Below are 57671 nucleotides of genomic sequence, written 5' to 3'. Positions count from 1 at the left end.
TTGACCGGGCTGCGATCCAGCCAGGGAATCAGGAACAGGACGAAGATAGCTCCGCCCATTGCCACCACGCCCAGAAACTTGTCCGGCACCGCGCGCAGGATCGAGTAGAACGGCGCGAAGTACCACAGCGGCGCGATATGCTCGGGCGTGACCATGGCATCGGCCGGCCGGAAGTTGTCCGGCTCCAGGAACTTGCCCCACATCTCGGGCACAAAAAACACGATGGCGGCAAAAATCAGCGCGAACACCGACAGACCCCAGATGTCCTTGACCGTGTAGTACGGGTGGAAGGGGATGCCGTCCAGCGGCTTGCCATCCGCACCCTTCTTCTTTTTGATTTCCACCCCGTCGGGGTTGTTCGAGCCGGTTTCGTGCAGCGCGATGATGTGGAAGAACACCAGGGCAATGATCAGCATCGGCACCGCCGCCACATGCAAGGCGAAGAACCGGTTCAGGGTCGGATCACCAACCGCGAAATCGCCCCGTATCCACAGCGACAGGCCGTCGCCGATCAGAGGAATCGCGCCAAACAGCGAGATGATGACCTGCGCCCCCCAGTAGGACATCTGGCCCCAGGGCAACAGATAGCCCATGAAGGCCTCGGCCATCAACAACACATAGATGACCATGCCGAACAGCCACACCAGCTCGCGTGGGCCCTTGCCCGAACCGTAGATGATGCCCCGGAACATGTGCAAATAGACCACGACGAAAAACATCGACGCGCCGGTCGAGTGCAGGTAGCGGATCAGCCAACCCCAGCTGACGTCGCGCATGATGTATTCGACCGAAGCGAACGCCAGCTCCTCGGAGGGCTTGTAATGCATGGTCAGGAAAATGCCGGTAATCACCTGCAATGCCAGCAGCGCCAGCGCCAGCGAGCCGAAGAAATACCAGAAGTTGAAATTCTTGGGCGCGTAGTACTGGCCGACGTGATCGTCCCACCACTGAAAGATCGGGAAACGGTCATCTATCCAGCGCGCGAGCCCGGAACTGCGATTGGACATTACACGGTCTCCTGGTCTTCGCCGATGACGAGCACGGTATCGCTCAGGTACCTGTACGGGGGTACCGGCAGATTCAGCGGAGGCGGCAGGCCCTTGAAAACCCGCCCCGCGAGGTCGTAGCGTCCACCGTGGCAGGGACACAGAAAACCACCCTTCCAGTCGGCGCCGATATCGGGCGCGGCGACCTCTGGTCGATACTTGGGCGAGCAACCCAGGTGCGTGCATACCCCCAACAAAACCAGATACTCCGGCTTGATCGAGCGCTGTTCGTTGGCGGCGTAACCGGGCTGATCGGACTGCGCCGACTCCGGATCGCGCAACTCATCCAGCGGCACTTTGGCCAGGTTCTCCAGCTCCTCTTGCGTGCGGCGCAAAACCCACACCGGGCGCCGCCGCCACTCCACCACCATCAATTCGCCGGGGGCCAGCTTGCCAATGTCCACTTCCACCGGGGCACCGGCAGCCTGGGTTTTGGCGCTCGGCTGCATGCTGGAGACGAACGGCACCGCCGCCGCGGCCAGACCGACCCCTCCCAGCGCCCCAGCCGTCCCGGCCAATAGCCGGCGGCGCGCGGGATCTACCGCATCGTTTGCCATGATCACGTTCCCTTGAAGGCGGGCCAGCGCTGCCCGCGTTGTGCTGCAATCGCCCCAGGCACAGCCGGCGAGCACCGCTATTGTTCGTAGCGAAGACCGGCGAAACCCGTAGGAGCATGTGAAAGCCGCGGTATTGTGCCAAACGCGGCCCAGGGACGCCAAGCACCGGCCCTGGTGGCACCTCGCCAGACAGACCTGACCAGGCGCCCCTGCTAGCATGTGGGCCGCTCGTTTTGGAGGCCACCCATGCTGATCAGCCGCAATCTTGCACGTTATCTGCTGCAAGCGGCAGTGTTCGGCGCGGCGATCGGCGTGGCCATCACGCTGTTGTTACCGCGCTCGCCAAGCCCGCCGCCCGCGACCGTAATTGCGCCGCCGGTCGCCACCGGGGTGCAGGCGCCGCCGGTCAACAGCTTCGCCCCGGCGGTCGAGCGCGCGGCCCCGGCAGTAGTCAACATCTACAGTACCAAGGTCATCACTCGCGGTTACAACCCGCTGCTTGACGACCCGCTGTTCCAGCGCTTTTTCGGCCGCGCGCCGGTGCCCCGGCAGCGGCTGGAATCCAGTCTCGGCTCCGGTGTGGTGCTGGACGGGCGCGGCTATATCGTCACCAACCATCACGTGATCGCCGACGCCGATGAGATCGAAGTGGCCTTGCGCGATGGCCGCAGCGGCCACGCCAAGCTGGTCGGCAGCGATCCGGAGACTGACATTGCACTGTTGCGGATCACGCTTCGGGACGTGCCCAGCATCGCGCTCGGAGACGTCAACCAGGTACATATCGGGGATTTGGTACTTGCCATCGGCAATCCGTTTGGCGTCGGCCAGACCGTGACCCTGGGTGTGGTCGGCGCGATCGGACGCGAAGCCCCGGACATCAGCACGGTCGGCGATTTCATCCAGACCGACGCGGCGATCAACCCCGGCAATTCGGGCGGCGCGCTGGTCAACGCCGCCGGCGAGCTGGTCGGTATCAACACCGCCATCTACAGCCGCAGCGGTGGCTCCGAGGGCATTGGCTTCGCAGTCCCGGTAAACCTGGTTCGCGACATTACCGCGCAGTTGTTGGCTCACGGCGAAGTGCCGCGCGGCTGGCTGGGGTTCGAACTACAGGAACTAACACCCGCGCTCGCCGCCTCGCTCAATCTTGAGGCGCAAACCGGCGCGCTGGTGGCCGGGGTGTATCGCGGCTCGCCGGCAGCCAAAGCCGGCATTCAACCAGGCGATCTGCTGCTGGAAATCCAGGGGCGACCGATGCGCCGCGCCCGCGAAGCTCTGGCGGCGCTCGCCGCCCTGCCCCGTCAACAGGAAGTAACGCTGGCCGTGCAACGCGCTGGCAGGCGGCTGGAAACGCGCGCGACGACCATCTCCCGCCCCAAATAGATCCCTGCCCGCCTATGCGCCGAGGCCATAAAACCGCGCCGCCGACTTGCCGACAATATTGTCCAGAACCGGCCTGGCGATATCCGTACGGCCCAGCAGCTTGGCCAGTTCGCGTGCGTATTCCTCATACTCCAGCTCGTGCGGAAAATCGCTGGCGTAGAGCACGTTGTTGTCGCCCACGGCGCGCAGGCCAGCGTCCAGGAAGCGTTCGTTCGGTTCGCAGGTAACGTAAATGCGCCCCTCGGCCAGCACCTCCTGCGGCGAGCGATTGGCGGCCAGCATCTGCGGAGCAAGCCCTTTGAACACGCCATACATGTATTGCAAGCGGTCGGACATGTAGGCAATCCAGCTGGAGCCGGCCTCGAAGAAGCCCGCCCGCAACGTCGGGAAGCGCTCGAACGTGCCGCCGTAAAGCATGGCGTTCAAGTGGATCAGCAGCGGCAGCGGATGATGCAGGGGCATGGTGCCGCCGAACGGCTTGAGCATCTGCAGCACGTCGAGGCCGTGATTGCTGCCGCCGTGCAGTACCACCGGCACGTCAAGGCGCTGCGCCTCGGCAAAGATCGGGTCAAAGCGCGGGTCACCGTAGGTCACTCCCAGATGCGAGACCGACGGCAGCAGCGCGGCAACGAACCCGAGTTCCGTCACCGTCGTGCGCAGTTCCTCGACCGCGGCGGGGATGTCCTGCACCGGCAACAGCGCTACAGCCTTCAGGCGGGCGTCCGGCTCAAGGTGCGTGGCGTGCAGCCAGCGGTTATAGGCCCGCGCGATGCGGACCGCCCAGTCCGGGTTCTCGATGATGCCGTGGCCCAGCCCCGCGGTCGGGAACAGCACCGAGGCCTGGATACCCGTGGCGTCCAGGAACTCGCCCCAGCGTCTTGCGTCGGTGGCCTGCCAGCGCAGCGGATCGGTGAGCGCATGCCACCCATCCAGCCAGGGCAGCGGGCTGACCATGCTGCCGGCGAGCCGCGCGCCCTTGAGGGGGCCCTCGAGGAAGTCGTACAAGCCATCGAAGTCCTCGATGACATGGCCGTCAGCGTCGATGATTGTCTGGGTCATGGTGCGTCTTCTCTGGCTGTGGTATCCGGGCCGGTTGGGATGCCATTGTGAACCCGATGCCCCGACCCTGCCGACGCCATGGAACTGTGTTTCGTGCCGGTGTCACCGGTGATGTGTGGCAGGGATGCCGCCCGCCAACGAACCCAGCCCAGCTGCGGTCAGTCACTCTTGCCCGCGGCCGCAACCACGGAAAGCGAGGCCAAAGCTCGATTCATGCCCTGGCGGCGTTGCTCGGCCGCCAGGGCAAAAAGGTCCGCCAACTGGCCAACGTTGTGCTGAATATTAAACAGCCGCTCGGCTTTGCGCTGGCCGGCTTCGGCGCAGCGGTCGCGCAATGCGACATCGACAATAAAACGCCGCATGGCGACCGCCAGGCTGGCACCGTCCTTCTGGGGCACAAGAAGCCCCGTAATCTCGTGATCGACGATTTCGGTCACGCCCTCAAGGTCTGTGGAGACGACTGCTACCCGCAGCGCCATCGCTTCGAGCAGCACCGTCGGTAATGCATCGCGGTTGCCGTCCTGGCCAACGATGCACGGCAGGATCATAAGGTCGCTGTCCGCCACGGCTTCCAGAACACGGTCATGCGGCTGGCTCCCGAGCAGTTCGACCACGTCCCCGACCTCAAGGCGATCGATGGCCGCACGTAAAACCGCCTCGCCTTCGCCCCGACCGATGATTTGGCACTGGAAAGGCAAGCCCTGGGCTTTGAGCAGGGCGCAGGCCTCTATCAGATACAAAAATCCCTTCTTCTCGACCAAACGCCCAACCGATATCAACCGGGGGACCTTGCGATGCGGGCGAGCGGCAGCAACCGAGCGGATCTCACTCAGACTGTCCAGGCGAACGCCGTTGTAGATACGCCGAAGCTGATCCGTGCCCGAGCCGAGCGTGCGCAGATGACGCAGGTTCTGATCAGTCACCGTCACGGCAAATGCGGCACGTTGCAGGGCTTCGGCCAGCAGCGCCCCGTCAGCGCTCTGGTGATAGATGTCCTTGGCGTGAGCGGTGAAACTGAAGCTGATGCCTGAGCACAGATGCGCAAGCAGTGCCGCACGCGTTGCCGACGTCGCAAAGTGCGCGTGGAGGTGGTCGACGCATCGTTCCTCGGCCATCCGGGCGATAAGCGCCCCATGCAGGAGGGTGCGCAGGCTGTCCCGATCCGCGGCAGCCAGGGCATGGGCGAAGGCAGCGCCAAATCTGCGCTCGTCGATCGGATCCGCCCGGTACAGCCCCCGCGTGGCCTCCCAAACCTCGGCCAGGTTGGCGCGCGGCAGATAGGTGATTTCGGCCCGAAGACGTGACAGTTCCGCATGAAAGCGCGGCTCGGTCGGCGGCATCAGGGAAAATATTTCGACTTCTACACCCTGCGCTTCCAGCTCCAGCAGCTCGTTCAGGACGAACGTCTCCGACAACCGCGGAAACATCTTCAGGACATAGCCAATTCGTATACTCATTACACTGTCTCCTTGCCCGGCGGTTCGTCAACACATTGATCCTGGAACCGCCATGGAACATCAATCATGGTCACCCGGGGGTCCATCAATCGAACTGGGCCCGACCTTCCCGGACCTGCCGCGCGGGCCGGGCCGGACTGCCACAGTCCGGGGGTTCGGCGAGGTCAAGCAGACGGGTCACAACCCCGGACCAGGTGTGGTCTCGCTCCACGGTGGCGCGCGCGGCCTGACCCAGGCGCAGGCGCAGCGCCGGCTCGCCGTTCAGGCGCGCGAGCGCCTGCGCCAATTCCCCGGCATTGCCAGGTGAGCACAGCAAGCCGTTCACGTTATCTTCGATCAGGCCGCTGAGTTGACCGATGCGGCTGGCCACGACCGGCAGGCCGGCGGCCATGTATTCGTACACCTTCAGCGGCGAGAAATAGAACGTCGATGTCTGCGGATAAGGTGCCACCGCCACGTTCATGGATGCCAGCAGTCCCGGGATCTGCGCGGGCGCCACGGCGCCGGTCAGAATGGTGGCCGGGTCCGCCCCGCCGGCCCGAAGCCGTGCCTCGAGCGCTGAGCGTTCCGGACCATCCCCGACGATCAGCAGGCGAACGTTCGGAACCTGTTTGCGCAATTCCAGAAAGGCGTCTGCCAGCACGGGCAGACCATGCCATGGCTTGAGCGTGCCGACAAAACCCACCGTGAAGGTGCCCTGCGGCGCCGGCAATGCCGGCTCAAGACCGGGCTCGAAACGCGCGACATCAACGCCATTGGGCACCACCCGCACACGGCCGCGTGCCTGGGGGTAACGTTCCAGGTAGTCAGCGACCTCCTCGGAAACAGCCGCCAATATGCGCGCTGCGCTGAAGGTCCGCAGCGCCGCCTGCTCGGCCGCAGGTCGATCGACCAGTCCCCTGTGAGCCGCCTGCTCGTCGACTAGCGGGGCGTTCACTTCGAGCACGCCCGGCACGCCGGCGGCTTGCGCGTACTCCATGCCGGCAAAGCTCCACAGGGCGCAACGCTCGTAAACCATCGAGTACGGACCCTCACGCTGGAGAGTGGCTCGAACCTGCGTGTTGGCCGCCAGTGCCGCCTGTTCCCGCAACGCGCGGTCCTCCTTGGGAACTGACGGCAGCTGAACGACGCGAACAGCTTCCAGTCCTGGCGGAGCCTGGCCACCCAGCACGGTGGTGAACAGGTCGACCGCGTGGCCTTTCGCGAGAAAGCCGCGGATCACTTCCTGCACATGAACGGAGCAACCTTTCTGTCCAAACGGCGGCACGCCCGCGTCAGTATTCACATAGGCAATTCGCATCGTCGGTCCACGTTTAACCTCCGCCTGGGCTGGCATTCGCATCAGGCAGTCCCGTTGCTGGACGCGATCGGTCCGCCGCCTGGCCGCAATGTCTGAACATGGCGCTCAGCCAGCTCCAGCAAGGCGAGCGTGGTCCAGCGTCGTTCCGGAATCTGTGTGCTGATCGAGACGTGACGAGCCAGGGTCAGCGCCACATAGACGTGGACTCGCGCGAGGTCACCGGACACGCTGGCGAAGCGTTCCAGCATGGCCGCGATCTGGCCCGACAAGGCACCGGCGTCACCGTGCAGCCTCAGACCCTGCTCGATCAGGTGGGCGATGAAGTTCCCGACATCGATGGCCGGATCACCCTGCGCGTACAGATCGAGGTCGACAAGGTAAAGGCGACTGCCGTCGACCAGCACCTGATCGGGGTAGAAATCCCGATGCACGTTGGCCCAGCGTGCTTCACCCATGTCCGCCGCGACCCGCTCACAGGCGTCCATAAGTCCGCTGAGGCGGGGCTCCAAAGTCGGGTACACACGCGCGACCTCCGCCAGTCGCGGGCGCAGAATGCCCAGTTCGTCGGCCATCGTGTGCGTACGCGGGGCTTGCACGCCGACCCGATGCAGTTTGTGGATGGCGTCGGTGATACGCCGCGCCAGCTCGACCCCGTCTTGGCCAGCAAGCAGGGACGTGGCTACCGCCCCGGGCACCTTGCGTTGCAGCCACAGGTGCAAGGCCGGCACCAGCGCCACCGGCTCGGGAATGGATACGCCATCCTCGGTTTGGTCATCGAATCCGTTGCGCCACAACGCCTGGAGACAGGCGAACATTTTCGTGTCCGAGCCGCGCGCCCTGACTTTGCCGACCAGGGTAAGCGCTTCAACTATCCGCCCAGACCGTATGAGATCAAGGTCATACTCGACCAGGCACCGGCGTGCCGGCTTATGGCGAATCACCCGAATAGCCCGGATCTGGACCAGAGCGCCACCGGAGAATTTCGCAAGCGCGTGACTAAGTTCACGAGAGGCTGTTTCAGGGTCGAGCGCATGTTTGAGAAACGGCATGGCCGGATCGCGATCTACGCCGTAGGGGTCATCAACCTGCGTGGGCTTGCCTGGCGGCGCCGGACCTGTCGCTCGCACCTTCACGGGCGCCGCCAGCTGGGCCGCCCGCTCAAGCAGCGCGGTCATCGTTGCGGCCCAATCCGGATCACGGTAGCGGAACTGCTCAGGCGCTACACGCAGCAATGCAGCAGCCGTATGCAAACGCACGCTGGCAGGGCTGGGGCCTCCGCCCATTGCAGCGTAGCCGGCGATGAACGCAGCGCTGAGGTGTTCCAGGGCGGCCCTGTCGATGCGGCCGGTCAGGTAGTCGCGCTCCAGATGGGCGATGAAGGCGCCCAGGTCGTAAGCCGGATCGCCGATACCCGCACGGTCAAAATCCAGAACGCCGACCCGTTCGCCGTGGATCAGCGCTTGTGCGGGGTGGAAGTCGCCGTGCAGCGGGCGTAAAACCGCCGGTGACAGCGACTCCAGTCCCTGGGCCAGTCGCTGGGCCAGATCAGCAGACCGCGCTGCCAGCATCGGGCAGATGGTGGAGATCGCCTGCGCTGCCGAAGCCAGCTGTGCAACGCCCGGCATAGGACCCAAAGACGCCGGATCCGTGAGGTCGTGCAGCTCAGCCAGGGCCTGTCCGACACGTCGAAAGCCAGCCTCCCGCTCGCTGGAGCGACCCGCCATATCGCGTAACACGGTGCCCGGCAACCATTCAAAGATCTGGATTCGGCGACGCGGTTCGAGCGCCACACACGGAGCCACGGCGAGTATCGATCCCTGCGCATATAAGCGCCTTTGGGCGGGGACAGGTACCGGGGCAGACGCGGCGTACGCACGCACGACCAGGGCTGGCCCCTGTGGTGTCAGCACGGCGCCCACATAGCGTCGCTTCGGCTTGTAGGACAGCCGCTCCAACCGCGTACCGTGCAGATCGTGACGACCCGGCAACACAGACCGAAGGAGCTTCAGCCGCTTCTCGGCCCGGACAAGGTACTTCAGCCCCGGTATCTGTTCATCGTTTTGACACGCAGCCACGACCAGTGCGTGCTCTGGAAATACCAACTGGCCCGGGCCCAGTGGACCGGTTGTACTCGACTTTTGCGAGGCGCTTGTTAACTTGTCACCCGCAGCCGGCCCATACGCATGCAGGTAAGCATCGACCTGCTCGTCGCCAAGCTGCAATTCGCATGTTGCAAGGCAGCTCATGCCCGACTTGTAACGTAGATAGGTAACCCGGGCGGCCTGCAGATCGACCCCAGGCAGGGCCCGGCGCAGGGTCGCCAGCAGTGTATCGGCGTCCAGCACCAGCGCCAGGCCGGGAATCGCCCGATCGCGCTCGACCAGCGCGCCGTCAGCCGGGGACAACATGAACGTCCGGCGCCGCGACGCCCTGCTTGATGTCAACCGTTTCGAGCGCGTACTGCTGTGCGTAGCGGCCGTTCAGTTCCAGCAGTTCGGCATGGCTGCCGCGCTCCACGATCCGCCCGCCTTCCACGTACAGAATAAGGTCCGCGGCCGCCGCCAACTGCAACTCGTGCGTTATTACGATCGTGGTGCGCCCACCGCGCAACTGTTGCAGCGCGTCGACCACTGCGCTTTCGCTGGTGTTGTCCAGGCCCGTGGTCGGCTCGTCCAGGAGCAGGATCGGCGCATCACGCAATGTCGCGCGGGCGATCGATATCCGCTGGCACTGACCGCGCGAGAACGTGACACCCCGCTCGCCCACCAGAGTGTCATAGCCGTCGGGGAGACCTTGGACGAATTCGTCGACGTGCGCCAGGCGCGCGGCCGCCTGGATCTGCTCAGGCGTGGCATCCGGCCTTCCAAGTGCGATGTTCTCGCCGACCGTGGCGGCAAACAGAAAGGGATCCTGAAGGACGACACTGATCTGTGCCCGTACAGAATCGACAGTGAAGCCACGAATATCCTGACCGTCGATCCGTACGCATCCGCGGCCCGGGTCATAGAGCCGCAACAGCAGGTTCGCGATGGTGGTCTTGCCGGCGCCCGACGGCCCGGCGAGCGCGACGAATTGGCCCGGGGCCACCTCGAAATCAATGCCCACCAGACCCGGCCGACCTGGCTCGTAATCGAAATGGACGTCCTCGAAACGCAGCTGCCCGCGAAACGGCGCCGCAGGACACGCACCAGGTTGGTCCCGCACCTCGGGCAGACGGTCGAAAAGCTCAAGCACCCGATCCCCGGCCGCCGCCGCACGAGTCAGTCGGGTGGTGTATTTGGCAAAATCGCGGGCCGGCCTGACAGCGCTCTTCAGGTAGGTGAGAAACAACACCAAATCCCCAGGCGAGAGCGTGCCAGCCATGACCAGGCGCGCCCCTTGCCACAGGGCAATGGCGGTTGCGAACGTCACAAAGACATCAACCGTGCGCTCCAGACCCGCGGCCAATTTGGCCGCCTGTGCGCCTTCCAGCAACCCCTTGTCATTCTGGCGGCCGAATCGCTGCGAGAACGATTCCTGCAGCGACAGCGCGTGCACCGCTTTCATTGATGTGATGGACTCGGCCGCCGTCGCCGCCATCGCGCCCTCGCGTCTGCGCTGCAAGCGCGCCGCGTCACGCAGACGCCCGTTAAGACGCGCGACGCGCAAGCCGAGAAACGGCAACGGCAGCATCACCAGCAGCGTGAGCTGCCAGTTCATCCACAGCATCAACCCAAGCATGCCCACCAACAGCATGAAACTGGCTACCAGCGGCAGGGCCGCCGTGACTGTCACCTCCTTGAGCAGATTGACGTCACTGGTAACGCGGACCAGCAGGTCGCCGGCCCTGGCCGTGTTGTAAAAGGACAGCGACAGGCGCTGCAGGTGGTTGTACAAATCACTGCGCACGCGGGTCAGCACCCGATTGCCAACCAGGGCAAAACCGACCGTCTGCGAATATTCCGCAAGCGCCCGCAGGCCGATGATCAGCACCAGGCCCCCGGCGCACCAGGTCAACAGCGATAAGGGATCCATGCGGTCAACCAGGGCGATGCCGGTCTGGCCACCGGTCGGCACCGCCACGATCACCCGATCCAGAACCAGCTTCAGCGGCCAGGGCTCGAGCATGCGCAGGAAAACCACGGCGCCCAAGGCGCACATCGACCAGCCGACCAGCCCACGCTCCTTGCGCACGTAGGGGCTGAATCGCATCACGATGTGACGCAGGCTCGGGATTGCCTGGCGCAGGCCTGTTTTGGAACCTGCCATCAGTGTTCCCGGGGTTGCCCTTGCGCCACGTCATTCAACCGGCTGTGTTCTTTATCCTGTGTCCCGGACATCGATAACGTATCCACTCAGAAGTTGTAATCAACATTGAGAAAGAAGGCATAGGCCATGTTGCCGGCCAGCGAACCGTAGGCGGCGCCCGCCCGAAATGCACTGACAACCGCTTCGATCTCGAACGGCTCCCAATCTTCCAGTCCAAGCACGATGTCGAACTCCTGACCGATGTCGGTGCTGCGCCCGTCTGGACTCGAACGGACACGCCCATTACGCAGGAAATCCGCCGCATGCACTTGCCGATAATGGTGATAAAGAAATTCAACTGAACTGGCGTCCCAGAAACTGAAACCCACGGCGGCGGTCGGAATATGCAGATTCGACAATTCCGGGTTTAACAACTCTCCGTAATAGCGAAATCGGTCGACACCGCCGAAACGCGCCTTATCGCCCTGCAAACCCGTCTGGCGGAAAGAACGGTCTGCGCCATGCCCCGGATTCCGGTCGCCGGAACCAAATGCATAGCTCAGGGTCAGCGTTGGCCTGGCGGGTAATTCCGCCTGCCAGCTGACGCCGCTTTCAAAGGCCCATCCGGATACATCGCGTTTCGCTCGGCTGTCCACAACGCGGCGGTCTGGCCGGCCACTGACCCGATGGAAATCCAGCAATCGCTCATGGCCCCTTACCGCGGCGCCTTCTATCCAGTAATCGACCTCACCGTGCTGCGCAAAGTCGAGTTCCCCCGACAGACGCCCACCGGCCCATACCAAGGTGGCATCGCTGGGATCTTCGCGCCCCTTGGTGACCAGCTCACCAACACGCTGCCGCTCGGAGCGGTCATCGTGATACAGAAAAAAAGCATCGAGCCGATGATTTCGCGCCCAGCGCCAGGCCGTGTGTGCGAGCACTCGCAAAACGTCTTCCCGCTGCGGATCGTTACGGTCCAGTTCGGTCGCAACGTCGCCCAGTTCCCGAGCCACTGAAAGCTCGGCGTGCCAATCCAGGGTGTTGTAATGAAAGCGCACCGCATCAAGGTCCTGATCCCACCACCAACTGCGCGGCTCGTAAAAATTCTGTCGACCTATCTGCAGGCTGAAATTACTGGCAAATAACTGGTCCAGATACAGCCACATCTCGCCGCGTTCGAGCGAGCGTTCGAATTTCCGACTCTTGTCCTGCGCATAGACCTCGGCCTCGTACAGCACCTTACCCTCCAGAAACACGAGGGCTCGATCGTTCAGGGGATAGGACAATTCGATCTGGAGCTCCTGGTCAATGCGGGCAACATCGTCCAGTTTTTGGGGATTCAGGGCCAAATCCTTCAGATACCTGGATTGGGTTTTCAGCTCGCCGCCGATCGTGAGCGGGCGACCCAACACGGATGTCGAGAACTGGTCGGACGGGCGTCTTTCGTCAGGTCGGCGGGTCAGGGAGGCACCGTAAAGGTTCTTCACCGCACCGCTTGGCACCTCAACCGGAACGCCCAACAGGGTCAGACCCGACGCCGCATCGCGCGCCGTGCCGGCCGCCATGACGGTGCCCCGCAACTGAAACTGACCCGGCCCGATGGAAGCCGGCCTGACGGACTTGGCCCGCAACTTCGCGGGACTCAGCACAGCCCCGGAGACTTCAACCGCTGGCATGGAGGCAATTTGCTCTGGCGCCAAACCTTCCCACCGGGTTTTCAGGTCCCACTCAACGCTGATGGGTCCGATCCGCAAGGTTCGATTCGGCACGTCGAGATGTTCGACTTTGCCGCGGACACGGCCACGCGTTGAGTCTTTGTGGGTATCCCAGACTTGCAATCGGGTTCCCTGAAATTGCACGCCGTCCCATTGCCCGGTCAGTTTCACCTTGCGGCCCAGCAGATCCTGTGCTCCCGCCACCGACACAGTGACAGCAAGCGCCAATGCAATGAGCCGACTCGTATACGTCGCGGCCACTCTCATCACCCTTTGCTCTGACTGGAACGCCCCATTCCGCTTAGCGAGACTACGGGGGCTTGGGTCCGTTTCTTGGATTTTTTCTGGGCCAGACTTGCCGGCCTTGCCGTCACCTCCGGTTCAGGGCGATCGGCTGATTGAATACAGTCCCGCCTGCGGACACAGGCCAGCCCTTGCGCAACCAACGAGGACAGTCGGGTCAAGCCGTCCATATCGACCCGCGCGCGGGTCGATGGCGCTGCGACTTCCTGGCTGATCCAGGTGACGAACGCGGCTGGACTGACTTGGTCCGGATGCAAGACGTCAACCAGTCCCAAGTCACGAAACCGGGTTGCGCGGATCCATTGCTCGGTGCGCGGCTTTACCCGCGGGACAATCAGCGCCCGCTTCTGGTAGGCAAGAACCTCGCATAGCGTGTTGTACCCGCCCATGGTGATGACGCAATCGGCGCGGTTAAGCAGTTTTTCCGGCGCTTCCAGAAATGAGACCACTTGCAAGCGCTGGTTTTCCGAGGCGATTTCAAATACCTGCTTTCTGAGCGCCGGAGGCATGAAAGGACCGCTGACCAGAACCCCATACCAATCGGCCGGAAATTCGACGCCGGCAAAGGCCAGTGCCACCTGTGCGCCATCCTCGCCGCCACCGACCATGCAAACCACGCAGTTCCCGTCCCGCGAGGTCAGCCTCGTCATCAATTCGTCATCGCTTGCCCGCTGATAGCCGATTCGGCGCCGACCATCCAGATACCCCGTGTACTCGACCTTGGCCTCCACGGCCGCAGCAAATTGGCACTCCCTGGCCAACTCGTAGACTGCGGGCGAGCCATAAACCCAGATTTTGTCGAAGTTCTTACGTATCGCCTCTGTATTCTCCGCGGACTGCCACTCCCGCAAGACCGCCGCAGGATCATCGAGAATATCGCGCAGACCCAGCACGCAATACGCGTGACCCTGAGCACGTAAGGACTCCAGGGCCAGATCAAGTTCATGCCCGATACCACGCGGCACCTTGTCGACGATGAAAATATCCGGCCGATATGCGTCGAGTGCCGCACGGATCGACGTCGCCCGGAGCCTGATCATGGTCTGCCAGGACAGATCAAGCTCGCGGGCGTGATACGACTCGTTGGCTTCCTTGCGGACCCCTGGCAAGCTCAGGCAGTCCACATGCGGCGGCATTGGAAAGCGGGAAATCGCCTCCGAGCCCGCGATCAGCAGGACCGTCGCATTGGTCGGTGGTGCCGCCAGGGTTTCAGCGATCAGCAGGTTTCTTCGAATATGGCCCAGGCCGAGCGCGTCGTGTGAGTACAACGCGATGCGAACGCGTGGAGAACCCGTTTCACTCCCGACGCGTCTGGACTCCTCCCCCATCTATCCTGACCCCTGCGCGGGCCCGTGCCACAAGGCATCAGGCTTCCTTCGGACAACGGCTGAACCGGCCCGACAAAGGTCGAGCAATCAGGCCTATCGACCGCGCGGGCGGAATACTTGAATTGCCGGGAAGGCAAGGACACCGTCTACGTGACCCGGGCGATGCAAGCCGTCTGTGACCGGAGCAGTACGCGCCCTGTGACGCGGCCCGCTACCGGCAGTCGGCTTCCACGCGACTTACAGGCCTGGATGCAAATCCCGCACTGCGCCACGATCCGCCGACGTGGCAAAACGCGCATAGGCGAGCAGTGCCTTGGATACCACGCGCTCGCGCTGGCGCGGCTGCCAGGGCCGCGGCGAGGCTTCCATGGCATCGCGCCGACGGGCAAGTTCAGCCTCCGGCACGTCGAGCACCATGCTGCGACGGGGAATGTCGATGAGGATCCGGTCACCATCCTCGACCAGGCCAATCGTGCCACCCGACGCTGCCTCGGGCGCCACATGACCGATCGACAGCCCCGAGGTTCCGCCCGAGAACCGACCATCCGTCACCAGCGCGCACGCTTTACCCAGACCCATCGATTTGAGGTAACTGGTCGGATACAGCATTTCCTGCATGCCAGGGCCGCCGCGCGGACCTTCATAGCGCACCACCAGCACCTCGCCACGTTGTACCTGCTTTTCCAGGATGGCGGTTACCGCGTCGTCCTGGCTCTCGAACACCCGCGCTGGACCGGCAAAGGTCAGCAGACTGTCATCCACGCCGGCGGTTTTGACGATGCAGCCGTCCTGCGCCAGGTTGCCGTACAGCACGGCGAGACCGCCTTCCTCGCTATAGGCATGTTCGCGATCACGGATACACCCGCCGGCACGGTCCAGGTCCAGGTCCCAGGTGCGGCACTGGCTGAATGCCACCTGTGTCGGCACGCCACCGGGCGCGGCCGAGAAGCGGCGTTTCGCCGACGCCTGTTCGCTGATGGCGACGTCCCAGCGCGTGATCGCTTCGCTCAGGGCCGGGCTATGCACGGTCGGCACACTGGTATCGAGCAAGCCTGCCCGCGACAGCTCGCCCAGAATCGCCATCACGCCGCCGGCCCGATGCACGTCTTCCATGTGATAGGCGGCCGTGGCCGGCGCCACTTTGCACAGGTTTGGCACCCGCCGGGACAGGCGATCGATATCGGCCAGGGTGAAGTCGACCTCCCCTTCCTGGGCTGCCGCCAGCAGGTGCAGCACGGTGTTGGTGGAACCACCCATCGCGATGTCCAGCGTCATGGCGTTCTCGAACGCGGCGCGGCTGGCGATGCCCCGTGGCAGGGCGCGGGCGTCATCCTGCTGGTACCAGCGGCGGCACAGCTCGACCACGGTACGGCCGGCTTCTTCGAATAGGTCGCGCCGGTAGGCGTGCGTTGCCAGCAGGCTGCCATTGCCCGGCAGGCTCAGACCCAGCGCCTCGGTCAGGCAGTTCATGGAATTGGCCGTGAACATGCCCGAACACGAGCCGCAAGTGGGGCAAGCGTTGCGCTCGACCGAGAGGCTTTCCTCGTCACTGACGCTCGGGTCGGCGGCCATGATGATCGAATCGATCAGATCCATGGCGGTCTCCTCGCCGCGCCAGACGACCTTGCCGGCCTCCATCGGTCCACCGGACACGAACACCGCGGGAATGTTCAAGCGCATGGCCGCCATCAGCATGCCGGGGGTGATCTTGTCGCAGTTGGAGATGCACACCAACGCGTCAGCGCAGTGGGCGTTTGCCATGTACTCGACGGCATCGGCGATCAGCTCGCGCGAGGGCAGCGAGTACAACATCCCACCGTGACCCATGGCGATGCCGTCATCGACGGCGATGGTGTGGAATTCCCGGGCAATACCGCCAGCGGCATAGATTTCGCGCGCCACGATGTCGCCCAGGTCCTTCAGATGCACATGCCCAGGCACAAACTGGGTGTAGGAGTTGGCAATGGCGATGATCGGCTTGCCGAAATCGCCCTCCTGCATGCCAGTGGCGCGCCACAGGGCGCGGGCGCCGGCCATGTTGCGGCCCTGAGTCGAGGTGTTGGAACGATAGACAGGCATCGGGATGCTCCGGAAACTGATCAACGGCCGGGCGAATAGCCGGGCATTCTAGCGGCGGCGGCATCGGAGCCGGCAGGCAAGTTTACAGACGCCTCCCACCACTGACCCCAATGACCGCGCGTCTGGCCGCCTGATTAAGGATACCTTCCGCAGCTCAGCGCGATGGCTAAAGACGGCGGACTCCGGCAGGGTTAAGCTCGCCAGGCCAACCGTCTTGCCTGGCCGGCGCTACAATGCGTCCCTGAACGCTTGAACTGAAGACCCTTCAACAGGGTCTCAGGCGTGGACACTTCACAGGTAATTCACGCATGCAACACAAAACCATCATTTCAGTAGTCCTGCCAGCGGTGCTGGCGCTCAGCAGCGGCCTGAGCGGCTGCGCGTCCAGCAATGCCGGCAACGTCTATTCGCGCAGCGAGGCGCGCCAGGCGCAAGTGGTGAAATACGCGACCGTCGAGGCCGTACAGCCGGTCAGGATCGAAGGCACGCGCTCCTATATCGGTACCGCCACCGGCGCCGTATTGGGTGGTCTGGCCGGCAGCACCGTGGGCGGCGGCACCGGCCAGAAAGCCGCCGCGGTCGCCGGTGCGGTCGCGGGTGGAGTCGCCGGAACCGCAGCCGAACGGGCACTGACCAAGGCCGACGGCCTGGAACTGACGGTTCGTCTGGAGAACGGGACCACCATGTCCATCGTGCAGGAAGCGAGCGAGCAGCAGTTCCGGGTCGGTCAACGTGTCCGTGTGCTCCAGCACAACGGCACGTACCGGGTGTCGCCGTAAGGGCGGGCCGACACGTGTCGAAACAGGACCTGGCCAAACAACGCGCTGCCGAAGCGGCGCTTGAGTTCCTGCCGGACGGTGAGGTGATCGGCGTCGGTACCGGCTCGACCGTCAATTACTTTATTGATTGTCTTGGCGCGGCACGTCAACGCATTGCCGGAGCTGTCGCAAGCTCGGTGGCGAGCGCCGAGAAGCTGGCGGCCCAGGGTATCGAGCTGGTGGAGCTCAACAGTGTCGGCACGCTGTCGATTTACATCGACGGTGCGGACGAGGCCACGCAACATCGCCAGCTGATCAAGGGCGGCGGCGGCGCGTTGACTCGCGAGAAAATCATCGCCGCTGCCAGCCGCAAGTTCGTGTGTATTGCGGACGAGTCCAAGCTGGTCGGCCGACTCGGCACATTCCCGGTGCCGGTCGAGGTGATCCCGATGGCACGCAGTTACGTCGCGCGTCAGATCGTCGCCCTTGGCGGACGCCCCACTTACCGCGCCGGCTTTGTCACCGACAACGGCAATATCATTCTCGATATACACGGGATGGACATTCTTGATCCGACCCAGCTCGAACAGACCCTGAACAACATCGCTGGGGTGGTCAGCAACGGCCTGTTCGCAGCGCGTGGTGCGGATCTGTTGCTGATCGGCACGAGTGATGGCGTGCGACGCATAGGCTGACCTACGCCAACACCAGTGGCCATTGATGGCTTTGTGCAGATGACAAGCTAAGCCTATTGGGCAGTCTGACCACCCAAGCGACGTGCGACACTCGCGTGTAACAATCAACGATCAGTCATCCGCCCCTGGGGGTTGCCGCGCGTGCCGAGCGCGATCCATTTCAGCCAGCTCCGGCATCATCTGCCGATGTCCACATTTCCCCGAAACCAGTTGGTTGAACTGGCGCGGGCAGGGCGTGTCGCAGAACCACGTGACCGTAGCCTTGTATTCGACCTGGCCAGCGAGGCCGTTGGAGACTCTCTGTATTTGCTGGCCGGGGAGGTCAGCGCGGTTACCACCAGCGGCGTCGCCGCGATCGTCGAGTCTGACTCCCAGGCTGCCGTCTATCCGCTCAACGACGGCCGTTTCCAGTCGGTTACGGCATACGCCGATGCTGTCATCCTGTATTTGCCGTTTGACCTGATTGATCTGCTCGCAACCTGGGACCAGCTGGCAGTGGTCGAGCGCCGCGGCGGCGAACGCGATACCGGTTTTTATAGCCGCGGGATACCCCGCCGCTGGCGTCACAGTTTCTTCGCCGCGCTACGCAGCACGCCGCCGGCACATATCGAGGCGTTGATGCAAAGCTTCGAGCCACTCGCGGTGCAGGAGCGTCACGTGCTGGCTCACCAGGGCGAGGCGATTGATCATTTCTATGTCATCGATAGCGGCACTGCCCTGGCAACCCGCGAGAGTCCCGGCGACGACGGCGAATCAATAGAACTGTCGGAACTCAACGAGGGTGAGTGCTTCGGTGGCGAGGCCCTGACGTCGGTGTCCCGCAGTGCCACCACTGTGACGATGATCAGTGACGGGGTGCTGCTACGCCTGGCACAGCGGGATTTCGCACGACTTCAAGAGCCGCCGACGCTAGCCATGTTGTCGCTGTCCGCAGCCATTGAAACGATCAGCAGTGGCGCGCGCTGGCTTGACGTGCGCCAGCGTGACGAATGGCAGCACGCACACTTGCCCGGCGCCTACAACCTGCCCCTGCAGGAAATCCGCCTGCGAGTAAACGACCTGGATCCCACGCAACATTACGTTTGCTACTGCAACAGCGGCCGGCGAGCCGCGGCTGCGGCCCAAGTCCTGAACCACATGGACATTCGCGCGAGTGTCTGCGATGGCCGCTTTCTGAACATCGGCAGCTCGTAACCGCGCTGGCGTCCAAGCGGATGCAACTTCTGTTTGTTTTAGCACTCAAATGGCCCGAGTGCTAAACTTTTAGCCGTTGATCGCACGGGAGGCCATCATGTCCACAGCTCTCACCATTCCCTTGTCGCTGCAAGCCGTTGGCAACCTGAACCAACTGGTGCGCGCCGCCCATCAGGCACCCTACCTGACTGCCGACGAAGAGCACGCGCTCGCGCTGCGCCTGCACCAGCACAATGACCTTGAGGCCGCACGCCAACTGGTTACCTCGCACCTGCGTCATGTGATTCATGTCGCCCGTGGCTATAACGGTTATGGCCTGCCGCTGGCCGACCTGATTCAGGAAGGCGCAATCGGCCTGATGAAGGCGGTGCGCCGGTTCGATCCGAATCGCGGGGTGCGCCTGGTGTCGTTCGCCGTGCACTGGATTCGCGCCGAAATTCACGAATACGTCCTGCGCAACTGGAGCATCGTCAAGATCGCCACCACCAAAGCGCAGCGCAAGCTGTTCTTCAACCTGCGTCAACACAAACAGCGCCTGGGCCGGGTGAGCGAAGCACAGGCGCAGGAGATCGCCCACGAGCTCAACGTGCTGCCCCAGGACGTACTGGACATGGACGCCCGTCTGACCGACCGCCCGGTGTCCTTCGACGCCGAGCCGGACACCGATTCAAGCAGCCCGCAGGCGCCAGCACTCACCGTCGCCGACCAGCGCCTGGAACCATCGCAAGCGCTGGAAGAAGAACAATGGAACGCGCATCAGTTGCGCCGACTGCGCCAGGGATTGGCGGGCCTTGACGCCCGTAGCCGCGATATTCTGGAACAACGCTGGCTGGCCGAGGAGAAGACTGGTCTCAAGGAACTCGGCGAGAAATACGGCATATCGGCCGAGCGCATCCGGCAACTGGAAAGCCAGGCCCTAGGCCGCTTGACTCGCACGCTGCAAGCTGACGCGGCGTGACCGATGGTGATAAACGCTTCGGCTTCTTCGGCGTCGTTCGGGAAGTTGGGTGGGCGTTCCTGGGTGTACGTGATCGCGCTAATTTCGAACGGACTACCCGCTCCAGCCCGTTGCACATCGTGCTTGCCGGACTGTTGCTAACGGGGCTGCTGATCGCGGTGCTGGTCACAGCAGTGCAGTTCGCGCTCGGCGATCGTCGCGGCTCAGGATCAACCCAAACCCCACCTGGGGAGATAGTGGTCAACCAGCAGCGCGGCGAATAAGCCCATCAGATAGATGATGGAAAAGCGAAATGTTGCCGACGCGATAGCGGCGTCGTGCGTGCGGTACAGCCGCACTGCCCAGTGCATGAAACGCGCACCCAGAGCCAGTGCCGCCAGCGCATAAGGCCAACCGGCAAAGCGGGTCACGAACGGCAGCAGGCTGACCGCCAGCAGCAGCGCTGTATACAGCAGCACATGCAGACGCGTATATGCCAAACCATGGGTCACCGGAAGCATCGGAATCTTGACCCGCGCGTACTCCTCATGTCGACGAATGGCCAGCGCCCAAAAATGCGGCGGCGTCCACACAAAAACAATCAGAAACAACAACAGGGCGTTGGGATCCACCGTACCGGTAACCGCTGTCCACCCCAGCACCGGTGGCGCCGCGCCGGCGGCGCCACCGATCACGATGTTCTGCGGCGTAGCGCGCTTCAGATAGGCGGTATAGATAACCGCGTAACCAATCAGCGATGCAAATGTCAGCACTGCCGTCAGCAGATTAACCCACACCACCAGCAAGACCATGGACAGCACGGCGAGCACCCCGGCAAACACCAGGGCATCGGACGGTCTGACGCTGCCGGTCGGCAACGGTCGATTACGCGTACGGTCCATCTGCGCGTCGACTCTGGCGTCAATGACCTGATTGATCACCGCGGCCGACGAGGCGGCCAGGAAAATACCCAGGTTGCCGGCCAGAAGCGCGTTCAGCGGCACCATGCCAGGCACCGCCAGCAGCATGCCTACCACCGCCGTGAAGCAGATCAGCGCTACGACCCGCGGCTTGCACAGTTCCAGATATTCGCGCCACAGCGGCAGGCCCGGTTCGACCAGCGGTACGGATTCAGACACGTTTCGCCCCGGCGCGGTACAAAGTGTGGGTCAGCGTCAGCAGCGCCAACAACAGCAGCGCCGCGACTGCATTGTGCGCTACCGCCACCGACAAGGGCAGGTGTAACCACACATTGCTGGCTCCAAGGGTGACTTGCGCCAGGAGCAGAAGCAGGACCGCTGCTGCCACAACGCGCAGCGCGCCCGCTTCGCGGCGCATAGTCGCGATGCTCAGACCCGCAAGGTACAGCAAAGTCACCACCGCCCATGCGCGATGCATCATGTGGATTGCCACTCGGGCCGAACTATCCAGAACACCGAACTCGTAGTTCACGCCAAGACCGCGCCACAGGACGAAGCCATCGGCGAGATCCATCGGTGGCCACCACTGCCCCATACAGGTAGGGAATGTCGGGCAGGCCAGCGCCGCATAATTGGCGCTGGTCCAGCCACCGAGCGCAATCTGCAGTGCCAGCACGGCGATCCCCAGCAGCGCCAGGCGGCGCAGGAGCCGGGGCTCGGCCCGGCGCTGCGGCACGAAAGAACGGGCATTCAAATACCCCAGCCACAGCAGGCTAAGTACGCCCAGGCCACCGAGCAAATGGCCCATCACTACCACCGGCTTGAGCAGCAACGTCACCGTCCACATGCCAAGCGCGGCCTGAAAACCAATCAGCGCCAACGTTGCTGTTGCCAACATCCGCCCAGTACGCCGACGCCACGCAGACAGCGTCAAACCCAACACCGCTAGCCCCAACATGCCGGCGGCGTAGCGGTGCACCATCTCCTTCCAGGCCTTGCCGGCTTCCAGTGGCCGGTGCGCAAATGCCTCGCGGGCATGCGCAAGCTCCTGCGGGTTGTTCGGTACCGTCATGTGACCGTAACAGCCCGGCCAATCCGGACAACCCAGTCCAGCATCCGATAAACGGGTATACGCACCCAGCACCACCACCACCAGGGTCAATACGACGGCGAGCAGGTACGCCAGCGGATGGGCAGCAGCCTGGCGCTGCGATGTCCTGGCCACGGTTCTGGTCCTCAGTTGGGCACGAAACGGCGCAGCAAGTGATCGATATCCTTGCGGGCGGCGCGGCGATCGAAATCCTTGCCGTACCGCAACATGGCGAATCCATGCGGATCGACGAGCATAAAGGCGGTGCTTTGCGGCGGTGCGGCAAGCGCCAAGGCAGGCAGCAACCTGCCTTGTCCGTCCTCGACTTCGATCAAGCCAGGCTGCTCAGCCATTTGCTCGCTGCTCAGCGCCTGACCGGGTGGATGCACGTAAATCCTGACCAGGGCATCCTGAAATCGTGGCAGGGAACGCCATATCTGACGCAGATCGACGAGCGTTCCCCAACAAGCCTCGTTACAAACACCCACCACCACCACCTTCCAGCGACCGGGAACCAGTCGCGCAGCGTCTTGCGGAGCAAGCTGGACCGGTGGATCGATCAGCGAGCCCGACAGCTTGGGAGCCGGACGCCAGGTAAATCCTGCGCTGTAGTATCCCCAGGTAAAAAGCAGCGGCCCGAAGAAAAGCGCGGCCAGACCAATCAGCGCCCAGCGTCCGCGCCGGCGGGACCGCTGCGGTGCATCACTTGGTGCTGAGATTGGCATCCGTAACTCCTGTAGTTTTCAATTCCCTGGCCCGTCGCCGGCCCGCAGCCAGATACACGCCAAGTACCGCCGCTGCCAGACCAAACCATTGCACCGCATACCCATAATGCCGCTGGGGGGTCATGGCGACCACCGGCCAGTCACGCAAGAAGCCATGTGCCGACTCGGCCTCCAACCGCACCACCATCGGATGCAGATCCAGGCCAAGGGCGGCGTTCAACGCAGACGTATTGATCTCCGCGACCATCCATAGCGGCCCGAAGTGCTCAATGGCGCTACCGGACACAAAGGGGATGTCAACCGGTCGCCCCAACCTGCCGACCACGGTCACTTCACCACTGGGTGTGTCCCAATCCGCAATATCGCTGCGCCGCGGGCCGCCCGGAAGCCAGCCTCTGTCGACCAGAAAAACGCGGTCGCTGCCCGTGATCCGCAGTGGCGTAAGCACGTCGTAGCCAACCCTGCCGCCGTGCACCTGATTATCGAGCAGACCTTGCCGATCGGCGAGAAAACGTCCGCGCAGCGTCACGCGCTGCCGCTGGGCAAGCGCCGTATGCGGTCCCGCGTCTGTCAGATCAAGCGGGGGCGCTGCCGCCTGTCGCGCGTCCGCCACCAACATGCGGGCCTTGTCCCGCCCACGGGACACTTGCCAGCTTCCCAGGGCCAGCAAAATCGCCAGCGACGTGAGCACCGCCACGGTTGCGGCCCGGCTAGGCCGAAAGCCCCAGTGGTTGTCTTCAGAGCGGAGAAATGACACCAGTGCCGGCCGTTTATGAGCGCAGGGTGGAGCTAGAATGACCTATCCCCACGCGATACGAGATTCCACAGTGCTGGTCACCCTGATCATTCTTGCCATGCTCGTGGCAATCCTCTGGGCCCTTGGCTCTGCCGTTTTCGCTCTGCTGGGTCCGCGCCGCGACCCCCACCGGATGGCCCGCGCTCTGACCTGGCGAGTGGGCTTGTCGGTGACCCTGTTCCTGTTGTTGATGGGCGGGTTCGCGAGCGGGGTGTTGAAACCTCACGCCGTCGCGCCCTCAGCCCCCGCGGTTCAAAGCCAGTAAACGAACACGAACAATCCCAACCAGACCACGTCGACGAAGTGCCAGTACCAGGCAACAGCTTCAAACCCGAAATGGTGCTCCGGCGTGAAGTGCCCCTTCATGCAGCGCAGCGTGATGACGATCAGCATGATGGTACCCAGCGTCACGTGGGCACCGTGAAAACCGGTCAGCATGTAAAAGGTCGAACCATAAATGCCGGAGGCCAAGGTCAGGTTCAGCTCGTGCATGGCGTGTGCGTACTCGACAACCTGAAAGTACAGAAAAGCTGCACCCAGCAAAACGGTAGCCCACATCCCCAGCACGAGTTGAATGCGGTTGTTTTTAAGCAGGCCCCAATGCGCAATGGTGATGGTCACGCCACTGCTCAGCAGAATGGCGGTGTTGAGCGCGGGCACACCCCAGGCCGACACAATTCCACTGGGAATATCAAAGCCTTCGGCCTTGGGTGGATTCAGCAAGGGCCAGGTCGCCTCGAAGTTGGGCCACAGAAAGCTGTGTGAAAGCGCCTTCATGACGTCGCCTTCACCGCCCAGCCAAGGCACCGAGAACTGACGGGCCCATAACAGGGTGCCGAAAAACGCGGCAAAGAAAAATACTTCCGAGACGATGAACCAGGCCATCCCCCAGCGGTAGGACCGGTCCACCTGCTCATTGTTCTGGCCGGTCTGATTCTCTCGAATCACGTCGCCGAACCAGCCAAAAACCATCACGATCAGCAAGGCCAGGCCCGCCAGCAGCACGAACTTACCGATGCTGTGATCATGCAGCCAGTTAACACCGCCAAGAACCATGGTGGTCAGCGCGACCGATCCCACAATCGGCCAGCGCGCGTGTGCCGGTATGTAATAGCCACCGTGTGCTTGAGCCATCGTCTTCGTCTCCCGAATGCTAGGGTCGAATTTTATTGATGCGAATAGGAAAGATCACCGATCAACCCCCGGTCTTGGCATGGCCGGAGTGATCACCGTGTTCGCCTTTGTGCAGATCAAAGAAGGTGTAGGACAAGGTCACCGTATTGATGTCTTCTGCCAAAGACCGATCAACGCGAAACCTCACCTTCATATTCTTCTGTTCACCTGCTTCGAGCTTCTGCTCGGTGAAGCAGAAACACTCGATCTTCTGAAAATGCTTGGCAGCTTGACCGGGCGCCACGCTGGGCACCGCCTGGCCGGTCACCGCATAACCGGCGCGGTTATGCGCGACGTAACTGGTCTCGGCCATCTCGCCTAAGCGCACCTTCATCCGGCTTGCCACCGGCCTGAAATCCCAGGGCAATTCGGCGTTGACGTTGCCAACGAATTCCACCGTTACCTCGCGTCCTGTGGGCCCGGCCTCACTGGGCGCAGTCGAACTCGCGCCTGAGGTAAGGGCAACGGACTTGCCGTTGATACCCGCCACCTCACACAAAACGTTGTACAAGGGCACCAGCGCGAAACCGAATCCGAACATCACGCCAACCGCCAACAACAGGCGGCGTACCGTGCGCCCTACGGATGCGGAACGATTTGTATCCGGCATGGCGCTAGGCCGACTGGATGTAGATGGTGATGGCGTAAACAGCCAACACCACCAGGACCAACGTCAGCAGCAACTTACGGCTCGGACGTCGCCGGTTCTGGGCGCCAGTGGGCGACATGGTTAGTGAATTTCCGGCGCCGTAGCGAAGGTGTGGTAAGGCGCCGGAGACGGCACGGTCCACTCAAGCCCGTGGGAACCTTCCCATACCCGGTCCGTCGCCTTGGCGCCGCCGCGTATGGTCTTGACGACGATGTAAACAAACAGCAACTGCGACAGACCAAACACAAAGCCACCGATACTGATGATGCGGTTGAAGTCCGCGAACTGCAAAGCATAATCAGGGATACGGCGCGGCATACCCGCAAGACCCACAAAGTGCATGGGAAAGAACAGCACATTGATGGAAATCGCCGACATCCAGAAATGCAGCTTTCCGAGGCGCTCGTCGTACATGTGGCCAGTCCACTTCGGCAGCCAATAATAGGTGCCCGCCATCAAACCGAAGATAGCGCCTGGCACCAGAACATAATGGAAATGCGCCACCACGAAATACGTGTCGTGGTATTGCATGTCCGCCGGTGCGATGGCCAGCATCAGGCCGGAGAATCCGCCGATGGTAAACAGGAATACGAAGGCAATGGCAAACAGCATCGGCGTTTCAAACGTGATGGAGCCACGCCACATGGTAGCCACCCAGTTGAATACCTTCACACCGGTCGGCACCGCGATCAGCATGGTGGCGTACATGAAGTACAACTCTCCGGCCACCGGCATGCCGGTGGTGAACATGTGATGCGCCCAGACAATAAATGACAAGAAGGCGATCGAGGATATGGCATACACCATCGAGGCATAGCCAAATATCTGCTTGCGTGAAAACGTTGGAATGATTTCCGATACCACGCCGAATGCCGGCAGAATCATGATGTAGACCTCGGGATGCCCGAAGAACCAGAACACATGCTGGAACAGCACCGGGTCGCCCCCACCCGCGGCGCTGAAAAAGCTGGTCCCGAAGTGACGATCCGTCAGCATCATGGTGACGGTACCGGCGAGCACCGGCATCACGGCAATCAGAAGAAACGCCGTGACCAACCAGGTCCACGCGAACAGCGGCATCTTCATCAAGGTCATGCCCGGCGCGCGCATATTCAGCACCGTGGCGATGACATTGATGGCACCCATGATCGAGGACATGCCCATCAAGTGGACCGAAAAAATAAAGATATCCGTAGTGCTGGGGGCGAAGGTGGTCGACAGGGGCGCATAAAAGGTCCAGCCGAAGGCTGGCGCGCCGCCGTTCAGAAACCAGGTACTCATCAGCAACGAGAATGCGAAAGGCAGCAGCCAGAAGCTCCAGTTGTTCATCCGCGGCAGCGCCATGTCGGGGGCGCCGACCATCATCGGAAGCATCCAGTTCGCAAAACCGGTCCAGGCCGGCATCACGGCGCCGAACACCATGATCAGGCCGTGCATGGTGGTCAGCTGGTTGAAGAACTGGGGCTCCATCAGTTGCAGGCCCGGCTGGAACAGCTCCAGGCGGATGAGCATGGCCAGCGAACCGCCGGTCAGGAACATGATCAACGCCAGCCACAGATACAGGGTGCCGATGTCCTTGTGGTTGGTGGTAAACAGCCACCGGGACAGTCCACGCGCGGGACCGTGATGGTGTTCGATTTCGTGAGCCAGGCTGGACATGGCGAATCTCCGGACCTTAAGTCTTTAGGGTTGGCGTGATGGTTTGCGCAGGATTGCGGTTCAGCGCGCTGCTTTGATCTGGGCGGGCTGGACGTAATCACCGGTGGTATTGCCGAACGAGTTACGTTCGTAGCTGATGACGGCCGCCAGATCCACGTCGTTCAGCTGCGCCCCGAACGCCTGCATGCCGGTACCCGGCTTGCCGTGCAAAACAATGTCCATGTGGCCTTCGACCGGCCCCGTGACCAGGGGACTGCCCACCAGCGACGGGAATGCCGGCGGAATTCCCTGGCCGTTCGGCTGGTGACAGGCAACACAGTAGGTACCGTAGACCGCCTTGCCGCGCTCCATCAGCTCTTCCGAGGTCCACTCCCGGTCCGCGCCACTGAGCGCGGCCTCCGCCTCGGCCTTCTTGCCCGCCAACCAGGCCTCGTAGTCCTCGGGCGTCTTGGCCTCCACCACGACTGGCATGAAACCGTGGTCCTTGCCGCACAACTCGGTGCACTGGCCGCGGTAAATGCCGGGCTGCGGAACATTGGTCCAGGCGTCGTTGATGAACCCGGGAATCGCATCCTGCTTCCAGCCAAAGGCCGGCACCCACCAGGAATGGATCACATCGGCTGACGTGATGACAAACCGCACCTTGGTATTGACCGGAATGACCAGCGGTTCGTCCACCTCCAGCAGGTAGTTCTCAACCGAACTGGGGTCACCCTTGATGGCATCGCGGCTGCTGGTCGCCAGGTTGCTGAAAAAACTGACTCCCTGATCAAGGTAGTCATACTGCCAGCGCCACTGGTAACCGGTGACCTTGATGGTGAGTCCTGGATCGGATGCGTCTTCCAGTTCAATCAGCGCGATCGTGGCCGGCGTGGCCATGGCTATCAGAATGATGAACGGAATGATGGTCCACACCACCTCGACCGTGGTGTTGTCGTGAAAATTGGCCGCCACCGCGCCACGTGACTTCCGAAACGCGAACAGCGAATAGAACATGGCGCCGAACACCACCACCCCGATGGCCACACACACCCACAGCGAGATCATGTGCAGATCAAACGCACGGTGACTCAGATCCGTGGCGCCACGCATCAGGTTCATTTCATATTCGGCGAGCACCGGTTGGGCGACCATCCCGCCCAGCAACAGCCCCAGAATGCGCCACCCAGAGCGCTTGCGTTGTTGTCCGATCTTCAAAGACCTATCTCCCTGTTCAATCCGGTATTCAGCGGTAAGACCGGTGACTCAGCACAACTCGGCTGACCGAGCAAAAGGCCAAGCTCGCCCGCCAGTTGGCGGCGCTCGGCATCGACGAGGAACGCCCCGATTTCAATGTAACGCCCATGCGAACCCAGCAGTAGCTGGCTTCGCCCTCCCCCATTTGCGGCCGCCCGCCAGCGCAGCTGCGCCCATGCACGCGTGAAGTCGACCTGCGATCGCTGGTGCGCACCGCCGCGCAGCACGCTGACCTGGGCCTCACGCACCAGAATAAGCTCGCGCTGGTAAGTCGCCCGCGAACAAAAATAAAGTCCCGCGCCCAGCGCTAAAAGCTCCAGTCCGCTGAACGGCGCGACCCACCACAAACCCTGAGCGGCAAACAACAGCGCAATCGAACCGCCGAGCACCACCATGACCGCAAAAAAACGCTGAGTTTCCGGCCAGGACCGGGACCGGTTCGGACACAGCTCATAGCGCCAAGTCCCATCGCGTGCCTGCTGCTTGTGCAGCGCCACCACCACCTCCTGTTGCCCCGGGTGGCCGGGTCCCGCGTCCTTGCCCGAACTGCGACGCCAGCCTGCGACAAAAAACCGCGCGAATACTACCTTTTACAGCCCCTTCCTGACAAGGCGAATGGCGCCCACGCAGCAGCTTCTTGACCAGCGTCAATCAATATCCTGCACCGGCACACGCAGATGTCGCACCAGATCAATGGGCTCGGCCCGAGGTGCATATGGCAGCAGGCCCCAACACGGCCCCGGCAGCAGTTGCTGCAGCGCCTGGAGGTTGTCATCGCGACGCTCGAACTGCGGGTCCACGGCGCAGCCCACCCAGCCTGCCAGGGACGCGCCTGTACGGCATATATCGCGTGCACTCAACACGGCGTGGTTAAGACAGCCCAGACGCAGACCAACCACCAGCAGCACCGGCAGACCAAGACAGCTGGCCAGATCGGCCACCGCGCCATCCTCGCCCAGCGGCACCTGCCAGCCACCGACGGCCTCCACCACGACGCAGTCCGAGCGTGCCGCGAGCACGCCAAAAGCCCGCTCAATCACGGAAAATCGAATGGCCACGTCCGCCTCGGCAGCCGCCAGATGCGGCGCGATCGGCGGCACAAACGCGTACGGATTCACGGCTTCGTACGGCAGATCAAGACCACTCGCCGACAGCAGCGCCAGCGCATCGGCATTGCGTAGCCCGGTGGGCGTTGAGTCACACCCACTCGCCACCGGTTTCATGCCCGCCACGCGCCGCCCCTGGGCACGCAGCGTGGCGATCAGGGCTGTTGCGAACCAGGTTTTGCCGACGCCGGTGTCGGTGCCGGTCACAAAAAATCCGCGGCTCACGTCAAACCGCGCCGCACGGGATGGAAGGTCAGCGTCTGCTCGCCCTCGGCTGCGCGGCGGCGCACTTGCAGCGGCTTCCAGGCGTGGGCGTACACCACCTCGTAGCTGGCCGGCAAAAACCCATCCACGCGAAACGCCTCGTAAGCCGCGGCCAGGGCCGCCCAGGCGCTCTTGCCGATGGGCCGGGCCGGCCGACCGGCAGTCGCGTTGCGGGAGCCCGAACGCCTGAGGTCGGTCGCCAGTGTGGCGATATCCGAATACGTCAGACGGAAGTGCTCCACATCGAGTACCGGACTCTCAAAGCCGCTGCGAACCAACGCATCGCCGACATCGTGCATGTCGATGAACGCGTTGACGTGGGTACGACCGTCCACTTGCCCCCATGCGTGGCGCAGTTCCTTGAGCGTGTCCGGCCCCAGACTGCTGAACATCAACAGTCCACCGGGGCGCAGCACCCGCCAGGCCTCCGCCAGTGCCTGCCCAAGATCGTTACACCACGGCAAGGCGAGACTGCTGAACACCAGATCGACGCCGTCCGCCGCCAGCGGCAAGGCCTCGGCATCCGCGCACACGAAGCGCTGCGCTGAAAACCAGCGCCGCCGCCGCCGGGCCAGTTGCAGCATGGCGGGAGCCAGATCAAGCGCCAGCACCTGCGCGCGTTTGTAGCGAGCCAGCAAACTGCGGCCTGCGGCGCCCGGGCCACAGCCAAGATCCACAATCACCCCCGGCGCGACCGTGATCAGATCGAGCCGCTCCAGGCAATGCGCCTCGACCGTGCGCTGCAAGACTGCCACGGCCTCATAGTGCGGCGCGGCGCGATTGAAGGCGCCGCGCACAAGGCGCTTGTCGAGCCGAAACTGGGCCGCGGTGTCGTTGTTCATGCTCAGGGCCGTGCGCGACGCTCGACACGTCCCATCAACCTCGCCCCGGCATGCTTTCCAGAGCCAGCAACAAACGGTCGACCTGCGCCTCGTCGTGGGCGGCGCTGAGCACGATGCGCAGGCGCGCCGTGCCCGCCGGCACGGTTGGCGGTCGCACCGCCGGCACCAGCAGGCCATGGGCCCGCAAATGCTCGCTCCAGGCCAGTGCCCGTTCGGCGCTGCCAGCGAGCAGCGGCTGGATGGGCGTGCTGGACGCCAACAACGGCAGGCCGAGTTGCCGCGCTCCCCGGCAAAAACGCGCGATCAACGACGTCAACTTGTCGCGCCGCCAGGATTCCTCGCGCGCCAGGCGCAGCGCCACCCGTGCCGCCTCGGCCAAGGCCGGTGGCATGGCCGTTGTGTAGATATAACTACGCGCCTGCTGGATCAGGGTCTCGATCAGCGCTTCACTGCCAGCCACAAAGGCGCCAAAGCACCCCAGCGCCTTGCCCAGCGTACCCATCAGCACCGGCAGTGCATCGACATCGAGCTTGAACAACTCGGCACTGCCGCCGCCGTGCGCGCCGAGCACGCCAAAGCCGTGTGCATCATCCGCCAACAGCCAGGCGCCATGCCGGGCCGCCAGGGCTGACAACTGAGGCAAGGGTGCAATATCGCCGTCCATGCTGAACACGGCGTCAGTGACGATCAGCCGCCGGGCCGCCTCACTGCCCTGAAGCAAGCGCTCCAGACCTGGCAAATCGACATGCGCATAACGTTCCACGCGGGCCCGACTCAGGCGTGCCGCATCAATCAGGGACGCATGGTTCAGATCATCCGAGAACACCACCGCGTCGCGGTCCAACAAGGCCCCGAGTACGCCAAGGTTGGCCATGTAGCCGGTCGAAAACAACAGCGCTCGCGGGCGACCGACAGCCGCGGCCAATTCCTCTTCCAGCGCGTGGTGGGCATGGCTGTGTCCGGCCAGCAGGTGCGAGGCACCGGCGCCGACACCCCAGCGCTCGGCGCCACGCGCCAGGGCCGCCGCCAGGGCCGGATGGTTGGCCAGACCCAGGTAGTCGTTGCTGCAGAACGTCAGCAGGTCCGCATCGGCGAACTGGCGCTGCGGCTGCTGCGCCGAACACGCCAGCTGGCGGCGACGATAAAGCTGGGCCGCCTCGCGCGCCGCGAGCCCAGCGTGCAGATCGAAGCTCACCCGCTGGCGGCGACTGGCGCGGCGCGATCGGCCGTCCTGACACCAGCGCTGCGCTGCTCCGGCTCGGCCGGCGTGAGGCCCAGTCGCCCGAACAGCGCCCGGTCGCGCTCGGCGGCGGGGTTATCGGTAGTCAACAGCTTGTCACCGTAGAAAATGGAATTAGCCCCGGCGAGGAAACACAAGGCCTGCAGGGCATCGTCCATACCCTCACGACCGGCCGACAAACGCACCACCGAAGCCGGCATGACCACGCGCGCCACGGCAATAGTGCGCACAAACTCGAACGGATCGAGCCCGGCAGTACCCGCCAATGGGGTGCCGGCCACCTGTACCAGGTAGTTGATCGGCACGCTTTGCGGATGCTGAGGCAAATTGGCCAGTGCCTGCAACAGGCCGACCCGATCCTGGCGGGCCTCACCCATGCCGACGATGCCGCCGCTGCACACATTGACGCCAGCGGCGCGCACCTGCTCCAGGGTATCCAGGCGGTCCTGGTATGTCCGTGTGGTGATGACCTGGCCGTAGTATTCGGGCGAGGTGTCGAGGTTGTGGTTGTAGTAATCGAGGCCGGCTGACTTGAGGCGTTCCGGCTGGTCGCCGTGCAGCATGCCCAGGGTCACGCAGGTTTCCAGTCCCAGGGCTTTCACCTCGCGCACCATATCGAGAACATGCACGAAGTCCTTCTCGCGCGGGTTACGCCATGCCGCGCCCATGCAGAAGCGGCTGGCACCGGCATCCCGCGCGGCGCGGGCGGCCGTCACCACCGCCTCCAGTGCCATGAGTGGTTCGTGTTTCAGCTCCGTATCGTGGCGCGCACTTTGCGGGCAATAGCCACAATCCTCCGGGCAGGCACCGGTCTTGATACTCAGCAGCGTGCTCACCTGTACCGCATTGGGGTCGAAATACCGGCGGTGGATAGTCTGGGCACGGTGAATCAAATCGTTGAACGGCAGGTCGAACAAGGCACCTATGTCGGCGCGACTCCAGTCATGTCGAATGTCGGTCAAGGCGGTCTCCGGCGATCGGGAACGGGTTTATGCTGCGCGCAGCTTAACCGGCGAAAGAGGCTTGTCAACCGGTCATGCATTCCCAGGTTAACAAGACTGCCGAGCGTATCCTCGACTGGCTTTTACCGCCAAGTTGCACGCTGTGCGGCGGCCGGGGCGAATTTGGCCTGCCACTGTGTACCGGCTGCTGGCAGGATTTGCCACGCCTGAAGCATGCCTGCCGGCGCTGCGCGGAACCCTTGCCTCAGGATGGCCTGTGCGGGCGTTGCCTGCGCCGCGCGCCACCACAGGACCTTGCTCATGGCGCTTTCCTTTATGCCGACCCGGTAGACCGTCTGGTGCAGCGCCTCAAGTTCGGCGGCCGTTTGGGCACCGCGCGCCTGGCAGGCGCCCTGCTGGCCGCGGTCGCCCGCTCGGCACAGTGGGAACGACCGCAGTTGCTCATACCGGTGCCCCTGCACCGCGCCCGACTGCGCCAGCGCGGCTACGACCAGGCACAGGCCATTGCCGCGGAGTGCGGCCGGCGCCTTAGCATCCCGATGGACAGCCGCGCCTGCCAGCGAAAATCCGCCACGGCGCCACAACCCGGTCTTTCGCGCGCCGAGCGACGACGTAACCTGCGCGGTGCCTTTGTCGTGGCCAACCCACCAGAGGCTCGGCACGTGGCCGTGATTGACGACGTCATGACCACTGGCGCCACCGCGGGCGAACTGGCGGCGGCGCTCAAACGCGGCGGCGTGGAGCGAGTGGATGTGTGGGCGCTGTGCCGGGCCGGACCGGATCGCTGACGTCGCCGCCAGTCACCAGCTCATTTGCCCAACCAGTTCCCGCACGTTATCCAGGCTTTGGCTGCGCAGATACTGCGCAATGCCGGCGTTGATCGCGGAACAGATCAACGGATCATAGAACAGCGCCGTGCCCACCCCCACCGCGCTGGCGCCGGCCAGCAGGAACTCAAGCGCGTCCTGGGCTGAATTCACCCCACCCTGGCCAATGATGGGCACGCCATGCGGCGCTGCCACCTCGTAAACCTGGCGCACCTTAAGCAACGCGATCGGTTTGATGGCGGGACCGGACAGGCCACCCTGGCGGTTACCCAGTACCGGCTGACGCCGATCCAGGTCCACGGCCATGCCTTGCACGGTATTGATGGCGGCGAACGCGTCGGTACCTGCCTCGACACAACGGCGGGCGTTCTCGGCAATGTCCGTCTGATTCGGCGACAGCTTGGTGATCAATGGTTTTCCCGTCGCCGCCCGGCAGGCCGCCACGACCCGCGCCGACATGTCAGGGTCGTTGCCAAACTGCACCCCGCCGGCCTTGACGTTGGGACAGGAAATATTCAGCTCGATCGCCGCTACCGGCGAGTCGTCGAAGATGCGCGTAACCTCGACGTACTCCTCGATGGTGGCGCCCGAGACATTGGCGACGAACAGCGTTTCCGACAAATCCAGTCGCGGCAGAATGTCCCTGACCACCGCCCGCGCGCCCGGATTCTGCAAACCGATGGCGTTCAGCATGCCAGCGGGGGTCTCGGCCAGCCGATGCAGCGGATTGCCCAGACGCGGCTCAAGCGTCGTGCCCTTGAGCACCAGCATCCCCGCGTCGGCGTTGGAAAAACCGGCCACCCGGGTATATTCCTGCCCAAACCCGACGCAGCCGGACAACAGCACCAGCGGTGTCTTGAGGACAAGACCGCACAACTCGGTGCGCAGCAGCTGGGCATCGCTCGAGGTCAGCATTGCATGTTCCACATCATTCTCTATTCACCGCAAATTGCGCCCAACACCGGCAACATCATAAGGCTGTGTGCCAACACCGGCGCCGCGCTGCACTTGATCGAGCCGCTCGGCTTCGAACCGGACGATGTGCGCCTGCGCCGTGCCGGACTCGATTACCACGAATATGCGACGGTACGGCGCCACGCCACTGTTGCCGACTGCCTGCTGACCCTGCCAGGGCACCGACTGTGGGCATTCAGTACCAAAGGGCAGCGGCTGTACAGCGACGCCACCTTTGAGCCTGGCGATGCGCTGATGTTCGGCCCCGAGACCACCGGCCTGCCGTCGGCGGTACTGGACACCTTGCCGCCCGAGCACGTGCTTTGCCTGCCCATGCGGCCAGGCAACCGCAGCCTCAATCTATCGAATGCGGTGGCAGTGGCGACATTCGAGGCCTGGCGCCAACAGGCCTACGTCGGGGCTGAGCGGCCACGGTGCTTGACGCAAGCCAGCTAAGCCTCCATCGTCTGGCACCCGTACTGATAACCACTCCTCGTCCGTGCAACTGCGCTGCCCTGCCTGTTCCAGCTCTGATCTTCGACCCGCTTCCGCGCACCCGGGCGACACCTGGACTCAGCGCAAGCTGAGCCGCGCCTACCGCTGCCGCAAATGCGGGCGACGCAGTTGGCGCCTGGACCGCTTTCTGCTGGGGCTGATGCTCGCCTCGATACTCGTACTGGCGACACCGCTGCTTGTCATTGCCTATCACCTGATGTGGGGCAACGATCGTACGCAACCGGCACAGACATTCAAGAACGCCACCACCGAACTGCAACAAAAAGCCAACACGGGCGACACCTCGGCACAGATCGAACTGGCCCGACAATACACCGAGGGTGATGGCGTGCTGGCGAATGCCAGGCAAGCGAGCCGCTGGTATGCACAGGCCGCCGCCGCCGGAGACCGCGAAGGCCAGTATCGTTTCGGTATGGCGCTGCTTGAGGGCAGTGGCGTCGTGCAGGATTACCGCGCGGCGCTGAACTGGCTGAAACTGGCCGCCGACAAGCACCATGCGCGTGCCCAGTTCGCTCTGGGCCAGATGTACTACGAGGGTCTGGGCACACCCATCGACAAAATCGCCGCCTATGTCTGGCTGAGTCTTGCCGCCGCCCAGGGGCTGGACGATGCCACGCGGCTGCGCGATCAGGTTTTAAACCAGATTCCGGCAGATCGGATCATGGATGCCCAGGAGCGAGCACGAGAACTGCACGCCCGCCTCAGCGCCGACGCCGGTACCGAAACACCGCACGCCGGCCACACAGGACCAAAGCCCAAGCCGTGAGCGGCCGCTTGGCGGTTCAGTCGCTGTGAGGGGGATCAACACCGGTTCAGACACGTATGGACCGGATACCGACGGCCTGGCTACAGCTCCGCCGAGGGCTCGCGCGCCAGCAAGTCGCGCACCGCCTGCAACACGTCGCGATCCTCGTACAACACACGGTAAACCTCATCACAAATGGGCATCGGCACGTCAAGATGCGTCGCCAGACGCTGCACGGCGCGCGCGGTGAGCACGCCTTCCGCCACCTGACCGAGGGCGGCGACCGCTTGTTGCAAACTCTTGCCAGACGCCAGCGCCAGGCCGACACGGCGGTTACGCGACTGGTCGTCGGTGCAGGTCAGCACCAGGTCGCCGACGCCACTGAGGCCCAGGAACGTGTCCCGACGCCCCCCGAGTGCCACGCCCAGGCGCTGTACTTCGGCCAGCCCGCGAGTAATCAGGGCTGCCCGTGCATTGGCACCAAACCCCAGGCCATCGGCGATCCCCGCTGCAATCGCCAGCACGTTTTTGACCGCGCCACCGACCTGCACGCCCACCAGATCATCGCTGCGATAAGCCCGCAAGGTGCCCCCATGCAGGCAATCCACCCAGAAATCCGCCGCTGCCGCGTGCGACGACGCCACCGTCAGCGCCGTCGGCTGGCCGAGTGCCACCTCGCCCGCAAAACTGGGGCCGGAAATCGCCACGCAGACCACCCGCGACCCAAGCTCCTCGGCCGCGACCTGATGCAACAGCTTGCCGCTGGTCTGTTCAAACCCCTTGGTCGCCCAGGCCAGCTGGGGTAGCGGAAGCAGTCCCCGCAAGCTGCGGGCCAGCTCACGAAACGCGGCGCTCGGCACCACCACCAGCACTCCATCGACGGCTTGCAGCGCCACGCCAAGATCGGCGGTAGCCGTCAGTGACGGCGGCAGCACGATGTCGGGTAGAAACCTGGCGTTGACGCGCAGCGCGGTCATCGCTGCGGCATCGTCGGCCTGACGGGTCCACAGCCGGACCGCGTGCCCGGCACGGGCCAGGGCAATGGCCAGTGCGGTGCCCCAGGAACCTGCCCCAAGCACGGCCAGGGTCTGGTTCATGGCGGTGACCCGATCGACTTCAGTGCTTGACCTCGGCGGCGCTCTGCGACCCCTGCTCGCGTTGCAGATGTTGCTGGTATAGCGCCTCGAAGTTGACCGGCGACAGCAGCAACGGCGGGAACCCGCCCGCCACGGTGACATCCGACACCACCTGCCGAGCATAGGGGAACAATACATTCGGGCAGGTGACACCCAGCACCCAGCCCATCTGCTCGGCCGCCACGCCCTCAATATGAAACAGCCCCGCCTGCTGCACTTCAACCAGGAACACGGTCTCCTCACCGCTGCGCACGGTGGCCGTCACATTAACCACCACCTCATGCATGTTCTCGGACACCAGCGTGGCGCCCGCGCCAAGCTGCATGTCGATCTGTGGCTGCGTTTCGGTCTCGAAAACCTGCGGCGCCTTGGGTGACTCGAAGGACATATCCTTCACGTAGATGCGGCGGATGTGGAACTGCGGCGATGGCGCGGCGGCGGTCTGGTCGGTCATAAACGGTTTCCTCGGTGTGAAATACGGGTTCAGGTGTCCGGGCCGGCGAGCAGTGCATCCAGCCGACCGGCGCGATCCAGAGCGGCCAGATCGTCGTATCCGCCGACGTGCTGCTCGCCGATGAAAATCTGTGGCACGGTCCGCCGACCACTGCGCCGCTCCATATCGGCGCGTTGCGCCACGTCCAGGTCGACCGGGATTTCCTGATACGCGACGCCCTTGTCCTCAAGCAAGCGTTTGGCCATGGCGCAATAGCCGCAAAGCGCGCCAGTGTAGATGGTTACCATGCAAACGGACTCCGCTACGGGGACTGTGACAGCGCTGTCATTTCACCTGCGGCAGCTGTGCATCCACCCATCCGGGCATGCCGCCTTTGAGATGATGCACCGGTTCAAAGCCGAGTCCGCGTAACAACCTTGCGGGGCCAATGACTGATTGACGGGGCCCCGTAATCAACAGCACCGTGCCAATCTTGCCCTTGCGCTGTTTTCCGGCCCAGCCGGGGAGCGCCTCGGGCACAACATTGACGGCCTTGGCGATATGACCGGCAGCGAATTCGCTGGCTGGACGCAGATCAATCACGCTCGCACCGTCGTTCATCAGCCGCACCGCGTCGCCGGGCAGGGTGGTCGAGTAACCGAAGAACCGATCCGCATAAAACGTGAGCCAAAGCAGACTCGCGACCACCCCGAAGGCGGCGAACAGTTCAATGTTGGCAATAACAAACGCCATGGCAACCGAGCCAGTTAAGAGATGAAGAGCTGAACGCTGGGACCAGCGCAGGCGAGAGTTTACTATGCGCGGTCCGCGAAACACCTCCAATCCCCGACCGGCGCTGTGCCTCCGCTGCCCAAACTTCTTCGTTCCGCCAGTCTGTGCCTGCTGATCGCGATCAGCGTTGCTCCGCAGGCGCTGGCGCAGGACACCGCGCAGGCGAAGTCCAGGCTGGAGCAGCTGGGCAGCGATCTGGGCCAGGCGCTGCGGGCGCTACGCCAGCGCCTGACGCAACGCGACAGCCTGCGCGAACGCCTGACGCAAGCCGACAAGCAGGTGGCGCAGATCAACTCACAGCTGCTAAGCACACAGCGGCAGGCCACCGCCCTGGAACAGGCTCTCGCCAGCCTGCGCGCCGAACAGGCCAAGGCTCGCGCCGAGATTGAACGTCAGCGGCGAATACTCGGGCGCAGCCTTGCGCTCGCCGCGCGCAACGGAACCAGCGATCGACTCAAACTGCTGTTGCAGCAGCAGGATCCGGCCAAGCTGGCGCGCCAGTTGCGCTACCAGCGCTACCTCGCCGATGCGCAAACGGCCCGTTTGACCAGCCTGCGCGAGCAGCTGGATGCATTCGAGGCGCGCGAGAGCCGAATCATCGCCGACGCCGAGGTGCTCAGCGCTAGCCACGCACAGCTGGACCAGCAGCGCCGGGAACTCGAACGCCTGCGTGCCGAGCGAAAAACGCTACTGGCTCAGGCGGAGCAGGACGTTTCCAGCGGCGAGCAGCGCGTGAAACGCCTCCAGCAGGACCAACGCGAACTGAAAACGCTGCTGGCCAACATTGCGCGCCGCCAGGCACAACAACGTGCCGCAAAACCGGCCCCTACGCCCCCGACAAGCGCAGCACGAAAAGCGGACCCGAAAAAGTCGCAGCCGCCCGGACCCCTGGTCAACGCCAGGCCGACACCCAGCCTGCCGGGCCAACGTTTTTCCGCCCGGCGCAGCCATTTGCCGTGGCCGCTGAGCGGTCGCCTGACGGCCCGTTTCGGCACCCCGCGCGAGAGCGGCCGGATGCGTTGGGAAGGCGTGGTCATCAGCGCCAAGCCAGGCGCCACGGTGCGCACGATTCACACCGGCAAGGTGGTTTACGCGGATGTGCTGGGCGGTTACGGCCTGCTGGTGATTGTTGACCACGGCGAGGGCTACCTGAGCCTGTATGGCCAGAACGACGCCGTCCTGAAGCGCCCAGGCCAACGCGTGTCAGCGGGTGAAGCGATCGCCCAGGTCGGCGACCGCGGCAGCGCCAGCGGCCTCTATTTCGAAATCCGCCACCAGGGAAAACCCGTCAACCCGTCCATCTGGTGCGGCAGCTAGATCGAAGATATCTGCCCGGGCCGCTCCCGGACGTCCCAGGCCGCCAACGCCTGAAAGTGTGGCAATGGATTTCTGCGACTGGGCACGGCAGACGCCGCGGGTGGCGGAGCCCCCGCGCCGCGCCGGACATAAACCGGTCCGCAGCGGCCCCAACCGACCACTAACCCAGCCAGTCTCGCGGCTGCAGGTACTTTTCGGTCAACGCCGCCTCTGGCGTGCCGGGTTCGGCCTGCCAGTTGTAGCGCCAGGCGGCCAGCGCCGGCATCGACACGAGAATCGACTCCGCCCGGCCGCCGCTTTGAATCCCGAAGCGCGTACCGCGATCGTGCAGCAGGTTGAATTCCACGTAACGACCGCGGCGGTAGAGCTGAAAATCACGCTCGCGGGGTCCGAACGGCATGTTCTTGCGCCGCGTCAGCAGCGGCTGGTATGCCCGCATGTAGTGCTCGCCGACGCTACGCATGAAGGCAAAGGCCTGATCGAAACCACCGCTGTCGTAGTCATCAAAGAATAGGCCCCCAATGCCGCGCTGCTCGGCGCGGTGGGGGTTGCAGAAATACTCGTCGCACCAGCGCTTCAGGCGGGGGTAAAGGCCGTCGCCGAACGCAGCGCAGGCGGCCTGAGCCTGGCGGTGCCAGAACTGACAATCCTCGTCAAAACCATAATAGGGCGTCAGATCGAAACCCCCGCCGAACCACCACACCGGCGCCGCATCCGGGCGCTGCGCCACGAACAGCCGCACATTGGCGTGCGACGTGGGCACGTAAGGGTTCTGCGGATGAATCACCAATGACACCCCCAGCGCCTCGAAGCGGCAACCGGCGACATCGGGATGTCGCGCACTCGCGGTGCCGGGCAGGGCTGTGCCCTGCACGTGCGAGAAATTGACCGCGCCGCGTTCTATTACGGCGCTGGCTTCCAGCACCCGGGTGCGCCCGCCACCGCCGCCATGGTGCTGCCAGGGATCCTCGACGAACCGGCCCTCGCCGTCCTCGGCCTCCAGCATGGCGCAGATCCGGTCCTGCAAGTCGGTCAGGTAGGCGGCTACTGCCGGCACATCAACGCTGCCCATGGCCAGTCCTCCGCGTCGCCTGACGGCGGCTGCGCCGCATCAGGGTTGTTGCTCCTGAGCCTGCTCGCGCGCCACGGCCCGGTAGCCAATGTCCCGCCGATACAGCGCCCCGGCCCAGGCGACCTGCCCGACCACCCGATACGCCAGGCGCTGCGCCTGCGCCACGCTGTCACCCAGCGCCGTGACGCACACCACGCGCCCGCCGGCCGTCACGATCTGCCCATCCTGCACCGCCGTGCCGGCGTGGAATACCTTGCTGTCCGGCGGCTCGACCACCGGCAGGGCCGGGATGGGTGTTCCTTTGGCGTACTCGCCCGGATAGCCCTCGGCCGCCAGCACCACGCCCAGCGCCGGGCGCGGATCCCAGTCGGCGTGGACCTGATCCAGCCGGCCATCGAGCGCCGCCTCGATCAGCTCCACCAGGTCCGAGCGCAGGCGCACCAGGATCGGCTGGGTCTCCGGATCACCCAGGCGGCAATTGAACTCCAGCACCCGCGGCGCGCCGTTGACGTCGATCATGACCCCGGCGTACAGAAAACCGGTATAGGGCGTGCCGTCGGCGATCAGCGCCGCGACCGTGGGCCCGATCACCTGCGCCATGATGCGGGCGTGGATGTCCGGCGTGACCACCGGCGCCGGCGAATACGCGCCCATGCCGCCGGTGTTCGGGCCCAGGTCGCCGTCGTCACGCGCCTTGTGGTCCTGCGAGGTGGCCAGCGGCAGGATGTGGCCACCGTCGACCATCACGATGAAACTGGCCTCCTCGCCGACCAGGAAATCCTCCACCACCACCCGCGCCCCGGCGCTGCCAAATGTCCCCTCGCCCAGCATGGCACGCAGGGCGGCCTCGGCCTCCTCGCGCCGGTGGGCGATCACCACGCCCTTGCCGGCCGCCAGACCATCGGCCTTGATCACCATCGGCAGCGGGCGCGCCCGCACGTGCCCCAACGCGGCGGCGAGCTCGTCGAAAGTCGCGTAGGCGGCGGTCGGGATAGCATGCCGGCGCAGAAATTCCTTGGCGTAGGCCTTGGAGCCTTCCAGCTGGGCGGCGGCCTGACTCGGCCCGAAGCAGCGCCGGCCGGCGGCGGCGAAGGCGTCCACCACGCCCGCCACCAGCGGCCCTTCCGGACCGACCACGGTCAGGTCGATGGCCTCGCGCTGCGCAAACGCCAGCAAACCGGCCACGTCCTCGACGGCAATCGGAACATTCCCGACCCCCGGCTCGGTGGCCGTGCCCGCATTGCCGGGCGCCACATAAACCCGCGTGACGCGCGCCGAACGTGCCAGCTTCCAGGCCAGCGCGTGTTCGCGGCCACCGCTGCCGATCACCAGTACCTTCATCAGGGTGTCCCGCTCAGTGCCGGAAATGGCGCACGCCAGTGAACACCATCGCCATGCCGTGTTCGTCGGCAGCGGCGATGACTTCACCATCGCGCATGGAGCCGCCCGGCTGAATGACGGCGGCGATGCCACGCTCGGCGGCGGCGTCCAGACCGTCCCGGAACGGGAAGAACGCATCCGAAGCCATTACCGCGCCGGCCAGTTCGAAACCCGCCTCAGCGGCTTTCAAAGCTGCAATGCGGGCCGAATCAACGCGCGACATCTGCCCGGCACCGATGCCCAGCGTGCGCTGCCCGGCGGCGTAGACGATGGCGTTCGATTTCACGTACTTGCCGACTGCCCAGGCGAACAGCAAGTCGTCCGTTTCGGCCTCGGTGGGCGCGCGGCGCGTCACCACCTTCAGGTCGGCACCGGCCAGCACGTGCAGGTCGGCCGTCTGCATCAGCAGGCCGGAGCCGACGCGCTTTACATCGTGGGTGTTGTGGCCGGCGCCGGGCGGGATTTCCAGCACGCGGATGTTCGGCTTGCCGCCGCAGGCGGCCAGGGCCTGCCGCGTGACCGCAGGCGCAATCAGCACCTCAGCGAACTGCTGCCCGACGATGGCCCGCGCCGCGGCTTCATCCAGTGGCCGATTGAAGGCGATGATGCCGCCAAACGCCGACGTCGGGTCGCAGGCATAGGCTTGCGCGTAAGCGTCGGCCGGGTCCGTGCCCAGCGCCACGCCGCACGGATTGGCGTGCTTGACGATCACGCAGGCCGGCGCCTCGAAGCCGCGCACCGCCTCCCAGGCGGCATCGGCGTCGGCCAGGTTGTTGTAGGACAGTTCCTTGCCCTGCAACTGGCGAAACGTCGCCAGCGTGCCGGGCGCCGGCTGCAGGTCGCGGTAGAAGGCCGCCTGCTGGTGCGGGTTCTCGCCGTAGCGCAAGTCCATCAGCTTCACGAAGCGACCGTTTGCCTGATCCGGAAACTGCGCCTGCGTGCCGTCCGGGCGGATCGCCGACAGGTAGTCGCTGATCGCCGCGTCGTAGTTGGCAACATGGTTGAAGGCCACCACCGCCAGGGCGAAGCGGTCCGCATCCCCTACCCCGCCGCTCGCCTCGATCTGTGCCAGCACCGCCGCGTACTGGCCGGGCTCGGTCAGCACCGCCAGGTGGCGGAAATTCTTGGCCGCCGCGCGCAGCATGGCCGGACCGCCGATGTCGATCTGCTCGACCGCCTCATCCAGCGTGCAGTCCGGCCGCGCCACGGTGGCCTCGAACGGATACAGGTTCAGCACCAGCAGGTCGAAGGCGCCAATACCGTGCTGGGCCATCACCCCATCGTCGGTGCCGCGCCGACCCAGCAGGCCGCCGTGGATCATCGGATGCAGGGTCTTGACCCGCCCGTCCATGATTTCCGGAAAACCGGTCAGCTCGGCCACCTCGCGCACGGCAAGGCCCGCCTCACGCAGCGCGCGGCAGGTGCCGCCGGTGGAAACCAGTTCGATGCCACGGGCGGCAAGGCGGCGGGCCAGATCGACCACGCCGGCCTTGTCGGACACGCTGATCAGGGCGCGGCGTACCGAATGTGTCACGTTGAACCTGCGGCGAGGAGACAGCCGCGTGGCGGCGGCTTCATGAAACTGGACCGACTATAAAGCGGATGTCAGAACCCGTACTGCTGCAATTTCTTACGCAGCGTATTGCGGTTGATGCCAAGCATATCAGCCGCCCGACAACGGTTGCCGCGAGCCTTTTCCATCACCACCGCCAGCAAGGGCTTCTCGATCTGCGTCAGCAACAACTGGTAAAGATTGGTGGGGTCACTGTGACCGAGGTCGTCCAGGTAGCGACGCACCGTCATCTCCATACACTGCGCCAGCGGCTGGCAACCGACCGCATCGCCCCCCAGGGTCGCCAACTCCTCGATTTGCACGCTGACATTTGCCGGCTTCATCAAAGGCCTCCCCTGCGCCATCTACCCCGTCGGGAACAGAAAGCCCCCGCAGTGCATGACCGCGAATCTACAAACGGCTTTTTTTGCCGGTCCGTTGCGCCTGTCGGCAACGACCGGGCAGCCATGGTAGCCGAAAATTCATTGTCGTTGGCACGCGGTTCCGGTCACCCCGCGGCTATCGTGTTGTCGTCAGGCGCGTAGATACCGCAGCGTGCAAATTGGACTCCGGTTTCGCTGATGACTACGCGCAGACCAGCTCGCCCCCAACGGCCGCTAGTACAGCGAGAACTTAAAACCAGCCGCCGCCGTGCCTGGATCGGCCAGCGGCAGGCGAACCTCCACCGTCGCGCCAGACGCAAACAGCGCCTCGCCCTGTCGCTCGGCCGGCAGGAACTCGGCCGGCTCGAATATGCGCTCGGCCACCGCTACCTCATCCGGCGCGGTCAACGCCAACGCCAGTCGCGGCCACGGCTGTGCCAGGGGCGCATCGTTGTACAGCGTCACCACCGCCAGCAACGCGCTGCCATAGTCCGGGTGCGAGGTCACGCGCGCCTCGGTCAGGCGGATTGTCTGCAGGTCGTGATACGCCGGCAGTCGGCAGTCCAGCCGTTCGCACGCAGTGGCCAGCCACGGGCGCAGGCTGGGCACCTCAGCCAGACGATTGCGCGCCAACCATGCCAGCTGACCGGCCAGTCCCAACATGAGCAGCACCAGCAAGCCGAAACGCAGCAGACCACCGGCCATGCTTGGCAAGGGCGCAGCAGGAGCGGACACGTAGGCCGGGCGCGGAACCCCCGACTTCACGGATATTTCCGGCAACGGCTCTATGGAAGGGGCCACCTGCGCAGCGAAGATTTCCTGACACACGCCGCAGCGCACCCGGCCGTGATCCGGCAGCCGAGCCGGAGCGCGAAACACCGTGCCACACGCCGGACACCGCAGTAACAAGGATTCCAAGCTCACTGTCTGATCCCCTCAATGCAGGCCCAGCCCTGGTCCAGGACCGGCGTCAGAAATTTCATCCGCGGCCCAAATGCGGCCACCACATCCACGACCTGGGATTCGAGCACGCCGGATAGTAACAAAGCCCCGCCCGGACGCAGCATGGAAATAAAGCGCGGCGCGAGGTCCACCAGAATCGGCGCAAGAATGTTGGCAACCATCAGGTCCACCGACAGCATCGGCAGGTGCTCTGGCGCCACTACCTGCAAACGCTCGATCACCCCGTTGCGCGCGGCATTGTCGGTCGTCGCCCGCAGCGCTTGCGGGTCAATGTCCACCGCCCACACCTGACGGGCACCCAGCAGCGCCGCGGCCACGGCCAGAATGCCCGACCCACAGCCATAGTCGATGACTTCCAGGTCAGCCAATGGCCGCCGCGCCAGCCAGCGCAAACAAAGACCAGTGGTCGCGTGCGAGCCGGTTCCAAACGCCAGCCCGGCATCCAGGCGCAACACCAGCGCATCCGGGACTGGCGGCGCCACGTCCGTGGGACATACCCAGAGCCGCCAACCGAAATGCCGTGGCATGACGTCCTGCCCACTGCGCGCCCAGTCCTGGTCCGCCACCTGCCGGCACACCACCCCCTCCACCCCGGCCGCAGTGAGCAGTGCCAGCAGCGGCGCCGCGTCGTAGTCGCCATCGAACAGCGCGCTCACCCGCACCTGCGGCCACAGCGGCGTTTCGCCGGGAGCGGGCTCGAGCACCGGCCGGTCTCCCGCATCACCGCTGGTGATGCTCAGCGCCCCCGCCCCTTCAAGCAGAGCGCAGACTACGTCGTGCCGCGCAGCGGGAGCTGACAGTTCAATGCTGATCCAACGCATCGGGCGATCCCGGGGCTTGCAAACAACGGCCTTGTCAGTTTTTTTTACGTTCAGCGCCACTTGGCCGAAACCCGCTTGTTCATGGGAATTCGTCGCCAAAACGCAGGTATTGGGGACACTGGTTTCTGGACTCCGATAGCGGGCGAAGGCATGCGACCTGTCAGCATCTTTTACAACTCTGTCTAAAAACATATTCAAGCCATTGCCAAAAAAACTCAACCCTATGTTTTATAGGCATTTTAAATAGATTGGCACACCCATTGCTTTACAGTTTCCAGCAATAAGGCGTTGCGCCGGGGGGCGTAGCGCGGTTGCTAGGGAAAAGACAGTAAATGTCCTAACGCGGGAGCACGAGTTATGAAACAGTATTTGAAAGCCATGGTTTCCGGCCTGGCGCTGGGCATCGCGCTGGCCCTGCCCTCGGCCTCGATGGCTGGCGCCGTGTTAACCACGTCCACTGGCCTTGAGATGGGCGTATTCGACGACGGTGGTCTCGGCTTTAGTGGCACGGGCTTGTTTTTTCCTGGCATCGGCGATGCGATAACTCCCGGCTGTCTATGTGAAGGTTGGGGTGTCGCCGCAAGCGGCTCGAGTGCTTATTCGTATGCTGGTGGTTCCTCAGGATTTTCAACGGCTGTATTCACCGCTGGCGCCACGTCGGATGCAGGTTTCTCCACGGTCACAACCACCTCCGGCCTGACCATCACACACACCTATTCCGCCACCGCGAGCGGCAACCTGTTCAAGGTCGATGTGTCAATCATGAACACCTCTGGCGCTGATGTGAGCGACCTGCGCTACGCACGCACCTTGGATTGGGACGTGCCACCGGGCCACTTCAGCGACGACTTCACCACCATCTGGACCGGTGCGGCCGGCGGCGCCCCGGTGGGCAACGTGCTGCACACATCGTTTGATCCGTTTGCTGCGCCCGATCCTCTGGTCCTGCGTGATTACGTCTTCGGCGGTCCTCCAAACGCCAACGCCACTGATCAGACTGGCGACCTTGGCGCCTACTTCATCCTGTCCTTCGGCGACTTGGCCGATGGCGCCAGCCGTGACTTCACCACTTATATCGGTTTCGGCCGCACCGTGGCGAGCCTGCTTGCTGACTTCGCGGCGAACGGCGTAGGTGCGTACTCCTACTCGTACGACAACGACGGTCCGGCGGCCTTCGGATGGGGCTTTGGTGGAGCCGGCATCGGTGTGCCGCCCATCGGAGGAACACCTGTACCCGCGCCCGCCACGCTCGGCCTGCTGGGCGCAGGCCTGATAGGTCTCGCAGCACTGCGTCGGCGGCAGGCTGCGTGAACTTCGCCTGAGCCGCTTTATATTCTGAATCCGGCTACGCCAACTCGCCACCGCGCGCTGGTGGCACACTCAGAGCCCTCGCCCGTGATAACAGGCGGGGGTTTCTGTTGTCGAGGAGCGCGTTCTATGACCCGTATTGTGCTAGCCACGGCTATCGTCTTTCTGCTGTCTGCATCAGTCGTCAACGGGGCATTCCTGGCGCCTGACCCGCCCCCGCCGTCATCACCGAGCAAGGTCGACCCCACGTTGGAACACTACCGCCAAGGTGTGGAGGCCTTGCGCAATAACAACGTTGACAGCGCCGAGAAAGAATTCGCCGCCGCCCACGCCGCAAATCCGCGGATGCCGCAAGCCCTGGTTGGCTTGGCCGATGTGGCACTCCGGCGTGGCAAACGGGACGAAGCAAAAAAATGGCTAGGTCAGGCCGTCGAGCTAGCGCCGCAGGACGATGTCGTACAGCACTCGCTTTTCATGTTCCACTTTATCGGCAAGGACTACCCGGTCGCTGAGACGGCGCTCCGGAAAGCCATCGAACTTAATCCCCACAATCTGCGCGCGCGGCTCGATCTGGCGGATCTGTACGCCAATACCCTGAAACGACCCAGCGATGCCATCCCCGCCTACCGCGCGGCCGTCCAGGTCGATCCCACGCACGCCGGCGCGCACCAGGGTTTGGCCATGGCACTGGCGGGCACAGGACAGTTCAAGGAGGCGGAAGCGGAGTATCGCAAGGCCGCCGAATTGGCACCCGATATCCCGCTGCCCCTGCATTCGCTCGCACGCATGCAGTTGAGCCGCGGCCAGACCGACGCCGGCCTGGCGTCCCTGGATGCCGCGCTCGAAGTATTGCCGAACTTCGTGCCGGCCCTGCTCGACAAGGGCGATGTGCTGCTCGGCCAGGGTAAGGCTGAAGCAGCGCTGGCGCTTTTCGACCAGGCGGTAGCGGCCGATGCCAAAAGCGCATCCGCCGTTTTCAAACGCGGCGCGGCCCTGCAGCTGCTAAAGCGCCACACCGAAGCCAGCGAGGCGTATGAACAGACCATTGCGCTGGATGCCAACTTCGCGCCTGCCTACAACAACCTGGCCTGGATGCAGGCCGAGTCCGGCGGCAACCTGGGCCAGGCCGAGCAGTGGGCTGCCACGGCGGTCAAACTGGCGCCCGACAGCGCGGCTTTCCGGGACACGCAGGGCTGGGTCTACCGGGCGCAGCGCAAGTTCTCCGAGGCGGAAACCGTGCTTGAGAAAGCCGCGACAATGAAACCGCCGCTGGCCGACGTGAAATACCACCTGGGCCTGGTCTACCTGGACCAGCGCAAGACCGACCAGGCAAAAAAAGCTTTTCGCGAGGCACTAACCATCGACGCTAAGCACGCCCCGTCCAAACAGGCCTTGCAGAAACTTGGGGACGCTTCCTAGTCGTCTGCCAATTACGCGGCGTCGGTTGACGCGCAAAGACGACCAGATTTCGTGGATGCATAGCGCAGCGAAACCCATCAATCCCCAAGCCGACGCCATCGGCACCGGACAATAGCTTACGGCCTGAGCCGCACACGGGGCGCTGCCCGAGGCGTCTGCCTGGGTTGCAGTTGGCCTGATTTGTGGCTTGTGGTAGCGTGAATGCGTGTATTCAACCGGGATTGGCAAATGGCTACTTCAATTCGCCTGGACGCGGAAACCGAGCAGCGCCTGAATTTTCTGTCGGCTCACACTGGACGCAGCAAGGCCTTCTACCTGCGCCAGATTATCGAGCAAGGATTGGAGGACGTAGAGGACTACTACCTTGCGGCGGAGGTGGTCGAGCGCGTTCGGATGGGCCAGGAAAAGCTCTATTCCGCCGAGCAAGTGAGAAAAGACCTTGCCCTGGACGATTGATTACACCGACACGGCCAGAAAACAACTCCTCAAGCTCGACAAGCAAGCAGCGCGGCGCATTGTCGATTTCATGGACGAACGGATCGCGTCTGTGGATGACCCCCGCAGCACCGGCAAAGCACTGAGCGGACCCCTGGGCGGTTTCTGGCGTTATCGTGTCGGCGACTACCGCGTCATTTGCGATGTTCAGGATAGTGCCTGGCGCGTCCTGGTCGTAAAAATCGGTAACCGACGCGAGGTTTACCGATAAGGGCCATAGGTAGGTGAAGGTCGCCGATACCCCAAGCTATAAGTTTGCGTACATGCCCAGACACGCATCCGCGCACTCAGTGCGCGAAGCAAACCACAGCAATAGCCGCAGCTATTGCCAGGATGAGCGACAAAGCACCCGGTGATGCGGGGTGGGTCGAACATAGCGAAATTTATAGCTTGAGCTACCAGGCCGTAACCCATCATTCGGGGCTGGGCCAGCGGTCGGTCTGCTTACGCAGGACAAGCCCGAAGCAGCGCTGGCGCTTTTCAAGCAGGCGGGGGCAGCTGATGCCAGGGGACGCTTCCCAGCCCTGCCGGTCGCGGTTTGGGCAACCAGCTCAAGCTGCATTCGTAACGGCGCGTGGCGCCGGTCGGCGCGCCGAGGTCACCAGCGCGCCCAGGCACAGGACGAGAAAAACGCCTCCGCTCACTGCCAGGGCAAAGCGGTAATCGTCAGCGCTGTGCGGCTGAAGTAGCCCCAAGAGCAATACTGCGAGCGCCATGCTGGCCATTTGCCCTACCAGTCGCGAGGTCTGCATGAGACCGGCCGCCAGGCCGAACGCCGACGGTGGAACGGCCGCTAAAGCTGCATGCTGATTCGGTGGCACGAACAGCGCCGTGCCGATACCGATACAGGCCAGCGCCACCGGCAGCAGGCCGTAGGCACCGGTAACGCCGACCAGCGTGACCAGCGCCAGCCCGGAACAGGTCAGGCACAGGCCGCTGACCGTTAAACGACGCGCCGGGAAGCGGTCCGCCAGGCGCCCGGCGGGTACTGCCAGCAAGGTTTGCAGTACCGGCTGCACGGCCAGCAGCAATCCGGTGCGCGCCGCGCCGCTGCCCACCCCGTGTTGCAAGGCCAGGCTCAGTACGTAGCTCAGGCCAAACACGCCGCTGTAATGCAGCAAGGCCGCCCCCGTGGAGTAGCGCAGCGCCTGCCCCGGCGCCAGCAGCCGCAGGTCGATCAACGGACTGTCCACCCGCCGTTGGTGGGCCACGAAAGCCCACAGCAACAGCCCAGCGAGCAGCAGCAACGCCACCGCGTCCCAGTGCTGTGGCCGACCGCTAGCCAACCAGAAAAAACCTAGCGTCGCACCGAGCAACACTGCCCCCAAGGCGTCGAAACGCGCACCCGGCGCGGTTGCCGCGGACCGTGGCAGGAACCACCAAAGCGCCAGCGCCACGCCCAGACCCAGGCCGCCGGTGAGGTAGAAAATCGACTGCCACCCGAACACCTGACTCAACACCCCGCCCAGTGCCGGGCCAGCAGTGAGGCCGATATAGGTCACGGTGATGTTGATGCCCAGTGCCTGCCCGCGTCGCTCGGGCGGTGCCAGTTGCGCCAGCAGTGCCGGCCCGGTGCCAAACACGCAGGCCGAGCCCGCGCCCTGCAACAGTCGCAATGCAATCTGGGCGTACGGATCGGCGACCCAGGCCCCCAGCAGGCTGGTCACGGCAATCAGCGCCGCGCCCAGGGCCAGCACCGGCCCGCGACCGTAAAGATCCCCGGCGCGGGACACCGGCATCATGAACACCGCCGCTGCCACGAAATAGGCGCTGGTGTACCAGCCCGCCTGGGCTGGACTCAGGCCACGCATGGCCGAGATCTGCGGCACGGCACCCACGATGGCGGTGGCGATGAACGGGCCCAGGACACGTGCGAGCGGTATCAGCGCCAGCGCGACACCCGGCCGCGCCGAAGAGCCCGGTGGAGCCACCGGTCAGGCCGGGTGCGGCAGCGCTTGAGCGCCGGTTTTCTGCGCCGGCTGCCGGCCGGATAACAGCAGGTACACCGCCGGCACCACGTACAGACTGAACAGCGTGCCGACCAGAAGGCCACCGATAATGACCCAGCCGATCGGATGCCGGCTCTCGGCCCCGGCACCACCGGAGAAAGCCAGCGGCATGGCCGCGAGCAGCATGGTTGCGGAGGTCATCAGAATCGGGCGCAGGCGCAGCACCGAGGCCTGCACGAGGGCGTCGCGCGCGGCCATGCCGGTGGCGCGTAGCTGCCGCGTGAACTCCACGATCAGGATGCCGTTCTTGGCCGTCAGGCCGATCAGCATGACCATGCCGATCTGGCTGTACACGTTCAGCGTATTGCCGGTGAAGTACAGCGCTGCCACGGCCCCGGCGATAGCCAGCGGCACCGACAGCAGGATCACCAGCGGATCCCGGAAGCTCTCGAACTGCGCCGACAGCACCAGATAAATGAACGCCAGCGCCAGGCCAAAGGTGAGCGCCAGCGCCTGGCTGGCCTCCCGGAATTCGCGGGAAACTCCGTCATAGTCGATGCGCCCACCGGGCGGCAGAAGGTCCTTGGCCTGCATCGCCATCCAGTCGAGCACCTCGCCCATGGCATGGCCGGGTGCGATGTTGGCGCTGATCTTGGCCGCCCGCAAGCGGTTGAAATGATTCAATTCGCGCGGCGCCACTGCCTCGTGCAGGCTGACCAGGTTGTCCACCTGCACCAGCGAGCCATCGCCGGCGCGCAGATAAATGTCGGTCAGATCGGTCGGCTGGCGGCGCGCGTCGTCGGCCAGTTTTACGATCACGTCGTATTGCTTGCCGGCACGCTTGAAGCGCGTCACTTCCCGTCCACCGAGCAAAGTCTCCAGGGTACGCCCGACGTCCGCGGCACTGATGCCGACATTGGCCAGCTTGTCGCGATTCACGTCCAGCTTCAGCTGCGGCTTGTTCAGCTTCAGGTCGGTATCCAGGTTCAACAGCGCCGGGTTCTGGCTGGCGCGCGCCATCAGGCCGTCGACCGCTCCCTGCAGGTCTTCCCAGGTGTCGGCCTGCAGCACGAACTGCACCGGCGTCTCGCGATAGCCACCCATGCCCAGCGACGCCCGGTTGATGGGAAACGCCAGCACGCCCGGTAGGGCGCCCAGTTTGGGTCCGAGGTCGCGGGTAACGTCGAACTGGGACCGTGTGCGCTCGCCCCACGGCTTGATGGTGGCGAACGAGGCACCGATATTGACCGGTGCCGGCCGCTGCACGCCCGGCGAGACCACCATGAACAGCGTGGTCATCTCCGGGACGTCGTTCAGAACGGCCTCGGCCTGCAACATGTTGCGGTACATGTAGTCGTAGGTCGCGCCTTCCGGGCCGATCATGAGCACCACGAAATCGGAGCGATCCTCCAGGGGCGCCAGTTCCGATTTGAGCTGCATGAACATCCATGCCCCCACGGCGCCCATGCCGATCGCCAGCGCCAGCACCAGCACCCAACCGCGCAGCGCCGCCCGCAACGTAGCCTCATAGCCACGGTTCAAGGCCACGAAAAACCGTTCCGTGAACTGGTAAGCGGCGCTGTGATGCGCGGGTTTGAGAATCCGGCCGCACAGCATCGGCACCAGGGTCAGCGCGACGAAGCCGGACACCACCACGGCGCCGGCCACCGCCAGGGCGAACTCGCGAAACAGGCGTCCGGTGGTCCCGGTCTGAAACGCCATCGGCACGAACACCGCCACCAGCGTGATGGTCATGGCAAGAACCGCAAAGCCGATCTCGCGTCCGCCGACCAGCGCTGCCTCGCGCGGCGGCAAGCCATCCTCGATGCGCCGGTAGATGTTCTCCAGCACCACGATGGCGTCGTCCACCACCAGGCCGATAGCCAGCACCAGTGCCAGCAGAGTCAGGATATTGATCGAAAAATTGAGCGCATACAGAAAGAAAAACGCGCCGATGATAGCCACCGGAATCGACAGGAACGGAATCAGCGTGGCTCGCGGCGAGCGCAGGAACCCGAAGATCACGACAACCACCAACCCCAGGGCTTCGAACAGCGTCGTGTAAACGGCCTTGATCGATTCCTCGACGAAGTTCGACCGGTCGGTCCCGATCTTGAACTGCATGCCCTCCGGCAAGGTCGCCTGGATTTCAGGCAGCATGACCTTGATCGCGCGGGCAACTTCCAGCAGGTTGGCGGTGGACTGCTTGACCACGCCCATTCCCACCGCCGGGGCACCGTCGACGCGGATGCCGGACCGCTCGTCCTCGGCCCCCAGTTCGGCGTGGCCGACGTCCTGCAGGCGTACCGGGTAGCCGTTCACCTCGCGGATGATCATGGCGTCGAACTGCTCGGCGGTGCGCATATCGGTTTCCGACAGCACCGTGAACTCGCGCTCGGTGCTCTCGATACGCCCGGACGGCACCTCGATGTTCTCGCGCCGCAGGGCGGTTTCGATGTCCAGCGGCGTGAGGCCATAGCCGGCCAGCCGCTCGCGGTCCAGCCACAGGCGCATGGAATAGCGCCGCTCGCCACCGATCAGCACCGTCGCCACGCCGGGAATGGTCTGCAGGCGGTCGCGCACCACCCGGTCGGCATAATCCGATACCTCCAGCGGCGAGTGGCGGTCGCTGTAGAAGGCCAGCCACATGATCGGATCGGCATCGGCCTCGACTTTGGAGATGACTGGCTCGTCGACGTCCTGGGGCAGCTTGCTGCGGGCACGGGCGACGCGATCGCGCACGTCGGCTGCGGCATCGTCCGGATCGCGCGTCAGCCGGAACTTGACGGTGATTTCGGACACTTCCTCGCGCGACACCGACTTCATGACGTCGATGCCCTCGATGCCCGACAGCTCATCCTCCAGCGGCTGGCTGACCTGGCTTTCGATGATCTCGGCACTGGCACCGCGGTAAATGGTGCGCACGGATACCACCGGCGTGTCGATCATCGGATACTCGCGCACCGACAGGCGGGTGAACGAAATCACGCCCAGCAGCACGATAACCAGGCTCATCACCGTGGCCAGCACCGGCCGCGCGACGGACACCTCCGTCAGTTTCACGGTGCGGTCTCCGGCGCCTGGGCAGCGACCGGCATGCCATCACGCAGCTTCATCTGACCTTCGGTTACCACCGTGTCACCGACGCCAAGACCTTCGACGATTTCCACAATTCCCGGCAAGCGCAGGCCAGTGCCCACCGGCGTGAACACCACCCTTCCATCCACGACCTTGAACACGTAAAGCTTCTCGCCGCGTGGCACGATGGCCTGCTCGGGTATCACGATCGCCTGCGGTCGCTCACCGACGGTCAACTCGACCTGAGCGAACATGCCCGGCCGCAGCAAACCGTCGCTGTTCGGCACCCGCCCGCGCAGGGCAAAGGTACGCGTGGCGGCGTCAAGCCGCGGATCGATGGCGTAAATCTCGCCGCTGAATTCGCGGCCCGACACGGCGTCCACGCGCAGCATCAGCGCCCGACCAACAGTCATCGCGCCGGCGTGGCGCTCGGGCACGCGAAACTCGATCTTCAGCGGGTCCAGGTCTTCCAGATTCACCAGATCCTGGCCCGGCTGCACGTAGGCGCCGGGACTCACCTGGCGCAGACCGGCCACGCCGTCGAACGGTGCCCGCAGCACGGTCTTGGCCAACATCACCTGATGGCGTTGCAGCAAGGCCCGCGATTCGGCCAGCCGTGCCTGCGCCTGGTCGTAATCCTGCTGGCTCAGCATGTTGGTTTTGACCAGATCAAGCGCACGCTGGAAGTTCAGACGGTTGACCGTCACCGTAGCCTCGGTCTGCGCCACCTGGGCCCGGTACTCGGCGGCGTCCAGCGTGATCAGCGGCTCCCCGGCCTTGACCGGCTGGCCTTCCTCGAAATGAATGCGCTCCACACGCCCGGGAATCTCCGGGCGGATCAGCACCGATTCGTTGGCGGTGAGCGTACCCACGGCACGCAGGCGGTCGGTCAGGTGTTCGGTGCGTGCCTGGGCAACCAGCACGGGCAACGCCGGACGAGCGGTGCCAGGGGCACCCGGCGTGGCGGATTGATCCCCTCGCGAGCAGCCAACGGCGACGAGCAACAACGCTGTACCCCCCAGCAGGAGGCGCGGCAAAGACCAGGTGAGGGGCATATTGTTTTTCCGGTGGGGGTCGGCGTCCCGCCGCCATTACACCTAGCGCTGACCGCCCGGTCAAGCGGTGGCGCCACGCGACGCAGCCACGAGACCAAGACCCTTCTGCGCAACCACCGTCGGCGACCCCGCCCTTTTTCGCTCGGTCGCGCTTGACCGGATACCGCTTCGATCTGTCCGTCTGCCGCGCAATCCGCTCGCAGGCGTGTAACTGCGGCCAGGATCGCGGCGACCCGGAATCAGGCGCTCAGGGTCTGGGCGGGCCAACCTGGGGTGGCACCACGTTGGGCACCCAATCCCACCATTCGTGTTGTCCCTCAGCGGTGTTGTTCTGGGTGCGATGAACGTCCCAGGTCACCACATAATCCGGATTTTCGATGTCCACGCCTGAGGCGGCGTGGCGGTAACGTCCAGGCGGGGCCTTGAACCAGGCGTCCAGGTTCGGCGGCAGCACGAACTCGGGCTGATCGACGCCGGCGTCCATGTGACGCAACCGCACCCAGATGCCTTGCTCGGGGTCGACCCTGACCACCGATCCGGCGTACTGGGCCTGCTTCATCGGCTCGCCCTGGAGATCAAAATACGACAGGCCGATCACGCAGGTCCTGGCGAGCAGGTCTTCGAGCCGCATCGGGATCACGGATAGTGACGCAACGGCGCCACGCCGACCTGCGGCAGATTGGCCAGACCGATGTCGCGGGCGTGCTCCTCGAAGCCTTTGTTCTTCCAGAAAAAGGCGCCGGGCATGGTGGTCGGAACCACCAGCACATAGAACAGCGCCCGACCAATGACACTGCTGGCAATGCTGGCCACACCGACGCCGACCCAGCCCAGCAGCGTGAACAGGCCGAACTGCGCCTGCCCCAGCATCGCCGCCAACAGACCAGCGGCCAGCAGCAGATTAAGCGCCAGCATGGCGTTGCGCAGCAGGTAGGTGTTGCCGAAAGTCGTGGACTGAATGTAGTACGAGGCGCCGCCTTCGTGCCCGGCATGGCCCATGGCGCGCGCGTGCGCGACATGGCCAATGGCCTCCACCGCGAGGCCCAGGGTCAGCCCACCCGCACAGGCCAGCGCCGCTGCCTGGTAGTTCTCGCCACTGGCCGCCAGGGTTGCCACCAGTACCGCGCCGACCAGCAAGGAGCCCAGCGACAAGGCGCTGCCGGCGAAGGCCGTCGCGACCTGCCAGTGGTCCCAGAACGGACGCGCCTTGATGCGATAGCAACGGGTCATGTAGTACAGGCCCACCGTGCTGCCCAGCACGGCCAGAAACCCAAAGCCGACCGCCGAACCGGCGGCAATCTGGCCCAGCGGCGCGACATCGAAACCAAACAGGGCGCTCACCAGCGACTGGAACAGGCTGTTCGCTGGCAGGCTGCACACAATATGCAGGCCGAGCGCGCCGATGAATATGGCAATGCCCAGACCCTCGCGCGAAACCGGCGAATAACGCAGGTTGTTGAAGCCACGGTAGAAGCGCTGCGGTTTGCCCAGGTGCAGGGTCGACATGAACAAGCCGAACGACACCAGCAGGAAGTTCAGGATCGCCAGCGGTGCGTACAGCGCCGATTGCCCGAAAGCGACAAAACCGTCCACGCCGGCCTGGGCGCCCAGGAACTGCCAGGCAAACGCGCCAGCGGCCGTCTGTGCCGCCAGCGTGAACAGCACCAGCGGGTTCTCGCGCGAGCTCAGGCGGGCGATGTTCCAGTGTCTGGCCTGGCCTTTTTTCTGGTCGACCGCTGGGCGGTAACGGCCTTTTGCATCCTTGTGGTACTTCAGGGGCATCGAGTCGGTGCGCTTCATCTCGTCCGGCAGTTCCTTGATCTGCTGGAAACGGATGTTCGGCTGGGTGATTTCGGGCGACGGGAAGCCGGGAATCTCCACCCGTGCCTGCTCGCGGCCTTTGGGGATTTGCTCGATCACGCCAAAATCCAGTGCGTTGCCGACGCAGGCCGCGACGCAGGCCGGCTTCAGGCCCACCTCGAGCCGATCCACGCACATATTGCACTTGGAAACCTGCCCCTTTACCGGGTCCAGTTGCGGCGCGTTGTACGGGCACACCCAGGTGCAGTAGCCGCAGCCGAAGCAGGTCTCGGGATCCTGCAGCACGGCGCCGTATTCGGCGTGCTTGGTGTAGGCGCGCGTCGGGCAGCCTTTCAGGCACACCGGATCGTCGCAGTGATTGCAGGCCATCGAGATGTTCATGCGCTTGTAGTCGGGGAAGCTGCCACCCTCGACATAGCCCACCGACCGGAACGCCAGATGTGGCGGTGTCTCGTTCTTCTCGGCGCAAGCCGCTTCGCAGGCATGGCAGCCAATGCAGTTGTCGGCGGTGAAGAAAAATCCGTGCTGCTTGTTGCGGTTGGGGTTGGTGCCCACCGCCGGGTTCTCGTTGATGAACAAGGAACGGCCAACCGGCAGCGCGTGCCCGTTGCGCTTGTTCAGCTCGATCAGGTCGATTTCCTGACCGTAGCGATTGGTCTTGTCGATATCCGCACTGGCCAGCACCGCGAACGGCTGCTCTTCCGTGCGGATGTCCCAGATCGGTTTGCCCCCGGACTGTCCACTGGCCGGGGTGACCGAGGCTTCACCGGTTCGGTCATCGATTTTGATGTGCATCATCTGTTTATGTCCGTGCTCCGGAAAAGGTTCAGAACGCGCGCCGTTCCATGTTCAGGCGGGCCGCTTCCCGCTGGTCGATCTGCTCCACCCGCACCGCGTTCTGCTTGAAGGCCGGCTGGCGCGAATACGGATCGAGCAGCCCCAGGGTCAGGCGATT

General features: G+C 64.1%; 54 protein-coding genes (1 of these 54 running past the window's edge). 15 read left to right on the top strand and 39 right to left on the bottom strand.

The features are described from left to right. A protein-coding gene (locus ABZF37_RS00690) for a cytochrome bc complex cytochrome b subunit (protein WP_372715670.1) crosses the window boundary here: on the bottom strand, positions 1-1007 show its 5' portion. Its footprint begins 220 nt before the window's first position; the window shows 1007 of its 1227 coding nt (coding positions 1-1007); its start codon is at positions 1005-1007; its stop codon lies beyond the left edge, outside the window. Further along, positions 1007-1603: a ubiquinol-cytochrome c reductase iron-sulfur subunit gene (gene petA / locus ABZF37_RS00685; protein WP_372715668.1), complete on the bottom strand. Its 597-nt coding sequence runs from the start codon at positions 1601-1603 to the stop codon at positions 1007-1009. Before petA ends, ABZF37_RS00690 begins: the two co-directional genes overlap by 1 nt. Before the next feature lie 246 nt (positions 1604-1849). Here petA and ABZF37_RS00680 point away from each other — a divergent pair, with 246 nt between their 5' ends. Beyond that, positions 1850-2986: a trypsin-like peptidase domain-containing protein gene (locus ABZF37_RS00680; RefSeq protein ID WP_372715666.1), complete on the top strand. Its 1137-nt coding sequence runs from the start codon at positions 1850-1852 to the stop codon at positions 2984-2986. 12 nt (positions 2987-2998) lie between these two features. Here ABZF37_RS00680 and ABZF37_RS00675 read toward each other — a convergent pair whose 3' ends face one another. The 8 genes from ABZF37_RS00675 to ilvD form a co-directional block, all read right to left on the bottom strand. Continuing rightward, entirely contained in the window at positions 2999-4045 is a 1047-nt protein-coding gene (locus tag ABZF37_RS00675; protein ID WP_372715664.1) for an amidohydrolase family protein, read from the bottom strand. 158 nt (positions 4046-4203) lie between these two features. Continuing rightward, entirely contained in the window at positions 4204-5502 is a 1299-nt protein-coding gene (locus tag ABZF37_RS00670; protein WP_372715662.1) for a glycosyltransferase, read from the bottom strand. Positions 5503-5587: 85 nt separating this feature from the next. Further along, on the bottom strand, positions 5588-6802 hold the full coding sequence (locus ABZF37_RS00665) for a glycosyltransferase family 4 protein (RefSeq protein WP_372715660.1): 1215 nt from the start codon (positions 6800-6802) through the stop codon (positions 5588-5590). A 41-nt stretch (positions 6803-6843) separates the two neighbouring features. Beyond that, positions 6844-9210, bottom strand: coding sequence for a phosphotransferase family protein (locus ABZF37_RS00660; RefSeq protein ID WP_372715658.1), 2367 nt, complete (start codon positions 9208-9210; stop codon positions 6844-6846). Continuing rightward, positions 9194-11050, bottom strand: a complete 1857-nt coding sequence (locus tag ABZF37_RS00655; protein WP_372715656.1) for an ABC transporter ATP-binding protein — start codon at positions 11048-11050, stop codon at positions 9194-9196. The genes ABZF37_RS00660 and ABZF37_RS00655 overlap by 17 nt, the downstream gene beginning before the upstream one ends. 86 nt (positions 11051-11136) lie before the next feature. Then, complete coding sequence (locus tag ABZF37_RS00650) at positions 11137-13011, bottom strand: alginate export family protein (RefSeq protein ID WP_372715654.1); 1875 nt, start codon at positions 13009-13011, stop codon at positions 11137-11139. After that, entirely contained in the window at positions 13011-14315 is a 1305-nt protein-coding gene (locus tag ABZF37_RS00645; RefSeq protein ID WP_372715652.1) for a glycosyltransferase family protein, read from the bottom strand. The genes ABZF37_RS00650 and ABZF37_RS00645 overlap by 1 nt, the downstream gene beginning before the upstream one ends. Before the next feature lie 297 nt (positions 14316-14612). After that, positions 14613-16454, bottom strand: coding sequence for a dihydroxy-acid dehydratase (ilvD, locus tag ABZF37_RS00640; RefSeq protein WP_372715650.1), 1842 nt, complete (start codon positions 16452-16454; stop codon positions 14613-14615). Between the two features lie 308 nt (positions 16455-16762). On the opposite strand from ilvD, the gene ABZF37_RS00635 reads away from it, so the two are divergent. From ABZF37_RS00635 to ABZF37_RS00615, 5 genes are all read left to right on the top strand, one after another. After that, positions 16763-17233, top strand: coding sequence for a glycine zipper 2TM domain-containing protein (locus ABZF37_RS00635; RefSeq protein WP_372715648.1), 471 nt, complete (start codon positions 16763-16765; stop codon positions 17231-17233). 14 nt (positions 17234-17247) lie between these two features. Beyond that, the gene (gene rpiA, locus ABZF37_RS00630) at positions 17248-17907 is read left to right on the top strand and encodes a ribose-5-phosphate isomerase RpiA (protein ID WP_372715646.1); all 660 of its coding nucleotides are present in this window, start codon (positions 17248-17250) and stop codon (positions 17905-17907) included. A 186-nt stretch (positions 17908-18093) separates the two neighbouring features. Beyond that, on the top strand, positions 18094-19101 hold the full coding sequence (locus ABZF37_RS00625; RefSeq protein ID WP_372715644.1) for a rhodanese-like domain-containing protein: 1008 nt from the start codon (positions 18094-18096) through the stop codon (positions 19099-19101). A 97-nt stretch (positions 19102-19198) separates the two neighbouring features. Next, entirely contained in the window at positions 19199-20059 is an 861-nt protein-coding gene (gene rpoH, locus ABZF37_RS00620; protein ID WP_372715642.1) for an RNA polymerase sigma factor RpoH, read from the top strand. Then, positions 20056-20322: a DUF2970 domain-containing protein gene (locus ABZF37_RS00615; RefSeq protein ID WP_372715640.1), complete on the top strand. Its 267-nt coding sequence runs from the start codon at positions 20056-20058 to the stop codon at positions 20320-20322. Before rpoH ends, ABZF37_RS00615 begins: the two co-directional genes overlap by 4 nt. Here the strand turns inward: ABZF37_RS00615 and cyoE are convergent. Genes cyoE through ABZF37_RS00595 form a run of 4 tightly spaced genes read right to left on the bottom strand, consistent with a single transcriptional unit; the run spans position 20269 to position 23470 of the window. Continuing rightward, positions 20269-21177, bottom strand: coding sequence for a heme o synthase (cyoE, locus tag ABZF37_RS00610; protein WP_372715637.1), 909 nt, complete (start codon positions 21175-21177; stop codon positions 20269-20271). The genes ABZF37_RS00615 and cyoE overlap by 54 nt on opposite strands. Next, on the bottom strand, positions 21170-22183 hold the full coding sequence (locus ABZF37_RS00605) for a heme A synthase (RefSeq protein ID WP_372715635.1): 1014 nt from the start codon (positions 22181-22183) through the stop codon (positions 21170-21172). Before ABZF37_RS00605 ends, cyoE begins: the two co-directional genes overlap by 8 nt. A gap of 11 nt (positions 22184-22194) precedes the next feature. Beyond that, positions 22195-22773 (bottom strand): hypothetical protein, encoded by a 579-nt coding sequence (locus ABZF37_RS00600; protein WP_372715633.1) that lies wholly within the window; start codon positions 22771-22773, stop codon positions 22195-22197. Continuing rightward, a complete protein-coding gene (locus ABZF37_RS00595; protein WP_372715631.1) occupies positions 22751-23470 on the bottom strand; it encodes an SURF1 family protein in 720 nt (239 codons plus the stop codon). Before ABZF37_RS00595 ends, ABZF37_RS00600 begins: the two co-directional genes overlap by 23 nt. 97 nt (positions 23471-23567) lie before the next feature. On the opposite strand from ABZF37_RS00595, the gene ABZF37_RS00590 reads away from it, so the two are divergent. Then, the gene (locus tag ABZF37_RS00590) at positions 23568-23834 is read left to right on the top strand and encodes a DUF2909 domain-containing protein (protein WP_372715629.1); all 267 of its coding nucleotides are present in this window, start codon (positions 23568-23570) and stop codon (positions 23832-23834) included. On the opposite strand, the gene ABZF37_RS00585 is transcribed toward ABZF37_RS00590, so the two are convergent. The 9 genes from ABZF37_RS00585 to bioB all read right to left on the bottom strand — a co-directional run bounded on the left by ABZF37_RS00585 (position 23822) and on the right by bioB (position 32700). Further along, complete coding sequence (locus tag ABZF37_RS00585; protein ID WP_372715627.1) at positions 23822-24703, bottom strand: cytochrome c oxidase subunit 3; 882 nt, start codon at positions 24701-24703, stop codon at positions 23822-23824. The genes ABZF37_RS00590 and ABZF37_RS00585 overlap by 13 nt on opposite strands. Positions 24704-24764: 61 nt before the next feature. Next, positions 24765-25352: a cytochrome c oxidase assembly protein gene (locus ABZF37_RS00580; protein WP_372715625.1), complete on the bottom strand. Its 588-nt coding sequence runs from the start codon at positions 25350-25352 to the stop codon at positions 24765-24767. A 120-nt stretch (positions 25353-25472) separates the two neighbouring features. Beyond that, positions 25473-27050, bottom strand: coding sequence for a cytochrome c oxidase subunit I (gene ctaD / locus ABZF37_RS00575; protein WP_372715623.1), 1578 nt, complete (start codon positions 27048-27050; stop codon positions 25473-25475). A 60-nt stretch (positions 27051-27110) separates the two neighbouring features. After that, positions 27111-28184: a cytochrome c oxidase subunit II gene (gene coxB / locus ABZF37_RS00570; RefSeq protein WP_372715686.1), complete on the bottom strand. Its 1074-nt coding sequence runs from the start codon at positions 28182-28184 to the stop codon at positions 27111-27113. A 59-nt stretch (positions 28185-28243) separates the two neighbouring features. After that, complete coding sequence (locus ABZF37_RS00565) at positions 28244-28789, bottom strand: DUF2244 domain-containing protein (protein WP_372715621.1); 546 nt, start codon at positions 28787-28789, stop codon at positions 28244-28246. 144 nt (positions 28790-28933) lie between these two features. Continuing rightward, complete coding sequence (bioD, locus tag ABZF37_RS00560; protein WP_372715619.1) at positions 28934-29599, bottom strand: dethiobiotin synthase; 666 nt, start codon at positions 29597-29599, stop codon at positions 28934-28936. A gap of 14 nt (positions 29600-29613) precedes the next feature. Continuing rightward, positions 29614-30498 (bottom strand): malonyl-ACP O-methyltransferase BioC, encoded by an 885-nt coding sequence (gene bioC / locus ABZF37_RS00555; protein WP_372715617.1) that lies wholly within the window; start codon positions 30496-30498, stop codon positions 29614-29616. A 34-nt stretch (positions 30499-30532) separates the two neighbouring features. Then, a complete protein-coding gene (bioF, locus tag ABZF37_RS00550; RefSeq protein WP_372715615.1) occupies positions 30533-31693 on the bottom strand; it encodes an 8-amino-7-oxononanoate synthase in 1161 nt (386 codons plus the stop codon). Beyond that, entirely contained in the window at positions 31690-32700 is a 1011-nt protein-coding gene (bioB, locus tag ABZF37_RS00545; protein ID WP_372715613.1) for a biotin synthase BioB, read from the bottom strand. The genes bioF and bioB overlap by 4 nt, the downstream gene beginning before the upstream one ends. A 74-nt stretch (positions 32701-32774) precedes the next feature. On the opposite strand from bioB, the gene ABZF37_RS00540 reads away from it, so the two are divergent. Further along, positions 32775-33488: a ComF family protein gene (locus tag ABZF37_RS00540; protein WP_372715611.1), complete on the top strand. Its 714-nt coding sequence runs from the start codon at positions 32775-32777 to the stop codon at positions 33486-33488. Between the two features lie 12 nt (positions 33489-33500). On the opposite strand, the gene ABZF37_RS00535 is transcribed toward ABZF37_RS00540, so the two are convergent. Beyond that, the gene (locus tag ABZF37_RS00535; protein WP_372715609.1) at positions 33501-34442 is read right to left on the bottom strand and encodes a dihydroorotate dehydrogenase; all 942 of its coding nucleotides are present in this window, start codon (positions 34440-34442) and stop codon (positions 33501-33503) included. Positions 34443-34445: 3 nt separating this feature from the next. Here ABZF37_RS00535 and ABZF37_RS00530 point away from each other — a divergent pair, with 3 nt between their 5' ends. Next, positions 34446-34937 carry a tRNA (cytidine(34)-2'-O)-methyltransferase gene (locus ABZF37_RS00530; protein WP_372715607.1) on the top strand — a complete coding sequence of 164 codons (492 nt, stop codon included), beginning with the start codon at positions 34446-34448 and terminating at the stop codon, positions 34935-34937. Positions 34938-34980: 43 nt separating this feature from the next. After that, positions 34981-35763 carry a tetratricopeptide repeat protein gene (locus tag ABZF37_RS00525; RefSeq protein ID WP_372715605.1) on the top strand — a complete coding sequence of 261 codons (783 nt, stop codon included), beginning with the start codon at positions 34981-34983 and terminating at the stop codon, positions 35761-35763. 80 nt (positions 35764-35843) lie between these two features. Here the strand turns inward: ABZF37_RS00525 and ABZF37_RS00520 are convergent, their stop codons facing one another. The 4 genes from ABZF37_RS00520 to ABZF37_RS00505 are packed head-to-tail and all read right to left on the bottom strand — an operon-like array spanning position 35844 to position 38148. After that, on the bottom strand, positions 35844-36839 hold the full coding sequence (locus ABZF37_RS00520; RefSeq protein ID WP_372715603.1) for an NAD(P)H-dependent glycerol-3-phosphate dehydrogenase: 996 nt from the start codon (positions 36837-36839) through the stop codon (positions 35844-35846). Positions 36840-36858: 19 nt separating this feature from the next. After that, positions 36859-37332: a protein-export chaperone SecB gene (gene secB / locus ABZF37_RS00515; RefSeq protein ID WP_372715601.1), complete on the bottom strand. Its 474-nt coding sequence runs from the start codon at positions 37330-37332 to the stop codon at positions 36859-36861. Between the two features lie 29 nt (positions 37333-37361). Beyond that, a complete protein-coding gene (gene grxC / locus ABZF37_RS00510) occupies positions 37362-37619 on the bottom strand; it encodes a glutaredoxin 3 (protein ID WP_372715599.1) in 258 nt (85 codons plus the stop codon). Between the two features lie 37 nt (positions 37620-37656). Further along, a complete protein-coding gene (locus tag ABZF37_RS00505) occupies positions 37657-38148 on the bottom strand; it encodes a rhodanese-like domain-containing protein (RefSeq protein WP_372715597.1) in 492 nt (163 codons plus the stop codon). 21 nt (positions 38149-38169) lie between these two features. Here ABZF37_RS00505 and ABZF37_RS00500 point away from each other — a divergent pair, with 21 nt between their 5' ends. Next, positions 38170-39420 carry a murein hydrolase activator EnvC gene (locus ABZF37_RS00500; protein WP_372715595.1) on the top strand — a complete coding sequence of 417 codons (1251 nt, stop codon included), beginning with the start codon at positions 38170-38172 and terminating at the stop codon, positions 39418-39420. A gap of 160 nt (positions 39421-39580) precedes the next feature. On the opposite strand, the gene hemF is transcribed toward ABZF37_RS00500, so the two are convergent. The 6 genes from hemF to prmA all read right to left on the bottom strand — a co-directional run bounded on the left by hemF (position 39581) and on the right by prmA (position 45591). Beyond that, positions 39581-40492, bottom strand: coding sequence for an oxygen-dependent coproporphyrinogen oxidase (hemF, locus tag ABZF37_RS00495; RefSeq protein ID WP_372715593.1), 912 nt, complete (start codon positions 40490-40492; stop codon positions 39581-39583). A 39-nt stretch (positions 40493-40531) separates the two neighbouring features. Beyond that, positions 40532-41833, bottom strand: a complete 1302-nt coding sequence (purD, locus tag ABZF37_RS00490; RefSeq protein ID WP_372715591.1) for a phosphoribosylamine--glycine ligase — start codon at positions 41831-41833, stop codon at positions 40532-40534. Between the two features lie 13 nt (positions 41834-41846). Continuing rightward, a complete protein-coding gene (gene purH / locus ABZF37_RS00485; protein ID WP_372715589.1) occupies positions 41847-43406 on the bottom strand; it encodes a bifunctional phosphoribosylaminoimidazolecarboxamide formyltransferase/IMP cyclohydrolase in 1560 nt (519 codons plus the stop codon). 71 nt (positions 43407-43477) lie between these two features. After that, on the bottom strand, positions 43478-43768 hold the full coding sequence (locus tag ABZF37_RS00480; RefSeq protein ID WP_372715587.1) for a helix-turn-helix domain-containing protein: 291 nt from the start codon (positions 43766-43768) through the stop codon (positions 43478-43480). A 273-nt stretch (positions 43769-44041) separates the two neighbouring features. Next, positions 44042-44731 carry a zinc-ribbon and DUF3426 domain-containing protein gene (locus ABZF37_RS00475; protein ID WP_372715585.1) on the bottom strand — a complete coding sequence of 230 codons (690 nt, stop codon included), beginning with the start codon at positions 44729-44731 and terminating at the stop codon, positions 44042-44044. Beyond that, positions 44728-45591 (bottom strand): 50S ribosomal protein L11 methyltransferase, encoded by an 864-nt coding sequence (gene prmA, locus ABZF37_RS00470; RefSeq protein ID WP_372715583.1) that lies wholly within the window; start codon positions 45589-45591, stop codon positions 44728-44730. The genes ABZF37_RS00475 and prmA overlap by 4 nt, the downstream gene beginning before the upstream one ends. Before the next feature lie 378 nt (positions 45592-45969). Between prmA and ABZF37_RS00465 the strand changes: the two genes are divergently transcribed. From ABZF37_RS00465 to ABZF37_RS00450, 4 genes are all read left to right on the top strand, one after another. Next, positions 45970-46902 carry a PEP-CTERM sorting domain-containing protein gene (locus ABZF37_RS00465; protein WP_372715581.1) on the top strand — a complete coding sequence of 311 codons (933 nt, stop codon included), beginning with the start codon at positions 45970-45972 and terminating at the stop codon, positions 46900-46902. A gap of 126 nt (positions 46903-47028) precedes the next feature. Continuing rightward, positions 47029-48318 carry a tetratricopeptide repeat protein gene (locus tag ABZF37_RS00460; protein ID WP_372715579.1) on the top strand — a complete coding sequence of 430 codons (1290 nt, stop codon included), beginning with the start codon at positions 47029-47031 and terminating at the stop codon, positions 48316-48318. Between the two features lie 228 nt (positions 48319-48546). After that, positions 48547-48774, top strand: a complete 228-nt coding sequence (locus ABZF37_RS00455) for a DUF6290 family protein (protein WP_372715577.1) — start codon at positions 48547-48549, stop codon at positions 48772-48774. Next, positions 48758-49024, top strand: coding sequence for a type II toxin-antitoxin system RelE/ParE family toxin (locus tag ABZF37_RS00450; protein ID WP_372715575.1), 267 nt, complete (start codon positions 48758-48760; stop codon positions 49022-49024). Before ABZF37_RS00455 ends, ABZF37_RS00450 begins: the two co-directional genes overlap by 17 nt. A 340-nt stretch (positions 49025-49364) precedes the next feature. Here ABZF37_RS00450 and ABZF37_RS00445 read toward each other — a convergent pair whose 3' ends face one another. From ABZF37_RS00445 to ABZF37_RS00425, 5 genes are all read right to left on the bottom strand, one after another. Further along, positions 49365-50744 (bottom strand): MFS transporter, encoded by a 1380-nt coding sequence (locus ABZF37_RS00445; protein WP_372715573.1) that lies wholly within the window; start codon positions 50742-50744, stop codon positions 49365-49367. A gap of 3 nt (positions 50745-50747) precedes the next feature. Further along, a complete protein-coding gene (locus tag ABZF37_RS00440; protein WP_372715571.1) occupies positions 50748-53825 on the bottom strand; it encodes an efflux RND transporter permease subunit in 3078 nt (1025 codons plus the stop codon). Further along, entirely contained in the window at positions 53822-54895 is a 1074-nt protein-coding gene (locus tag ABZF37_RS00435; RefSeq protein ID WP_372715569.1) for an efflux RND transporter periplasmic adaptor subunit, read from the bottom strand. The genes ABZF37_RS00440 and ABZF37_RS00435 overlap by 4 nt, the downstream gene beginning before the upstream one ends. A gap of 247 nt (positions 54896-55142) precedes the next feature. Then, complete coding sequence (locus ABZF37_RS00430) at positions 55143-55526, bottom strand: hypothetical protein (protein ID WP_372715568.1); 384 nt, start codon at positions 55524-55526, stop codon at positions 55143-55145. 5 nt (positions 55527-55531) lie between these two features. Continuing rightward, positions 55532-57514: a DmsC/YnfH family molybdoenzyme membrane anchor subunit gene (locus ABZF37_RS00425; RefSeq protein WP_372715566.1), complete on the bottom strand. Its 1983-nt coding sequence runs from the start codon at positions 57512-57514 to the stop codon at positions 55532-55534. Positions 57515-57671 lie beyond the last annotated feature (157 nt).

The sequence above is a fragment of the Immundisolibacter sp. genome, from assembly GCF_041601295.1.
GTDB lineage: Bacteria > Pseudomonadota > Gammaproteobacteria > Immundisolibacterales > Immundisolibacteraceae > Immundisolibacter.
The sequence above is the reverse complement of the archived record's forward strand: the minus strand, read 5'-3'. Positions and strand labels throughout refer to the sequence as shown.

What these genes read in the sequence shown, in the direction of transcription:
- coxB (WP_372715686.1), bottom strand. Translation starts at nt 28,184, where the DNA reads ATGGTCGCCCAACCGGTGCTCGCCGAATATGAAATGAACCTGATGCGT.
- ABZF37_RS00625 (WP_372715644.1), top strand. Translation starts at nt 18,094, where the DNA reads ATGTCCACATTTCCCCGAAACCAGTTGGTTGAACTGGCGCGGGCAGGG.
- ABZF37_RS00455 (WP_372715577.1), top strand. Translation starts at nt 48,547, where the DNA reads ATGGCTACTTCAATTCGCCTGGACGCGGAAACCGAGCAGCGCCTGAAT.
- ABZF37_RS00590 (WP_372715629.1), top strand. Translation starts at nt 23,568, where the DNA reads ATGACCTATCCCCACGCGATACGAGATTCCACAGTGCTGGTCACCCTG.
- ABZF37_RS00480 (WP_372715587.1), bottom strand. Translation starts at nt 43,768, where the DNA reads ATGAAGCCGGCAAATGTCAGCGTGCAAATCGAGGAGTTGGCGACCCTG.
- ilvD (WP_372715650.1), bottom strand. Translation starts at nt 16,454, where the DNA reads ATGCCTGTCTATCGTTCCAACACCTCGACTCAGGGCCGCAACATGGCC.
- ctaD (WP_372715623.1), bottom strand. Translation starts at nt 27,050, where the DNA reads ATGTCCAGCCTGGCTCACGAAATCGAACACCATCACGGTCCCGCGCGT.
- ABZF37_RS00670 (WP_372715662.1), bottom strand. Translation starts at nt 5,502, where the DNA reads ATGAGTATACGAATTGGCTATGTCCTGAAGATGTTTCCGCGGTTGTCG.
- ABZF37_RS00540 (WP_372715611.1), top strand. Translation starts at nt 32,775, where the DNA reads ATGCATTCCCAGGTTAACAAGACTGCCGAGCGTATCCTCGACTGGCTT.
- ABZF37_RS00600 (WP_372715633.1), bottom strand. Translation starts at nt 22,773, where the DNA reads ATGCCAATCTCAGCACCAAGTGATGCACCGCAGCGGTCCCGCCGGCGC.
- rpoH (WP_372715642.1), top strand. Translation starts at nt 19,199, where the DNA reads ATGTCCACAGCTCTCACCATTCCCTTGTCGCTGCAAGCCGTTGGCAAC.
- grxC (WP_372715599.1), bottom strand. Translation starts at nt 37,619, where the DNA reads ATGGTAACCATCTACACTGGCGCGCTTTGCGGCTATTGCGCCATGGCC.
- prmA (WP_372715583.1), bottom strand. Translation starts at nt 45,591, where the DNA reads ATGCGTTGGATCAGCATTGAACTGTCAGCTCCCGCTGCGCGGCACGAC.
- ABZF37_RS00585 (WP_372715627.1), bottom strand. Translation starts at nt 24,703, where the DNA reads ATGGCTCAAGCACACGGTGGCTATTACATACCGGCACACGCGCGCTGG.
- ABZF37_RS00535 (WP_372715609.1), bottom strand. Translation starts at nt 34,442, where the DNA reads ATGCTGACCTCGAGCGATGCCCAGCTGCTGCGCACCGAGTTGTGCGGT.
- ABZF37_RS00435 (WP_372715569.1), bottom strand. Translation starts at nt 54,895, where the DNA reads ATGCCCCTCACCTGGTCTTTGCCGCGCCTCCTGCTGGGGGGTACAGCG.
- ABZF37_RS00425 (WP_372715566.1), bottom strand. Translation starts at nt 57,514, where the DNA reads ATGATGCACATCAAAATCGATGACCGAACCGGTGAAGCCTCGGTCACC.
- ABZF37_RS00460 (WP_372715579.1), top strand. Translation starts at nt 47,029, where the DNA reads ATGACCCGTATTGTGCTAGCCACGGCTATCGTCTTTCTGCTGTCTGCA.
- purD (WP_372715591.1), bottom strand. Translation starts at nt 41,833, where the DNA reads ATGAAGGTACTGGTGATCGGCAGCGGTGGCCGCGAACACGCGCTGGCC.
- ABZF37_RS00430 (WP_372715568.1), bottom strand. Translation starts at nt 55,526, where the DNA reads ATGCGGCTCGAAGACCTGCTCGCCAGGACCTGCGTGATCGGCCTGTCG.
- ABZF37_RS00465 (WP_372715581.1), top strand. Translation starts at nt 45,970, where the DNA reads ATGGTTTCCGGCCTGGCGCTGGGCATCGCGCTGGCCCTGCCCTCGGCC.
- bioC (WP_372715617.1), bottom strand. Translation starts at nt 30,498, where the DNA reads ATGAACAACGACACCGCGGCCCAGTTTCGGCTCGACAAGCGCCTTGTG.
- hemF (WP_372715593.1), bottom strand. Translation starts at nt 40,492, where the DNA reads ATGGGCAGCGTTGATGTGCCGGCAGTAGCCGCCTACCTGACCGACTTG.
- ABZF37_RS00680 (WP_372715666.1), top strand. Translation starts at nt 1,850, where the DNA reads ATGCTGATCAGCCGCAATCTTGCACGTTATCTGCTGCAAGCGGCAGTG.
- ABZF37_RS00665 (WP_372715660.1), bottom strand. Translation starts at nt 6,802, where the DNA reads ATGCGAATTGCCTATGTGAATACTGACGCGGGCGTGCCGCCGTTTGGA.
- ABZF37_RS00635 (WP_372715648.1), top strand. Translation starts at nt 16,763, where the DNA reads ATGCAACACAAAACCATCATTTCAGTAGTCCTGCCAGCGGTGCTGGCG.
- ABZF37_RS00650 (WP_372715654.1), bottom strand. Translation starts at nt 13,011, where the DNA reads ATGAGAGTGGCCGCGACGTATACGAGTCGGCTCATTGCATTGGCGCTT.
- ABZF37_RS00660 (WP_372715658.1), bottom strand. Translation starts at nt 9,210, where the DNA reads ATGTTGTCCCCGGCTGACGGCGCGCTGGTCGAGCGCGATCGGGCGATT.
- secB (WP_372715601.1), bottom strand. Translation starts at nt 37,332, where the DNA reads ATGACCGACCAGACCGCCGCCGCGCCATCGCCGCAGTTCCACATCCGC.
- petA (WP_372715668.1), bottom strand. Translation starts at nt 1,603, where the DNA reads ATGGCAAACGATGCGGTAGATCCCGCGCGCCGCCGGCTATTGGCCGGG.
- ABZF37_RS00520 (WP_372715603.1), bottom strand. Translation starts at nt 36,839, where the DNA reads ATGAACCAGACCCTGGCCGTGCTTGGGGCAGGTTCCTGGGGCACCGCA.
- ABZF37_RS00530 (WP_372715607.1), top strand. Translation starts at nt 34,446, where the DNA reads ATGTTCCACATCATTCTCTATTCACCGCAAATTGCGCCCAACACCGGC.
- ABZF37_RS00580 (WP_372715625.1), bottom strand. Translation starts at nt 25,352, where the DNA reads ATGCCGGATACAAATCGTTCCGCATCCGTAGGGCGCACGGTACGCCGC.
- ABZF37_RS00675 (WP_372715664.1), bottom strand. Translation starts at nt 4,045, where the DNA reads ATGACCCAGACAATCATCGACGCTGACGGCCATGTCATCGAGGACTTC.
- ABZF37_RS00655 (WP_372715656.1), bottom strand. Translation starts at nt 11,050, where the DNA reads ATGGCAGGTTCCAAAACAGGCCTGCGCCAGGCAATCCCGAGCCTGCGT.